51 protein-coding genes (2 of these 51 cut by a window edge) are annotated in these 57671 nt (G+C 40.7%); 26 read left to right on the top strand and 25 right to left on the bottom strand.

Annotated features, from left to right (window positions below):
• Nucleotides 1–214, bottom strand: the 5' end (the start) of a protein-coding gene (locus ABIN91_RS02490; protein WP_348048090.1) for an adenylate kinase. Its footprint begins 323 nt before the window's first position; only the first 214 of its 537 coding nucleotides appear in the window; it begins with the start codon at nucleotides 212–214; its stop codon lies off the left edge, out of view.
• A gap of 247 nt (nucleotides 215–461) precedes the next feature.
• Here ABIN91_RS02490 and ABIN91_RS02485 point away from each other — a divergent pair, with 247 nt between their 5' ends.
• On the top strand, nucleotides 462–1643 hold the full coding sequence (locus tag ABIN91_RS02485; RefSeq protein WP_348048088.1) for an AIR synthase related protein: 1182 nt from the start codon (nucleotides 462–464) through the stop codon (nucleotides 1641–1643).
• 5 nt (nucleotides 1644–1648) lie between these two features.
• Here the strand turns inward: ABIN91_RS02485 and ABIN91_RS02480 are convergent, their stop codons facing one another.
• The gene (locus ABIN91_RS02480) at nucleotides 1649–2890 is read right to left on the bottom strand and encodes a sodium:proton antiporter (RefSeq protein WP_348048086.1); all 1242 of its coding nucleotides are present in this window, start codon (nucleotides 2888–2890) and stop codon (nucleotides 1649–1651) included.
• A gap of 87 nt (nucleotides 2891–2977) precedes the next feature.
• Here ABIN91_RS02480 and ABIN91_RS02475 point away from each other — a divergent pair, with 87 nt between their 5' ends.
• On the top strand, nucleotides 2978–4816 hold the full coding sequence (locus ABIN91_RS02475) for a UbiD family decarboxylase (protein ID WP_348048084.1): 1839 nt from the start codon (nucleotides 2978–2980) through the stop codon (nucleotides 4814–4816).
• An 89-nt stretch (nucleotides 4817–4905) separates the two neighbouring features.
• On the opposite strand, the gene ABIN91_RS02470 is transcribed toward ABIN91_RS02475, so the two are convergent.
• A complete protein-coding gene (locus ABIN91_RS02470) occupies nucleotides 4906–8241 on the bottom strand; it encodes a carboxypeptidase regulatory-like domain-containing protein (RefSeq protein ID WP_348048083.1) in 3336 nt (1111 codons plus the stop codon).
• A 404-nt stretch (nucleotides 8242–8645) separates the two neighbouring features.
• Between ABIN91_RS02470 and lpdA the strand changes: the two genes are divergently transcribed.
• Together lpdA and ABIN91_RS02460 are read left to right on the top strand one after the other, a co-directional pair.
• Nucleotides 8646–10040 (top strand): dihydrolipoyl dehydrogenase, encoded by a 1395-nt coding sequence (gene lpdA / locus ABIN91_RS02465; RefSeq protein WP_348048081.1) that lies wholly within the window; start codon nucleotides 8646–8648, stop codon nucleotides 10038–10040.
• A 131-nt stretch (nucleotides 10041–10171) separates the two neighbouring features.
• Nucleotides 10172–11011 carry an MBL fold metallo-hydrolase gene (locus ABIN91_RS02460; RefSeq protein WP_348048079.1) on the top strand — a complete coding sequence of 280 codons (840 nt, stop codon included), beginning with the start codon at nucleotides 10172–10174 and terminating at the stop codon, nucleotides 11009–11011.
• 107 nt (nucleotides 11012–11118) lie between these two features.
• On the opposite strand, the gene ABIN91_RS02455 is transcribed toward ABIN91_RS02460, so the two are convergent.
• Nucleotides 11119–12423, bottom strand: coding sequence for a pitrilysin family protein (locus tag ABIN91_RS02455; RefSeq protein WP_348048077.1), 1305 nt, complete (start codon nucleotides 12421–12423; stop codon nucleotides 11119–11121).
• A 6-nt stretch (nucleotides 12424–12429) separates the two neighbouring features.
• Nucleotides 12430–13800, bottom strand: coding sequence for a pitrilysin family protein (locus tag ABIN91_RS02450; RefSeq protein ID WP_348048075.1), 1371 nt, complete (start codon nucleotides 13798–13800; stop codon nucleotides 12430–12432).
• Nucleotides 13801–13942: 142 nt separating this feature from the next.
• Here ABIN91_RS02450 and ABIN91_RS02445 point away from each other — a divergent pair, with 142 nt between their 5' ends.
• From ABIN91_RS02445 to ABIN91_RS02435, 3 genes are all read left to right on the top strand, one after another.
• Nucleotides 13943–14776 (top strand): sulfite exporter TauE/SafE family protein, encoded by an 834-nt coding sequence (locus tag ABIN91_RS02445; protein WP_348048073.1) that lies wholly within the window; start codon nucleotides 13943–13945, stop codon nucleotides 14774–14776.
• Nucleotides 14773–15162, top strand: a complete 390-nt coding sequence (locus ABIN91_RS02440) for a DUF1634 domain-containing protein (protein WP_348048071.1) — start codon at nucleotides 14773–14775, stop codon at nucleotides 15160–15162. The genes ABIN91_RS02445 and ABIN91_RS02440 overlap by 4 nt, the downstream gene beginning before the upstream one ends.
• 246 nt (nucleotides 15163–15408) lie before the next feature.
• A complete protein-coding gene (locus ABIN91_RS02435) occupies nucleotides 15409–16077 on the top strand; it encodes a hypothetical protein (RefSeq protein ID WP_348048069.1) in 669 nt (222 codons plus the stop codon).
• Here the strand turns inward: ABIN91_RS02435 and ABIN91_RS02430 are convergent, their stop codons facing one another.
• A complete protein-coding gene (locus tag ABIN91_RS02430; RefSeq protein WP_348048067.1) occupies nucleotides 16078–16737 on the bottom strand; it encodes a phosphatase PAP2 family protein in 660 nt (219 codons plus the stop codon).
• A 77-nt stretch (nucleotides 16738–16814) separates the two neighbouring features.
• On the opposite strand from ABIN91_RS02430, the gene ABIN91_RS02425 reads away from it, so the two are divergent.
• On the top strand, nucleotides 16815–18533 hold the full coding sequence (locus ABIN91_RS02425; protein WP_348048065.1) for an amino acid permease: 1719 nt from the start codon (nucleotides 16815–16817) through the stop codon (nucleotides 18531–18533).
• Between the two features lie 207 nt (nucleotides 18534–18740).
• Here ABIN91_RS02425 and ABIN91_RS02420 read toward each other — a convergent pair whose 3' ends face one another.
• On the bottom strand, nucleotides 18741–20711 hold the full coding sequence (locus tag ABIN91_RS02420) for a KUP/HAK/KT family potassium transporter (RefSeq protein ID WP_348048063.1): 1971 nt from the start codon (nucleotides 20709–20711) through the stop codon (nucleotides 18741–18743).
• A 173-nt stretch (nucleotides 20712–20884) separates the two neighbouring features.
• Here ABIN91_RS02420 and ABIN91_RS02415 point away from each other — a divergent pair, with 173 nt between their 5' ends.
• The 4 genes from ABIN91_RS02415 (at nucleotide 20885) to bcp (ending at nucleotide 24289) form a co-directional block, all read left to right on the top strand.
• The gene (locus tag ABIN91_RS02415; RefSeq protein WP_348048061.1) at nucleotides 20885–21409 is read left to right on the top strand and encodes a T9SS type A sorting domain-containing protein; all 525 of its coding nucleotides are present in this window, start codon (nucleotides 20885–20887) and stop codon (nucleotides 21407–21409) included.
• A gap of 84 nt (nucleotides 21410–21493) precedes the next feature.
• On the top strand, nucleotides 21494–22105 hold the full coding sequence (locus ABIN91_RS02410) for a fumarylacetoacetate hydrolase family protein (protein WP_348048059.1): 612 nt from the start codon (nucleotides 21494–21496) through the stop codon (nucleotides 22103–22105).
• The gene (locus ABIN91_RS02405) at nucleotides 22102–23826 is read left to right on the top strand and encodes a M23 family metallopeptidase (protein WP_348048057.1); all 1725 of its coding nucleotides are present in this window, start codon (nucleotides 22102–22104) and stop codon (nucleotides 23824–23826) included. The genes ABIN91_RS02410 and ABIN91_RS02405 overlap by 4 nt, the downstream gene beginning before the upstream one ends.
• A 1-nt stretch (nucleotide 23827) precedes the next feature.
• Nucleotides 23828–24289, top strand: a complete 462-nt coding sequence (gene bcp / locus ABIN91_RS02400; RefSeq protein ID WP_348048055.1) for a thioredoxin-dependent thiol peroxidase — start codon at nucleotides 23828–23830, stop codon at nucleotides 24287–24289.
• Between the two features lie 75 nt (nucleotides 24290–24364).
• Here bcp and ABIN91_RS02395 read toward each other — a convergent pair whose 3' ends face one another.
• Nucleotides 24365–24781 (bottom strand): EamA family transporter, encoded by a 417-nt coding sequence (locus ABIN91_RS02395; protein ID WP_348048053.1) that lies wholly within the window; start codon nucleotides 24779–24781, stop codon nucleotides 24365–24367.
• A gap of 246 nt (nucleotides 24782–25027) precedes the next feature.
• Between ABIN91_RS02395 and ABIN91_RS02390 the strand changes: the two genes are divergently transcribed.
• The 7 genes from ABIN91_RS02390 to ABIN91_RS02360 all read left to right on the top strand — a co-directional run bounded on the left by ABIN91_RS02390 (nucleotide 25028) and on the right by ABIN91_RS02360 (nucleotide 32427).
• Nucleotides 25028–25582, top strand: a complete 555-nt coding sequence (locus ABIN91_RS02390) for a sigma-70 family RNA polymerase sigma factor (RefSeq protein ID WP_348048051.1) — start codon at nucleotides 25028–25030, stop codon at nucleotides 25580–25582.
• Nucleotides 25583–25626: 44 nt separating this feature from the next.
• Entirely contained in the window at nucleotides 25627–26427 is an 801-nt protein-coding gene (locus tag ABIN91_RS02385) for a hypothetical protein (protein ID WP_348048049.1), read from the top strand.
• Nucleotides 26428–26461: 34 nt separating this feature from the next.
• Nucleotides 26462–26971 (top strand): hypothetical protein, encoded by a 510-nt coding sequence (locus ABIN91_RS02380; protein WP_348048047.1) that lies wholly within the window; start codon nucleotides 26462–26464, stop codon nucleotides 26969–26971.
• Between the two features lie 64 nt (nucleotides 26972–27035).
• Entirely contained in the window at nucleotides 27036–28226 is a 1191-nt protein-coding gene (locus ABIN91_RS02375) for an aspartate aminotransferase family protein (RefSeq protein WP_348048045.1), read from the top strand.
• Nucleotides 28227–28357: 131 nt separating this feature from the next.
• Entirely contained in the window at nucleotides 28358–30634 is a 2277-nt protein-coding gene (locus tag ABIN91_RS02370; protein ID WP_348048043.1) for a glycosyltransferase, read from the top strand.
• A gap of 9 nt (nucleotides 30635–30643) precedes the next feature.
• Nucleotides 30644–31648: a glycosyltransferase family 4 protein gene (locus tag ABIN91_RS02365; protein WP_348048041.1), complete on the top strand. Its 1005-nt coding sequence runs from the start codon at nucleotides 30644–30646 to the stop codon at nucleotides 31646–31648.
• Nucleotides 31649–31716: 68 nt separating this feature from the next.
• A complete protein-coding gene (locus tag ABIN91_RS02360; protein WP_348048039.1) occupies nucleotides 31717–32427 on the top strand; it encodes a hypothetical protein in 711 nt (236 codons plus the stop codon).
• Here the strand turns inward: ABIN91_RS02360 and ABIN91_RS02355 are convergent, their stop codons facing one another.
• The gene (locus tag ABIN91_RS02355; RefSeq protein ID WP_348048037.1) at nucleotides 32428–33600 is read right to left on the bottom strand and encodes an MFS transporter; all 1173 of its coding nucleotides are present in this window, start codon (nucleotides 33598–33600) and stop codon (nucleotides 32428–32430) included.
• Nucleotides 33601–33888: 288 nt separating this feature from the next.
• Between ABIN91_RS02355 and ABIN91_RS02350 the strand changes: the two genes are divergently transcribed.
• Nucleotides 33889–34974, top strand: coding sequence for a GAF domain-containing protein (locus ABIN91_RS02350; RefSeq protein WP_348048035.1), 1086 nt, complete (start codon nucleotides 33889–33891; stop codon nucleotides 34972–34974).
• 81 nt (nucleotides 34975–35055) lie between these two features.
• On the opposite strand, the gene ABIN91_RS02345 is transcribed toward ABIN91_RS02350, so the two are convergent.
• The 5 genes from ABIN91_RS02345 to ABIN91_RS02325 form a co-directional block, all read right to left on the bottom strand.
• Entirely contained in the window at nucleotides 35056–36519 is a 1464-nt protein-coding gene (locus ABIN91_RS02345) for a glycoside hydrolase family 130 protein (protein WP_348048033.1), read from the bottom strand.
• A gap of 462 nt (nucleotides 36520–36981) precedes the next feature.
• On the bottom strand, nucleotides 36982–37902 hold the full coding sequence (locus ABIN91_RS02340) for a DUF58 domain-containing protein (RefSeq protein ID WP_348048031.1): 921 nt from the start codon (nucleotides 37900–37902) through the stop codon (nucleotides 36982–36984).
• A gap of 634 nt (nucleotides 37903–38536) precedes the next feature.
• Nucleotides 38537–38866, bottom strand: a complete 330-nt coding sequence (gene trxA, locus ABIN91_RS02335) for a thioredoxin (protein ID WP_348048030.1) — start codon at nucleotides 38864–38866, stop codon at nucleotides 38537–38539.
• A 162-nt stretch (nucleotides 38867–39028) separates the two neighbouring features.
• Nucleotides 39029–40213, bottom strand: coding sequence for an acyloxyacyl hydrolase (locus tag ABIN91_RS02330; protein ID WP_348048028.1), 1185 nt, complete (start codon nucleotides 40211–40213; stop codon nucleotides 39029–39031).
• Between the two features lie 70 nt (nucleotides 40214–40283).
• Nucleotides 40284–40676 (bottom strand): RNA-binding S4 domain-containing protein, encoded by a 393-nt coding sequence (locus ABIN91_RS02325; protein WP_348048026.1) that lies wholly within the window; start codon nucleotides 40674–40676, stop codon nucleotides 40284–40286.
• A gap of 179 nt (nucleotides 40677–40855) precedes the next feature.
• Between ABIN91_RS02325 and ABIN91_RS02320 the strand changes: the two genes are divergently transcribed.
• The 6 genes from ABIN91_RS02320 to miaA all read left to right on the top strand — a co-directional run bounded on the left by ABIN91_RS02320 (nucleotide 40856) and on the right by miaA (nucleotide 46879).
• Nucleotides 40856–41671 (top strand): 2,3,4,5-tetrahydropyridine-2,6-dicarboxylate N-succinyltransferase, encoded by an 816-nt coding sequence (locus tag ABIN91_RS02320; RefSeq protein ID WP_348048024.1) that lies wholly within the window; start codon nucleotides 40856–40858, stop codon nucleotides 41669–41671.
• Between the two features lie 93 nt (nucleotides 41672–41764).
• On the top strand, nucleotides 41765–42895 hold the full coding sequence (locus ABIN91_RS02315; protein WP_348048022.1) for a glycosyltransferase family 1 protein: 1131 nt from the start codon (nucleotides 41765–41767) through the stop codon (nucleotides 42893–42895).
• Nucleotides 42885–43451, top strand: coding sequence for an L-threonylcarbamoyladenylate synthase (locus ABIN91_RS02310; RefSeq protein WP_348048020.1), 567 nt, complete (start codon nucleotides 42885–42887; stop codon nucleotides 43449–43451). Before ABIN91_RS02315 ends, ABIN91_RS02310 begins: the two co-directional genes overlap by 11 nt.
• 78 nt (nucleotides 43452–43529) lie before the next feature.
• The gene (locus ABIN91_RS02305; RefSeq protein ID WP_348048018.1) at nucleotides 43530–44948 is read left to right on the top strand and encodes an HD domain-containing protein; all 1419 of its coding nucleotides are present in this window, start codon (nucleotides 43530–43532) and stop codon (nucleotides 44946–44948) included.
• Nucleotides 44949–44984: 36 nt separating this feature from the next.
• Entirely contained in the window at nucleotides 44985–45632 is a 648-nt protein-coding gene (locus ABIN91_RS02300; RefSeq protein WP_348048016.1) for a hypothetical protein, read from the top strand.
• 308 nt (nucleotides 45633–45940) lie between these two features.
• Nucleotides 45941–46879: a tRNA (adenosine(37)-N6)-dimethylallyltransferase MiaA gene (miaA, locus tag ABIN91_RS02295; protein WP_348048014.1), complete on the top strand. Its 939-nt coding sequence runs from the start codon at nucleotides 45941–45943 to the stop codon at nucleotides 46877–46879.
• Nucleotides 46880–46925: 46 nt separating this feature from the next.
• Here miaA and ABIN91_RS02290 read toward each other — a convergent pair whose 3' ends face one another.
• The 11 genes from ABIN91_RS02290 to ABIN91_RS02240 all read right to left on the bottom strand — a co-directional run.
• Nucleotides 46926–48008: an acyltransferase family protein gene (locus tag ABIN91_RS02290; RefSeq protein WP_348048012.1), complete on the bottom strand. Its 1083-nt coding sequence runs from the start codon at nucleotides 48006–48008 to the stop codon at nucleotides 46926–46928.
• A 41-nt stretch (nucleotides 48009–48049) separates the two neighbouring features.
• Nucleotides 48050–48901 carry a dTDP-4-dehydrorhamnose reductase gene (gene rfbD / locus ABIN91_RS02285; RefSeq protein ID WP_348048010.1) on the bottom strand — a complete coding sequence of 284 codons (852 nt, stop codon included), beginning with the start codon at nucleotides 48899–48901 and terminating at the stop codon, nucleotides 48050–48052.
• Between the two features lie 108 nt (nucleotides 48902–49009).
• Complete coding sequence (locus ABIN91_RS02280; protein WP_348048008.1) at nucleotides 49010–49249, bottom strand: hypothetical protein; 240 nt, start codon at nucleotides 49247–49249, stop codon at nucleotides 49010–49012.
• 139 nt (nucleotides 49250–49388) lie between these two features.
• The gene (locus tag ABIN91_RS02275; protein ID WP_348048006.1) at nucleotides 49389–50627 is read right to left on the bottom strand and encodes a WcaI family glycosyltransferase; all 1239 of its coding nucleotides are present in this window, start codon (nucleotides 50625–50627) and stop codon (nucleotides 49389–49391) included.
• 30 nt (nucleotides 50628–50657) lie between these two features.
• Nucleotides 50658–51215 carry a WcaF family extracellular polysaccharide biosynthesis acetyltransferase gene (locus ABIN91_RS02270; protein WP_348048004.1) on the bottom strand — a complete coding sequence of 186 codons (558 nt, stop codon included), beginning with the start codon at nucleotides 51213–51215 and terminating at the stop codon, nucleotides 50658–50660.
• Nucleotides 51216–51256: 41 nt separating this feature from the next.
• Nucleotides 51257–52387 carry a glycosyltransferase gene (locus ABIN91_RS02265; protein WP_348048002.1) on the bottom strand — a complete coding sequence of 377 codons (1131 nt, stop codon included), beginning with the start codon at nucleotides 52385–52387 and terminating at the stop codon, nucleotides 51257–51259.
• Between the two features lie 256 nt (nucleotides 52388–52643).
• Complete coding sequence (locus tag ABIN91_RS02260) at nucleotides 52644–53750, bottom strand: glycosyltransferase (RefSeq protein ID WP_348048000.1); 1107 nt, start codon at nucleotides 53748–53750, stop codon at nucleotides 52644–52646.
• A gap of 70 nt (nucleotides 53751–53820) precedes the next feature.
• Complete coding sequence (locus tag ABIN91_RS02255) at nucleotides 53821–55221, bottom strand: hypothetical protein (protein WP_348047998.1); 1401 nt, start codon at nucleotides 55219–55221, stop codon at nucleotides 53821–53823.
• 69 nt (nucleotides 55222–55290) lie between these two features.
• Nucleotides 55291–56523 carry a glycosyltransferase family 4 protein gene (locus ABIN91_RS02250; RefSeq protein ID WP_348047996.1) on the bottom strand — a complete coding sequence of 411 codons (1233 nt, stop codon included), beginning with the start codon at nucleotides 56521–56523 and terminating at the stop codon, nucleotides 55291–55293.
• 26 nt (nucleotides 56524–56549) lie between these two features.
• Complete coding sequence (locus ABIN91_RS02245; RefSeq protein ID WP_348047994.1) at nucleotides 56550–57425, bottom strand: glycosyltransferase; 876 nt, start codon at nucleotides 57423–57425, stop codon at nucleotides 56550–56552.
• Between the two features lie 7 nt (nucleotides 57426–57432).
• Nucleotides 57433–57671: the final stretch of a hypothetical protein gene (locus ABIN91_RS02240; protein WP_348047992.1), read on the bottom strand. 910 nt of this gene lie beyond the right edge of the window; only the last 239 of its 1149 coding nucleotides appear in the window; the start codon falls outside the window, past its right edge; it ends in the stop codon at nucleotides 57433–57435.

The raw sequence follows: 57671 nt of genomic DNA, 5'->3' as shown, positions 1-57671 counted from the left end.
ATCCGCCACCAATAACATAGCTATCCAATTTATTGGTGTCACTTTTTACCATGGTATTCCGATGCTGGGGATCACGTCTTATAGTAAATGGCACGGGTGTGTCTTCCCAAAAATAGTTATCACTGTCAAAATATGGAATGTTCAGGTTCATCGCCAAATGTAATCCCTGGGTAGTTGTCCCCGAGCCAGCTGCACCGAAAATATAAATCTTCATTTTTTACTTGAATATTTTAACAGTTGGCAAGCAAGTATTTAAAAACAGCATTTGGAGGCAGATTATTTGTCGTTGTTAAAATTACATTTTATTTTTTGGATGGCCATAGTAGATAAATTTAAAGAGAATTACCCGTTTAGCTAAAAAACGGATTTAGTTACTGATGATCGATTTACACAAGGAGCTTTCAATACAAAATAATCGTTCCCCCTTTAGGGGGTTAGGGGGCTAAACCTTATATTTGCCCATGGTTTCTTCGCAAAGATACGATCAGCGTGGTGTATCCGCATCAAAAGACGATGTGCACCGCGCCATCCAAAAAATAGATAAAGGCATTTTCCCTAAAGCTTTCTGCAAAATCATCCCCGATATTTTAGGTAACGATCCGGAATACTGCAACATTATGCATGCCGACGGTGCCGGTACCAAATCATCCTTAGCTTACACCTACTGGAAAGCAACCGGTGATATTTCAGTATGGCGCGGGATAGCCCAGGATGCCATTATCATGAATCTGGACGATCTGCTTTGCGTTGGCGCGACAGACGGTATTTTATTATCATCAACTATCGGTCGTAATAAAAATCTGATCAATGGCGATGTCATAGCTGCCATCATCAACGGCACCGAAGAAATTTTAGAAGAACTGCGCTCACAAGGCATTGGCATCCACTCAACAGGCGGCGAAACTGCCGACGTTGGCGACCTGGTACGCACCATCATCGTCGATTCAACCGTGACGTGCCGCATGAAACGTGCCGATGTAATATCAAACGACCACATTAAACCCGGCAATGTAATTGTAGGTTTAGCATCATACGGCCAGGCCACTTACGAAACCGAATACAACGGCGGCATGGGCTCAAACGGATTAACATCCGCCCGTCACGATGTATTTAACAAAACCATAGCCAACAGTTACCCCGAAAGCTTTGACCCTGCCGTACCGGCGGATCTGGTATTCTCAGGCTCAAAAAACTTAACGGATCAAATCGATATCGGCAACAACCAAACCGTAACCGCGGGCAAACTGGTACTATCACCAACCCGCACCTACGCGCCGGTAATTAAAGCTATGTTGGATAAATACCGCAGCCAGATGAACGGCATGGTACATTGCAGCGGCGGCGCGCAAACCAAAGTGCTGCACTTTGTAGATAACCTGCACATCATCAAAAACAACCTGTTCCCTACCCCACCGCTATTCAAGTTAATACAGCAAGAATCACAAACCAGTTGGCAAGAAATGTACAAGGTATTCAACATGGGCCACCGCATGGAGCTTTATGTTCCCGAAAGCATCGCTGCCGATCTGATCAAAATATCGCAAAGCTTTGGTATAGATGCGCAGATAATTGGTCGTGTTGAAGCTGCGGATAAAAAGCAGGTGACTATTACATCGGAGTTTGGCGAGTTTGTTTATAATTAATTCGCTCATGCTTTATTCAACAACTTCCGTGTAAACCCGCCAATGGTTAACCCCTGTACTAATATCGAGAATACCACAATGATATAGGTGATCAGTACAAACTCATCCCTGTGCATTTCGGGTGAGAGTGAGAGTGCCAGTGCAACCGACAAGCCGCCCCTTAAACCTCCCCAGGTTAAAATGGCAACAGTGTGCCGTTCAAATTTAATCCTAAATTTCAGGAGCATTATCGGGAAAATTACCGACACCCATCGCGCCAGCAAAACCAACAAAATGCATATACAGCCAATAATAAAAACGGTTGTGTTTATTTTAATGATAAGCATTTCCAGTCCAACCAGTAAAAACAAAATAGCATTTAATATCTCATCAACCAATTCCCAAAACTTACCGAGGTAATCGCGGCTCACGTCCGATAATACCTCGTCTTTAACTTTGTTACCGGTAATAATGCCGGCTACCACCATAGCCAACGGCCCCGATACATGCAGATGGCCGGCAACATAATAACCTCCCATCACAATGGCGAGTGTAATCAAAACCTCTACCTTATAATCATCAATTCCCTTCAAAGCGAAATAGCCAATATAGCCCAGCACAACGCCAAATGCCAATCCACCTACAGCTTCCTGCAGAAACAGTTTGCCAATTCCTACTCCATCAATAGTTGATATACCCGAATGCGCGGCTTCCAATAAAGTAACAAACACCACAACGGCCACACCATCATTAAATAACGATTCGCCTGATATTTTGAGTTCAAGCGATGACGGTATTTTAGCTTGTTTTAAAATCGCCAAAACAGCTATTGGATCGGTTGGCGATATCAAGGCGCCAAAAAGCAAACAATAAATAAGGTCGATCGGCGAATGAAAAAGCTGGAACAAGCCCCAAACCATACCACCAACCAGCGTGGTAGATATCACAATGCCCAGCGTTGATAGCGCCAGCACCGGCCAGGCTTCTTTTTTCAGTTTTGTGGCATCAATATGTATCGCACCGGCAAATAGTAAAAAGCTCAGCATAAAATTCATTAATACATCCCTAAAATCAATAGATGCTGCCAGCCGCATGGCTTTATCCGATAAAAAAGGATGAAATTTGCCCAACACCGCCAATATAATTGACATGCCTAATGATAGCACCATTATGCCGATTGTTGGCGGCCATTTAATAACCCGCAGGTTGATATAGGCGAAAACCGCCGTTAATACGATGGTAATGGTTAATATTTCGCTGACGCTCATGTGCGTTTAAATATCATCAATTAACAGCATTTATTATCATCCTAAGCCGATTTAATTTTAACTTCGGGCGTTTAATATCAACGCCACATGGGTTACAAAAGTTTACAAGCCTGCATTACCGATCTGGAACAACATGGTCATCTCATCCGCATTAAGCAGGAAGTTGATCCCTATCTGGAAATGGCGGCCATCCACCTCCGTGTTTTCGAGAACGAAGGCCCGGCACTGTTATTCGAGAACATTAAAGGCAGTAAATTCCCCGCGGTATCTAACCTTTTCGGGACTTTAGACAGGTCTAAATTCATGTTTCGCGATACACTGGACAAGATCAAAACTTTGGTTGATATTAAAGGCGACCCGATCAAAGCCATCAAGCATCCGTTCCAATATCTAAACGTTGCCGCCACCGCCCTATCGGCCCTGCCTATGAAAACCGGGAAGAATGCACCGATCAATTTTGGCCGCACACAGATTAGCGAGCTTCCGCAGATTGTGAACTGGCCAATGGATGGCGGCCCATTTGTTACCATGCCACAGGTTTATACAGAAGATGCCGATACACCCGGCATCATGAACGCCAACCTTGGTATGTATCGCATCCAGTTAGCTGGTAACGATTATATTCAGAACAAAGAAATAGGATTACATTACCAGTTGCACCGTGGTATAGGCGTACATCAAACTAAAGCCAATGCAAAGGGCCAACCCTTAAAGGTAAGCATCTTTGTAGGCGGCCCACCCTCGCACCCTTTAGCGGCAGTAATGCCCTTACCGGAAGGATTATCCGAAATGACATTCGCCGGAGCATTGGGCAACCGCAGGTTCCGATATTATTATGATGACGAAGGTTTCTGCATCTCTGCTGATGCCGACTTTGTAATAACCGGCACAGTAATGCCACAACAAAACAAACCCGAAGGCCCTTTTGGAGATCACTTGGGTTATTATAGCCTCACTCACCCTTTCCCTTTAATGCAGGTGAACCGGGTATATCACAAAAAGAACCCCATCTGGAGTTTCACCGTAGTGGGCCGTCCGCCACAGGAAGATACCAGCTTTGGCGCCCTTATTCACCAGATCACAGGCTCTGCCATCCCAAAAGAAATTCCCGGACTGCACGAGATTAACGCGGTTGATGCCGCGGGTGTACACCCGCTTTTATTCGCTATTGGCAGCGAACGTTACACGCCATATTTAAGTGGCCGTAAACCGCAGGAGATACTTACTATAGCCAACCACATATTAGGTAGCAACCAATTGAGCCTGGCCAAATACCTGTTCATTTGCGCGCACGAGGATGATCCTTCATTCCATGTTCATGATATAGCCAAATTTATGAAACACATGCTGGAGCGTATCGACTTAACCCGCGATCTGCACTTTTACACCAAAACAACCATCGATACTTTAGATTACAGCGGCAGTGATCTAAATAGCGGCAGTAAAGTGGCAATAGCAGTAGCAGGCGAAGTAAAGCGTGAGCTATGGACGGAGCTACCAGCTATCTTCAGCTTACCACGCCCGTTTCATAATTTCAAAATGGCCCTTCCGGGAATCTTAGCTGTAGAAGCGCCTACCTACATCAGCGAAAGCGAAACCCAAAAACAGGTCGATATTTTAAACGATCACCTAAAAAACGACGATCTAAACAACTTGCCATTAATTATTTTATGCGATGATGCCGGCTTCACCGCTCAAACCATAAACAACCTGGTATGGGTAACCTTTACCCGCAGCAATCCATCGCACGATATATATGGCATTAACAGTTTTACCCAGCATAAACATTGGGGCTGCAAAGGGCCGCTCATTATTGATGCCCGTATAAAACCGCATCATGCGCCGCCGCTGATAAAAGATATTGCTACCGAAGCTAAAGTTGATCAGCTAGGCGCGAAAGGCGGAGTACTGTATGGCATAATTTAATATCAGCCGCGTTTACACTTATCCCAAAACTTACCTCACAAAAAAAGCCTCCCGAAATTTGGGAGGCTTTTATATTGTTATAGTTTGGCTTAGTTAAATATATAACGAACTCCAAACTGAGCTTGCCAACGTGAGAACTGGCTTGAATCGTATTTGTACGAACTGCTAATAGGAACGTTATTAGTAGCATCAAGCAATGGGAAGGTATAAGTAGCTCTACCACCCACAACACCTCTATAATTCAATACTGGTACCGATCCGCTATTACCAAGTATAGCTGTTGAGGCACCGTTAATTGCAGATACTTGAGATAAGCCCCAGTTTTTATCTAAAAAGTTACCTACGTTAATAATGTTAAACTCAAAACGTAACGTGTTTTTGTATTTACCAGATTTAATGAAGATATCTTGGCTAATGTTAAAGTTGTAGTTTTGGAAGTAAGGCAAAATAGCGCCGTTCCTTTCAGCATACTCACCTTTGTGCCTGCTCAAATATGGGTCTTGGTTAATAAAAGCACTTAATTGTGCATATTGCTGAGCTGCGGTACGAGTATCTGCAGCATTTGCAGGTACTAAAACAATGTCGGCAGCAGATGCTGGAATATACATTAAGTCGTTACTAACACCATCAAGGTTTGGATCGCCACTGGTTGTGTAAGATACAGCACCGTTATTAGCGCTCTCCATAGTTATACCAATTGAAGTAGCGAAATTTTTAGCGTACTCTTTACGGTAAGCAATAGAAGCAATGATACGGCTTGGTTGTACAAATGCGCTGTTTGCAAGTACAGCTGTGTTAGGGTCATTAGCTATAAAACGAGTGTTATAGGTTGTGCTTGCTGTTGAACCTGCATCTATAACGGTTTTTGACTGGCTATAAGTATAAGCTACGTTAGCGTACAAACCACTGGTGAAGCTTTTTTGTAACTGAGCAGTAATAAAGTAAGAATATCCCTTGTCAGTGTTCGTCATGTAATATAATCCATTAATACGTGGATTGGTTACTGTAGCTGCTGCTGCGGCGGGAGTTGTATTCGAACTGGTGTATTGTGTAATACCTTCTGGTCCGGCTACTGTTGTGTAAGTGTCAGAAAGCACAAGGTTTTGATATTGGATTGCATTTATATCTTTAGCATAAGCACCTTCCAAAGTTCCAATCATACCGCCTGGTAATTTCTGGTCAATAGCTAAGTTAGTTCTCCATATCTTAGGTAATTTAAGATTTGGATCTGTAATATCTAACTCATAACTGGTGTTAGCTGCAACAGTACCTGTTGGACGATTAGCATCAACATTAGGGTTAAATAACAACTGAGCGTTTTGAGCAGCAGTGTTGCTTGCCGTACCTTTGGTAATTACATAAGAACCAAATAAAACGCCATTATTTGATGCCTGGTTAGATATCCATACAAATGGTACACCACCTGTAAATAAACCACTACCACCACGTAATTGCGTAGATTGATCGCCATTAACATCCCAGTTGAAACCTATACGCGGAGATAATGAAACTCTGCTTGTTGGTAATTTAGCCGGGTCAACATGCATACCTCCCTGGAAAGTAAGAGGCGGAACATTCGGGTTGTCTTGAAGGTTTGTAGGGAATACATTATAATCAGCCCTTAAACCGTAAGTTAATTTTAAGTTATCAGTAACCTGGAATTTATCCTGAACGTAAGCAGCCAAAACCGCTCCTTTTATGCTAGCATACGGAAACGCACCGCCAGGTAAAGCAGAATAACGGAAGCTGTACTGCTGTGCAGGTAAGCCATTTTGAAAATCAGAGAATGAGTTGTATGAATACACACCATTGTACTGGGTAGCAAAACCATTCAGGTAACTTTGTATCTGGTTGTTTGTACCGATGGTGATTTCGTGTTTACCAGCGTAAATGGTGAAATCATCAGAGAATTGCCAGATGTTAGAGCTTAATAAGTTACCTGCTGTAAACTGCTCATAACCAAATGAAGTTGCTACTGCAGTAGGCGTGGTTGTTACTACACCTGTATTGGTAGTTACACCGTTACCTATATCAACCATTGGTATAGCCTGGCCACCTAATGATGCACGGTAATCGCGCAAAGCAGAGTAACCCACTGTAGCCCTGTTTGACATGGTATTGCTCACTTTAGTGTTCAACTCTAAAATACCGATGTTAAAGTTATTGTTGATGCGGTAACCTGCACTTGAGAATGGTAAACTGTTGGTACCGGCAAAACGTGTAGAAGTACCGAAAGCAGTTGATGAACTGCTTGGAGCAGCATCTCTATAAGATTTTAAGTAGAAATACTTAGCACTTAAAGTATTGTTCTTGTTAATGTTCCAGTCTAATTTAGCTGTTAACTTATCACTGTAAGTATCGTAGTTAAAGCTTTCGTAAGCTCCCGGGTCATAAGTATAACCTTTAGATGGGTCTAACAAATAAGTTTTTAATGCATCTAATGACGCAGCTGTAACATTCGATATGTTGTTACCACTTGTACCTCTGTTTGCAACAATGCTGTTAGCCGGCTGGCTTAAACGCTCTTGCTCACCAGATACGAAAATGAATAATTTGTTAGGGATAATTGGGGCACCAATTGATATACCTGTAGTACGATAAGTGAACGGAACAACCGGGATACCTGTAACACCGGCTTGGTAACCTGTTAAGCTTTTGCTACGTGTATAGTTGTAAATAGTACCTTTAACCTCGTTAGTACCCGATTTTACTACTGTATTTACACCGGCACCGGTAAAATTACCCTGACGAACGTCAAAAGGTGCAATATCAACCTGTATCTGGTCGATCGCATCTAACGAAATTGGCTGTGAATTGGTTTGACCGCCTAATGTACCAGACAAACCGAACGAGTTGTTAAACAAAGCTCCGTCAACAGTAATGTTGTTGAAAGTACTTGCCCGGCCACCAAATGATAAACCATTTGCAGAAGGGGTTAGTTTAGTATAATCCTGTAATGAACGGTTAATTGTAGGCAATGCCTCAATTTGAGTACGGGTTACTGTTTCTCTCGCACCTGTACGAGATGAGTTGATAACCTTGCTTGCGCTACTTACAACCTGAATCTCTTTCAGATCGGTTGAATTATCGACTAATTTTACATTTACGGCTTGATCCTGACCAATAGAAAGCGTAACACCTGCTTGTATGTAGTCTTTAAAACCTATAAACGAAATCTTAATTGTATACGGCCCACCTACTCTTAAGTTAGGTAAATTGTAACGGCCATCATTACGGGTTGCAGCTGAATAAACTGTTCCGGTTGGCACATGGGTAACAATAATTGTTGCTCCCGGTAAAGTTGCTCCCTTTGAATCGGCAACAACACCGTGTAATGCTGCCGTAGTAACACCCTGTGCCAGCAAACGTACACTTGCTAACGATGTGGCAACAAACACAAAACATAATAGTAAAAACTTCCTCATACTTGTTTGTTTAGTTAAAAAATGAAAATCAGTAATTGTTGCAAATATAGATAGTAGCAGATTAGCTATTGTTAAGTTAATGTTAACAATAGCTGCATATTTCTCCACATATTTTACAATATGACGAGTTAAACCTTTATTTTATTGAAAAAAAGATAAAGCATTTGCTAAAATGATTCCAAATTCACATTGAACCGAAATGGTTTTTTGGATAAATATTTCAAATTAGCGCCATTTACACAATATTATTCTGTTAAAACCCAAAAACAATAAATATCCCCCTATAAAAATTAAAATCAGATTAAAATTTGAGCGAATAAATTACATCGCTATCATAATCGGGGGTTTTTCATATCCGTGTTTTTATTTAGCTTTGGCCTAAATTGCAAAAACGATAGAATAATATGAATTATGATCTGATTGTTATCGGTAGTGGCCCAGGAGGCTATGTTGCCGCAATAAGAGCATCCCAATTGGGTTTAAAAACCGCCATTATTGAAAAAGAATCTTTGGGCGGCATTTGTTTAAACTGGGGCTGTATCCCAACAAAGGCATTGTTAAAAAGTGCGCAGGTTTTTGAATATGTAAACCACGCTGCCGATTATGGTATCCGCATCCCAACCGCCGGTATAGTTGATTTTGATTCGGTTATCCGCCGCAGCCGTGGCGTTGCCGATGGCATGAGCAAAGGCGTTCAGTTTTTGATGAAGAAGAACAAGATCGACGTGATCATGGGCTTCGGTAAATTAAAGGGAAAAGGTGCAGTTACAGTTAAACTGAATGATGGTACCGATGTTGAACATACAGCTAAACACATTATAGTTGCCACAGGTGGCCGCTCACGCGAATTACCTAACTTAAAACAAGATGGTAAAAAGGTTATAGGTTACCGCCAGGCTATGGTGCTGCCCGAAAAACCCGAATCAATGATTGTTGTAGGGTCAGGGGCTATAGGTATCGAGTTTGCTTACTTCTACAATTCAATAGGTACCAAAGTTACCGTGGTTGAGTTTTTAGATAACGTTGTGCCGTTAGAAGACGAAGACGTTTCAAAACAATTGGCTCGTAGCTTAAAGAAACAAGGTATCAACATCATGACCAGTTCTGTTGTTGAGTCGGTTGATACATCTGGTCCGGGCTGTAAGGTTAGCGTTAAAGCGCCAAATGGCGATATTTTAGTATTGGAGTGCGAAGTAGTATTATCTGCCGTAGGTATTTCTACCAACCTGGAGGGCATTGGTTTGGAAGAAGCCGGTGTTAAAACCGATAAAGGCAAAGTATTAGTTGATGATTATTACAAAACTAATGTTGATGGCATTTACGCCATAGGCGATATTGTAAAAGGCCAGGCATTAGCTCACGTAGCATCTGCCGAAGGTATCACTTGCGTTGAAAAGATCGCCGGTCATCACCCAGAGCCTATCAACTATAACAATATTCCGGGTTGTACTTATTGCTCACCCGAAGTTGCATCGGTAGGTTATACCGAAAAAGCGGCTAAAGAAGCTGGTTACGAAATTAAAGTAGGTAAGTTCCCATTCTCAGCATCAGGTAAAGCAAGTGCTGCCGGTGCTAAAGATGGTTTTGTTAAAGTGATATTCGATGCTAAATATGGCGAGTTCTTAGGCGCTCACATGATAGGCATGAACGTTACCGAAATGATTGCCGAAGTAGTAACCGCCCGCAAGTTGGAAGCAACCGGTATGGAGATCATCAAATCGATACACCCGCACCCAACCATGAGCGAAGCCGTAATGGAAGCCGCCGCTGATGCGTACGGCGAGGTGATACACTTATAGCCCCCCAGCCCCCTAAAGGGGGAGCGAAGGAGCTAATTCAAATAATTTAGAACCCAGTATATTTAATTATAAGCTGGGTTCTTTAGTTTAAACATTAATTTAATTCCCCCTTTAGGGGGTTAGGGGGCTCTATGAAACTCTACAGCATCGAAACCGGCTTTTTTAAATTAGATGGTGGCGCCATGTTTGGTGTGGTACCAAAATCATTATGGCAAAAAACAAACCCGGCCGATGATAAAAACCTGTGCACATGGGCCATGCGTTGCCTGTTGATACAGGATGAGGACCGCCTGATATTGGTTGATAACGGCATAGGCGATAAGCAGGACGAAAAGTTTTTGAGCCATTACCATTTACATGGTGATGATACCCTCCAATCATCATTAGCCAAATACGGCTTTACCAGTGATGATATTACCGATGTATTTTTAACTCACCTCCATTTTGACCATTGCGGCGGCTCTATCATCCGCGAAGGCGATAAACTGGTTCCGGCATTTAAAAACGCTACTTACTGGAGTAATGAGCAACACTGGAACTGGGCTGTATATCCTAACGAACGCGAAAAAGCATCCTTTTTAAAAGAGAACATTTTACCCATTCAAGAGAGCGGCAAACTCAAATTTATTGAGGTTAACGATGGCGTTCAATTCACCCCAAATATTGTAGTGCGCTTTGCCTACGGCCATACCGATGCCATGATGCTTCCGCAGATCTATTATAAGGATAAGACTATCCTTTACATGGCCGATCTGTTACCATCGGTTGGTCATCTGCCCATCCCCTATGTTATGGCTTATGATATGTTCCCCCTCAAAACCATGAGTGAACGCAAGGCCATATTTGGCGAAGCAGTTGAAAAGAACTTCTTCCTGTTTTTAGAGCATGATCCGGTTAACGAATGCTGCACGCTGCAACAAACAGAAAAAGGTATAAGGGTTAAGGATACGTTTAAATTATCGGAGGTATAAAATTTAACCACAGAGTACGCTGAGATCTTCACAGAGCACACAGAGACTTGCAAATCTCAGTGCTCTCTGTGTTTTGCCACTCTGTGCCCTCTGTGGTAAATAAAAATCTACCTCACCATTAACCTAAAAGCCTCTTCCGCCTGTTTGGCTGCTTCAACATCACCTAAATAGGCCCATCTTACGCCAACAGCATATTTCCTGATGGCCTGGGTGATCTGATCGGATGTTACCTGATCAAGCCTAGCCGGTAAGTTCTCAAAATAATTCCAGCCACCCATAACTTCGGCCACACCCAAATTACCCGTAATGGCCGACGAGCTTTGCAGTTTCATATAATTAGATGTTATAAAGCTGCTCTTTATTTGCTCAACCCCTTTTTTATTGATATTTAATCCTTTGATACGATTAAGCTCGCTAACCATCAGTGTAACCGCCTCGTTAACACTGGTAGTGCTAACACTCATTGTAGCATAAGGCATCAGCAAATTAGTAGTTGATGCATCCGGATCGTAAGATAAGTTATGCTGGGTACGCAACACCGAAAACAAAGTACCGCTAAATGCCGATATCCCTAATTTAAAAGGTATATAATCGGCACTGGTCATTACCGGGGCATTTAAAATACCGGCAATATAATTGGTTGCCAGGCTCCTGCCTTCAATAAGGGTATGATTATCGTTCCAGATAGGCGCCGTTAAAACCACAGGTTGATATGGGCTTGCAGGTATGGCGCTAAATGCAGCCTTCACCTTTTCGGCTATCTCTTTTTGGGTTAACTTGCCGGCAATCACAATAAACATCTTGTTTTTGTTCAGCATGGTGCTGTAATAACTTTTCAGGTCGGCAGGTGTAAAGCTGTTAATACTTTCTTCGGTACCATCCGGATCGGTAGCATAAACAGTTCCCGCGAAGGCATTTTTCAATAACAATTGTTGCACATGATTATCCGGACTTGACTCCGACTGCTTAACCGCCGATGCAAACGTATTTTTAAGCAATTGCACTTCGTTAGGGTCAAATATGGGGTTGTTAATGGCCTCGGCAAGTAGCTCCCAACCTTTATCAAAATACTTTGATATACAGCTCATTTCAATATCGCTAAAATCGTATTCGGCGGCGGCGCCAAAGTCAATATTGTAATAATCGGCAATATCTTTAAAATCGTTAGCGGCATGTTTGGTAGTGCCACATTGTAGCAGGGAGCCCAATGTCATGCGTTCTATACCAGCCTGTTTAGCCGGGTAATTATTAACCCCACCTCTGAAGTAAACCCGCACGCTTACCATGTTTTTTACCGTAGGTTTAAATATTACCTTAATGCCATTCACATCAAACGATGTGGTTGGCGCTTGCGCAAACAATGTAACTATACAGGTAACCGAAAATATAATGGTTAAAAAAATGCGTTTCATAATTGCTTATTGTTGGGCAGTAAAAAATTGTTCGGGTTTCATTGAGGCTCGCATGGCTGGTGTAACCATCAAACCCGCGCAGTAAGGTTTGCCTTTAATATATTTATCTACATACCGCTTTAAATCGGCCCGGGTTACCTTTTTCAAATTATCGTTATAAGTGGTAAAATAATCAACAGAAGCAGATGCCCACCAAAACGATAGCACCTGCACAAAATCCGAAGTTACCTCCTGCTCTTGTTGCTGCTTGATCTCCAACTTGCGCTTGGCTGTTTCTATCTGATCGTCGGTAACATAATCCGGACTGTCAAACAATGCTATTTGCCTTTTAACCTCGGCCATACATTCTTTTACTTTATCAGGATTTGGTATCACGATAAGCGATATAGGGCCAACATGCTGTAAGGTTAAATAGCCGATATTAACTTGTAAGGCCAGGCCCGATTGTGTTAAGGCTTTGGTTAGTTTAGATGCGTTTTGATTTAAGATGAACGAAAAAACATCGGCCGCGTAGGTTGCCGGGATATCTGTACGGGTATCTGGCCCCAGCCAGTTGATATCAATAATAGGCACCCTGGTGATATTCGATTCTACAATAAAATAATCTGTTTTTGTAAGCGGCTTGAACTCCGGCAGGGGCCATTTTTTAAAAGGATCAAATGGTGATGGCTCCCAGTTGCCATAAATATTTTCGGCTTGCCTGAAAACGTCGTCGTGCTTCACATCCCCGGCAACGGTTAACAACGAATTATTAGGATAGTAGTACTTATTTTTGATAGAATCCATCATAGCCGGTGTAGCCGAACGAATCACATTGTGGTTCCCGATCACATTTTTCCGGCTATACAGATCGCCCCACAAATGGTGCGACATGGCATCGTTCAAAGCATAAAACGGACTTGATTCGTTCCGTTGAAACTCACCATCAACCACAATGTTTTCCCGCTGCATCTCAGCCGCATCAAACTTAGGGAACCGTATGGCCGAATTCATAAACCTCAAGCCATCCTTCAAATTCTTTTTCGGTAAGGTGAAATAGTACTTTACATTTTCTTCGGTGGTATTACCATTAAACTCCATACCCAGGTTGGTAACCCTATCCATAAAAGCTTCCTGACTTGGGTAATCTTTATTGGCCTTAAAAAACATATGCTCGTACAGGTGGCTCAAACCGTTAAACTCCGGCGTTTCTGTATACGATCCATTTTTGCAGGTAATTACAATAGTGGCCAGCGGCACGCTGTTATCCTCAACCACCAAAACATCGAGCCCGTTGGCCAGCTTTTTAAAAAATATATTTTCGGGGAGCTTATTTTGAGCATATAACGTATTCAATACCAGGCAAAAGCAAACTAAGGCATACAATTTTTTGATCATATCAGGTAAATATCTATTGGCTAAATATATAAAAACGGTAATATAAATAGACTATTATCCATTGTAATAAAACTGTTCTAAATTGGCTTATGGCAAACTATTGCTCTAAATTAATTGCTATTTTAGCCAATATTCCTGTTATATGTCAGTACTACTGTTAACCCTCATTATCCTCATCGGCGCGTATGTTGCTGGTTTGGTTGGGTCGTTAACGGGCTTAGGCGGTGGTGTTGTTATCATCCCGCTACTTACTATTCTGCTTCATATTGACATTCATTATGCCATTGGCGCGTCGCTGGTATCGGTAATAGCAACATCGTCAGGTTCGGCGGCAGCCTATGTTAAAGAGGGCATTACCAATATGCGTTTAGGCATGTTTTTAGAAATAGCCACCACAAGTGGTGCCATAGCGGGCGCAATTATTGCTAAATTTTTACCCGTTAATTATATAGCCATACTATTTGGCCTGGTGTTGATCTTTTCGGCGCTTATGTCGCTTCGTAAAAAAGTAGAACGTATTCAATTGCATAAAAGCGCCCTTGCACAAAAACTAAAGCTCAACAGCAGTTATCCATCGGGTGACCAAACTATTGAATATGGCGTAAATAACGTAGGTGGCGGTTTTTTAATGATGGCTTTCGCCGGAATTATGTCGGGCTTGTTGGGTATTGGCTCCGGAGCGTTAAAGGTTATAGCGATGGATGGTGTAATGGGAATCCCGTTCAAGGTATCAACCACTACCAGTAACTTTATGATAGGTGTTACAGCCGCGGCCAGCGCGGTGGTTTACCTGCAACGCGGTTATATTGACCCGGGTTTAGCTATGCCTGTAGTTATAGGTGTTTTATTAGGCGCCTTTACGGGATCAAAAATTTTGGTTCATTCACAATCCAATAAGTTACGTTACTTTTTCGCTATCATAGTTGCCTTTTTAGCGGTTCAAATGATTTACAAAGGCATAACCGGCGGCTTATGAAAAACACAAAGCGCATAACTGATAAAGATATTGAACAACTACTCGGTTCGGTATTGCGCTGGGGTGTGCTGTTATCTATGGTAGTGGTAATTTGGGGCGGCACAGTTTACCTGTACCGCCACGGCCATGATGTAAGCGACTATGCCACCTTCAAAACCCAGCCTAATTTTACCATACAACTCAAAGCCATCATCGGCGGTATATTTGACCTCAGAGGGCGGGCTATTATACAATTCGGCATCATCCTGCTTATTGCTACGCCCATAGCCCGGGTGTTATTATCTGCCATTAGCTTCGCCGCCGAAAAGGATTATCTGTACGTTGGCATAGCCGTAATTGTGCTATCCGTTATCACTATAAGTATGCTTGGCGGCTTTGGTGGATAAGTTTTTAAGTTGTCGTATCAAATCATTTACACCCTTTTATCCTACTAAATAAACTACTGATTATTAATATCTTAATAATTAAAAACGCGTTTATTAAAGGCTATTTTTGACCCTTACCTCATCTTTTAATGACACTTTTAACACTTTTTTAACAGACTATGGCATCATTAATGTAACTATCCCTGCATTGGCAACCTAAACTTTATAATGCCAACACAATTCATTTTAAAACTAAAATTGAAGAAAATGAAGAAGCTGATGATATTTTTAAGCATGATTATGCTGGTAGACCGAACGTACGCCCAAAAGAAATACTATCTTGATCCGGTAGCTATAGATAACTCTGTAACCGTATCACTACCTAAGGAATTTACTAAAACCAATGTTAACGGACAGGAAAGTTTTGCAGCAAACGGCCAATACGGAACCATGTTCGTTATCCGTTCAATGAACCCGGCCACCGCTAAGGATGTAAAAAATGCCGATGGCTTAGATAAGGTTTTTAAAGAATATGTTAAAAAGGTACAAAACTCATCGGGTAAGGGTGTGATACTTGAGGACCATGATGTTACTATGGGGAAACTTACCGCCCGAGATTTTACTTTGCAAACTGATACCGGTAGTGGTGTACAATCCCGTCATTTCCGTTTGATCTACACTAAAAACATCACTTATACTTTTGAGTATTTATATGATGATGTAAGTAAAGACATTGCCGCCGGAGAAATGAACGCGTTTTTTAGTTCAATTAAAACCGATGCGGATATGGATCATACCGATCAATACGTGGTTAGTACACAAAGCGATCATTCGATATTTACCAAGATCATCTTCTTCGGTTTGATACCCTTAGCGTTGATCATTGGGATAGTTATCTACTTCAAAAGAAGAGATGACACCATGACCCTGACTTAATCAGCGGGTTTTAATTAAGCCCATGCTCCATTTAGGTGAACCCAGAAAAACTTTATTGTCTATCCAGGTGATCCAGAAAACGGTTATAAATACACCAATTGCGGAGCCTCCAACAACATCCTCAAAAAAATGTTCGCTGAGGTACATGCGCGAGTAGCCTACCAAAACCGCCATAATAAAGAATAATAACCCCCAGGCCTTTCTGGGGGTTATGTATGTTAATACCACGGCAGCAGTAAATGCCGAGGTTGTATGCCCCGATGGAAAACTCATTGTTTCCAGCATCTCCACCCCTTTTATTAAATATATTTTGCTGTACTGTGCCTTAAAAAATATAACCGGGCGCTGTGTGGCAACAATATGTTTCATTACCTGCGCGATAATGGATGTGAGGATAAAACTTGTTCCTAATAAAAAGCCTTTGCGATAACTGTATAATAGTAACCCCAACGTAATGGCTACACAAACGCCGCCATCGCCCATGTTTGTCCACAATGCAAAAAATGTATCACCATAGGCAAAATGCCAGCTATTAAAGTTGAAATAGATTTGTTCTTTAGTAAAAACCGCGGCAATAATTAAGCAAGCAGCCAAAACGATAAGGTATGGAATAAACAAAAAATTGATCTGTTTTAAAACATCGGTAATACTCCTTTTCATGGGCGCAAGTTAAATAGATAAGCTTATTTATTCAATGCAAAAAAAACGTTATGTTTGGATTTAGCTTAATTTTAAATATGTCGGGCAATATATTTCGTAAAAAGTCGGTAGCAAGAATTTTGTCCGATGTAGCAAGCGGTTTCAGCGATGTTGAAAGCGGCTCGGCATCCCATTTAAAAAAAGAACTCAACGTTAAAGACCTAACCCTGATGGGGATAGCCGCCGTTGTTGGCGCAGGCATATTTTCAACCATAGGCACAGCAGCCTTTAATGGTGGTCCGGGTGTATCTATCTTATTTGTACTAACAGCAATTACCTGCGGATTTTCGGCCCTTTGCTATGCCGAATTCGCTTCACGTATACCTGTATCCGGCAGTGCCTATACCTATGCCTATGCCTCATTTGGTGAACTGATCGCCTGGATCATCGGTTGGGATCTACTAATGGAATACGCCATTGGCAACATTGCCGTAGCCATATCATGGAGCGAATATTTTGTAAACCTGCTCGAAGGTTTCCATATCCACTTTCCACCCTATTTAACTATGGATTACGTATCTGCTTATCGCGCCAAAGCAACCATTGCCGAATTAACCGCGAGCGGCCACATAGCAGACATTACCGACAGGCTGAAAACAGAAGCCGTGGCTTGGGCCGATGCACCGGGTATTGGTAATTTAAAACTCATAGCCAATATACCTGCCTTAGCCATTGTATTTGCCATTACTTATTTGGTTTATATTGGTATCCGCGAAACTAAAAAAGCTACCAATGCTATGGTGATATTAAAAGTTGCCGTGGTTATCTTTGTAATAGTAGCAGGTTTCTTTTACGTATCCCCAGCCAACTGGCATCCCTTTTTACCTAATGGTTTTGGTGGTGTGATGAAAGGTGTTTCGGGCGTATTCTTCGCCTACATTGGTTTTGATGCGATATCGACCACTGCCGAAGAATGTGAAAATCCGCAGCGCGATCTGCCCCGTGGGATGATCTATTCACTCATTATATGTACCGTTCTGTACATCCTGATAGCCCTGGTATTAACCGGCATGGTAAATTATAAAGACCTGCAAGTTGGCGATCCGTTGGCGTTTGTTTTCAAAAAAGTTGGATTAGAAAACATCAGCTATATTATTTCTATCAGCGCGGTTATTGCTACGGCAAGTGTGCTATTGATCTTCCAACTGGGCCAGCCCCGCATCTGGATGAGTATGAGCCGTGATGGCTTATTGCCAAAAGCTTTTTCACGGATTCATCCTAAATACAACACACCATCATTCGCAACCATTGTAACAGGCTTTGTAGTTGCTATACCGGCCCTGTTTATGAATTTAACCGAAGTTACCGACCTAACCAGCATTGGCACCCTATTCGCCTTTGTTTTGGTTTGCGGTGGCGTATTATTATTACCCCGCGAAGAAGCACAAAAAGGTCGTTTTCACCTACCCTACTTCAACTCTAAATTTATTGCTCCCGTTATATTCTTATTAGGTTGTGTGTTATTTTATAAAAACTTTATGGGCCTGTTTGACTACAGCGGCGGCTGGGATGTTTATAAAGACAAGCTCCCTTACTTTGTGTTTGTAGTACTGGCGGCAGCATTAACGATAGCTGCTTTTGTAAAAAATCTATCCTTAATACCGGTAATGGGCTTGTTAAGCTGTCTTTACCTAATGACTGAATTAGGTTATACCAATTGGCTACGCTTTTTAATATGGCTGGTTATTGGCCTGGTTATTTACTTTACTTACGGGCATAAGAACAGTGTGCTTGCTAAAGAAGAAGCCGCCGCTTAACACTACAACAAACCATAACACTCACCCACGCGTCATTGCGGGGTACGAAGCAAATCCCCGATTAGCAAAGCTACTATTATACAAATTCGCCTTATACAGTTAGGAATTGTTTCCGTACCCCGCAATGTGATGCTAACACGTTAAAACAAAAAGAGCCGAAAGTAAAACTCCCGGCTCTTGATTATGCATCTTGATTGCAGATTCTTCTTACGAAGTATGTCGAACCCGTCTCTTTAATTCCACCGAATCGGGATCAGCTAACAGCAACGGCACTTTTTCAACCGTTACAAAGCTCAGGTCTAAACCAAAACTGCGCTCTTCGGATAAGCTGGCTTTTTTGAGGATAAAGTAATAATTCATGATCGACTTTTCGTAAAGCGACAGGTTGTGTGAGCGCGATAAGATCTTCTCCAAAACAATGAAGCGGAAATCGCCCACTATTTTGTGTTTGTTTAACGAGCTATAACGACTAGTAATATCCACCTCACCATTTTTAACCAAGTCTTCAACCACCTTGCGGAACAAAATGTTCACACCCTGATCAACCCTGAAACCGAGTTTAAAATCAACACGGATCAATTTATTCGGGATCAAAAAGTTCACATCATACTCGCGTACGTGGGGTTCGTCCATTACGTTAACGTGAACCAGCCAGTACACATCGGCACGTTTCGGTTGCTTTTGCAGAATGGAGTAAATGATCTTCGATTCTATTTCCGAATCAAAGTTAGCACTGGTTAGATACACCAGTTGCGATGCATATTTGGGGACCGATTCATCTTCGCTCAACTCTTTCAAAATCGGGAAGTAATCGCTGATTTCGATAAATTTAACATAGCGGTTCCTGATCTTACGGGCCGTATGCCAGCTCCACATGATAGAGAACAGTATGGCGCCAACCGTTAAAGTAAACCAACCACCGTGTAAAAATTTAGCCATGTTACTTGCTAAAAACGTACCCTCGATAGAAATGTACACCGCTAAAAATATCCATATGATATACTTGGGGATGTTTTTAGCCTTCAGAAATTTGGATACCAGAATGGTGGTCATTAACATGGCAATAGTGATACTTAAGCCATAGGCGGCTTCCATTCTATTCGAATGTTCAAATACAGCTACCACAACCAAACAACCGGCCCAAAGCAACCAGTTAACGCTGGGCACATATAATTGCCCACGCTCGTTTGATGGATAAATAATTTTCAGCTTAGGCCAAAGGTTTAAACGCACCGCTTCCGCGATAAGCGTGAACGAACCCGATATTAAGGCCTGGCTGGCAATAACCGCCGCAACGGTAGCTATACCTATTCCATAGATCAGAAACCACGTAGGCATGATCTGGAAGAAAGGGTTAATGTGTATTTCTTTGGTGCCCTCCATGTGAGTAAGCAGCTTTCCTTCGTTTAAAACCAGCCATGCACCCTGGCCCAGGTAGTTTAATACCAAACAGGTTTTAACATACACCCAGCTCACCTGGATATTCGGACGCCCGCAATGGCCCAGATCTGAATATAAGGCCTCGGCACCTGTTGTACATAAAAACACTGCACCTAAAATAATAAAGGCGTTCGGGTCGGTAGCCAACAAATGGATTGCGTAATACGGATTAAGCGCCATAATGATAGATGGCACATGTACTATCTGGATAACACCTAAAACGCCCATCATAGAAAACCAGATAAACATGATAGGCCCGAAACCCTTACCCACGAAGTTGGTACCAAACCTTTGTATCAAAAACAAAAAGGTAATAATAGCTACTACAATATATGTTGTGGGCAAATGCGGATAGAGGATATCAAGCCCCTCGATGGCTGATGAAACCGTAATGGGCGGTGTAATAATACCATCGGCCAGCAAAGCGCAGCCGCCTATTACCGCCGGAACGAGGAGCCACTTGGCCCTTCGGCGTACTAAGGAAAACAGTGAGAAAATCCCCCCCTCACCTTTGTTATCTGCCCTGAGCGTGATAACAACATATTTTAAGGTGGTTTGTAAAGTTAGTGTCCAGAATATGAGCGAGATACCGCCGAATATCAGATCGGCGTTGATAACCTCTTTACCTACAAGCGCGGTAAACACGTATAGTGGTGATGTACCGATATCACCGTATATGATACCTAAGCTGATCAGGACCCCCGCAGCCGACAGCTTACTGAAATTATTGTGCGACATTTATTATAGAAAATAATATTATACTAAACTATTTAAACACTTTTACGTATACTCTTTATACGGCAAGCTTTCATTTCAATGTTAAATAATGTTAAATTGAAAGCGGCCAACTAATAATAATAATTCTAAACAAGTTTTATTTATACTTTTGCAACCAGTACTAACCGAATTTGATGAGACATTTCTACCTGTTTGTATGTTCATTTTTTATGCTGATCACTACCGTGGCCAGTCTGAATTATGCCCTTGCAGATGGTAAAAATCCACGAAAATCCGACACGACGAAATTAGTCAAAGTATTTACAAATAAAAACGATAAATCCTACCTCAAAAATGGGATTAAAATACCACTTCCGGCGCTTAAAGCGGGTATTACCATTTACGGCAGTAACAGTACCCTCAACAGAAACTCGCTCAATAAGTTTGACCAGGATAAACTATTAAGCAATGTGCAGGTTTTCCCTAACCCGATTACCGACCAGATCAACCTGCGTTATTATGTGGCCAAAAACAGCAATGTGAGCATAAAAATAATGGATGTGCTGGGTAACGAGGTGATCACGCTCTTCTCGCAGCGGGTTGATCCGGGTGAGCAAAAGTTCACATTTAACTTAAACAATAAGTTATCAAGCGGCTTTTACTTTATCAGAATGATGGTGGGTACCGAAGCTGTGATGAAAAGAATATCAATATTGTAATAAACATTTTGTACAAAGCCCCGTTCTTAACTAAGAGCGGGCTTTTATTTTTTTAGCTTTGGCTCATAAATTTCTGCAAAATAGATGAAGATAATAGCCATAGGCCGCAATTACGCGGAGCATGCCAAAGAATTAAACAACCCCGTGCCCAGCGTACCCGTAATTTTTATGAAACCGGATACCGCGCTGCTAAAAGATAACAAACCATTTTACCACCCGGAATTTTCACAGGATGTACATCACGAGTTAGAAATTGTACTGAAAATATGCAAGGAAGGTAAAAGCATTAACGAAAAATTTGCTGCCGCTTACTATGATGAGATCGCTTTGGGGATTGATTTTACTGCCCGTGATATTCAAACCCGCCATAAAGAGAAGGGCCTGCCCTGGGAACTGGCCAAGGCGTTTGATAATTCGGCCCCGGTTAGTAATTTTGCGCCTAAATCTAAATTTGCTGACTTATACGATCTGAATTTCCATTTGGATATTAATGGCGCTGTCCGTCAGCAAGGCAGTACAAAGGATCTATTATTCTCGTTCGAAAAGATCATCGCTTTTGTATCGGGATACATCACCTTGAAAAAGGGTGATCTGATCTTTACCGGAACTCCACCGGGCGTATCCAAAGTTGCCATAGGCGACCGATTGGAAGGTTATTTAGAAAATGAAAAACTTTTAGACTTTTATATTAAGTGACGATAAAAAAAGCCATTGCCTGCTTCTCTTTTGCTTTTGTGGGATTAACATTCAGGGCACAATCCCAGGATGTTGTTCAAACCCACACCTATCCGCAAGACGTTTTCCGCTATCCGCTTGATCTTCCGCCTACTACGGCTGGCTCGTTTGGTGAGTTACGCTCTAACCACTTCCATTCGGGGTTAGATTTTAAAACCAACCAGCGCACCGGTTATCCCGTTCACGCGGTTTATGAGGGCTATGTATCACGCTTAAGGATACAATACGGGGGCTTTGGCCGCGCGGTTTACATTACACATCCAAACGGATTCACTTCGGTTTATGGGCATTTAGATCACTTAACACCGGCTCTTGCTAAAATTGTACATGATTATCAGTACGAGCACCATACCTGGGAGGCTGATATTACCTTATTGCCTTTAACACAACACGTGAGCAAAGGCGAGGTATTCGCGTGGTCGGGTAACGCGGGAGCATCCGCGGGGCCACATGTGCATTTTGAATTGAGGGATGCCGCTACCGAGCAAACCATTAACCCGCAATTGTTTGGTTTAACCATTCCGGATAAGGTGCCACCATCTATAACCGGGATATACGCTTATCATTTAAACGGATTACCATTCAGTGAAAAAACACCTAAAGATTTTTACTTAGTAACTGGTGTTGGCGACAGCTATCATTTGGTAAAATCATCTACAATTACCCTTAGCGGTGAATGCGGGTTCGGAATTATGGCGATAGACAGGAACAGCACATCAATGAATAAGAATGGCGCCTATTCTATCCAATTAAAGGTTGATGGTAAGTTGATCTATACCTTCGCGGTTGAGCGTTTCGCCTTTGATCAAACGCATGCCATTAACGCGCATATTGATTTCCCGGCGTATTTGACTACCGGCCGCGAGATACAGAAAAGCTTTATTTTACCAGGAAACAAAATATCGGTGTATCCGCAATCTGTAAACCGGGGTATTGTTACTTTTAACGATGATGCGGTACACGATATTGAATATATCGTGAAGGATGTTGCGGGTAACACATCAACATTAAAATTCAGGGTAAAATCAAAACCTGTCCCAGAGAATACATTGAACGAAAAGCCACCGGGTGTGTTATTCAAGTATGATCAGCATAATGATTTTAGCTTTGATAAGGTAAGGGTGATCATCCCGCAAGGTAACTTATACGATGATCTGTATTTTAATTATGCTGTTTTATCGCACAAATCGGGGGCTTACTCAACTACCTATCGTATTCATAACCACTTTACGCCAGTTCACGATAGTTTTGAGCTTTGGATTAAGCCTGATAGCACCATTGGCGCACTGGCAAACAAGGCGGTGATTGTAAGTTCGGAGCGTGGCTCGGAAGGTGGCATTTATGAGAATGGCTATATTAAAGCGCATTGCAGGGCATTTGGCGATTTTTATGTAAGGATAGATACCGTGCCGCCGGTAATTACACCGATCAACATCAGCGAGGGCAAAAGCATGACTGCATCGCGAACGATATCGTTTAAAATGAACGATAATCTATCGGGCATTAAATCATACAATGGAACTATTGACGGGCATTGGGTTTTGATGGAGTTGGATTATAAAACCAAAGTTTTAAGCTTTACATTTGATGAGAGTATCAAACCCGGCAAACATGTGTTCAATTTAACTGTTGCCGACAATAAAGATAACGTATCACAATTTACTGCTAATTTTTACCGATAATATGGCAACACTAAAAGAAGGCGACAAAGCCCCCGATTTTACCGCGAAAAACCAAAATGGCGAAACTACTTCATTATCCGATTTTTTGGGTAAGAGTGTGATATTGTACTTTTATCCAAAAGATGATACCCCGGGCTGTACCGCCGAAGCCTGTGATTTTAGGGATAACTATCAATCGCTGTTATCACAAGGTTTCCAGGTTATTGGTGTGAGCACCGACGATGAAAAATCGCACAAAAAGTTTGAGAGCAAGTACAGCCTGCCTTTCCCGCTGATCGCTGATCACGAAAAAAACATTGTTGAAGACTACGGCGTTTGGGTAGAGAAAAACATGTACGGCAAAACCTATATGGGTACTGCCAGAACTACATTCTTAATTGGGCCTGATGGTTTGATCAAACATGTTATTAGCAAGGTGGATACCAAAAACTCGTCGCAGCAGATATTGGATCTGTTGGGATAATGATTGATAGATTGATGACTGAAGGATTGAATATATTGATTGGCTTATTACTCACTCAATCCTTCAGTCATTCAATCATTTTAAAATCAGCACAAAGGTACCGCCAATAATCATGGCTGCCCCTACGCCTGTTTTCCAGGTGAGTGATTCGCCCAGGAACAATACTGAAAGTAAGATAGCTAAAGCCACACTCAGTTTATCTATCGGCGCTACTTGTGATACCTTACCCAATTGCAGGGCCTTAAAATAAAATATCCACGATAAGCCCGTGGCACATCCCGAAAGGATCAGAAAAATCCAGTTTTGTTTATTGAGGTTACCTATGGCATGCTCGCCACCCTTAAACAAAACTATGGCCCAGGCTAAAAGCACAATAACTACCGTTCGGATAGCGGTTGCCAGATCAGTATCTACCCCTTTGATACCGATCTTAGCAAAAATGGCAACCAGTGCCGCAAAAAAGGCTGAAAGTAAAGCGTATATCCACCACATAATTTTTAATGATTGAAGTTTGAAGGGTTGAATGACTGAATAATTATACCATTTATTATGGTATTTGTTTGCATTTAACAATGCAATTTTAGCTATATAAACTGTTAAAAATCTGTGTAATCATCAAATCAGTGGTCGAAACATTCAATCCTTCTCTCATTCAATCCTTCAATCATTATTTATTATATTTGCCTTTGAAACACAATGCTCTAATTAGCGTTTAAACAAAAAACTAATAGCCCATACATGTCTACTCAGGTTGAAGATACAGTTATACTGGAGAAATTCCAGGATGAAAAAACCAGGAACGAGGCATTTAACCTGTTACTGAAAAAATACCAGCAAAAAATTTACTGGCACATCCGCCGCATGGTTGTAAATCATGATGATGCCGACGATCTGGTTCAGGATGTTCTTGTAAAAGTTTGGAAGAGCCTGCCCAGCTTTCGCGCCGATGCGCAACTATACACCTGGATGTATCGTATTGCTACAAACGAGTGTATCACCTTTTTAAATCGCAAAAAGTTAAAGAATAACGTTCCGTTGGATGATGTATCCAACGAATTGGCAGAATCGTTAGCCGACTCGACTTACTTTGATGGCGATAAGGCGATGTTGAAGCTCCAAAAAGCCTTATTAACCTTACCCGAAAAACAAAAGCTGGTTTTTAACATGAAATATTATGATGAAATGAAATACGAAGAGATGAGCGAAGTGCTTGGAACAAGCGTTGGAGCACTCAAATCGTCGTTTCATTTGGCTGTGAAAAAAATTGAAGCATTTTTATTGGCAGAAGATTGATTTAGATTAAACCTTTTGCCAAAAAAAACATCTATACCCTAGTAATGAGTAACGAAAGAGAAAATAAAGAATGGTTAAATGAGTATCCGGCGCTAAGCAAGGTTAGTCCTGCAAACGCGTTTACGGTGCCTGATAACTATTTTGAAGAGATGGAGGGCAGGATTATGGATGAAATTCGATTACTAAAATTTAAGGAAACCAATCCGCAGGATGGTTTTAAAATACCTGAAAACTACTTTGACGATCTAACCCAAAACATTCAAAGCCGTATAGCTATTGAAGAGATTTTGAGCACGGATAAAGGTTTCAAAGTGCCTGAGAATTATTTTGACGAGCTAACCAATAATATTCAAAGCCGGGTGGCTATTGATGAGTTATTGAATACAGATAAAGGATTTACTGTTCCTGAAAACTACTTTGAAGATCTGTCACAAAATATTGAAGCCCGTATTGCTGTTGATAAATTGATCAATGCCGAGGAGGGCTTTATTGTTCCTGAAAATTATTTTGAAGAATTAGAGGCTCGTATTTTACAAAAAACAGTAGGTATACTGGCACCAGCCCAACAAAATAAACCTATTGTACGCAAACTTTGGAGTAGAGATGTATTTAAGTACGCCGCAGCCGCTTGTTTAACTGTATTTGTTGGAGCCGCAGTTTTGATGAGCGAATTTAATGACGCTGCTATTCATAACCGTTCAGATCTGCACAGGGCTTTGTCTAAGGTATCAAAAAGTGATCTGCAGGATTACCTTGAATTAAGTGGTGACTCACCTACCTTAATGGAGAATGACGATCCCAATAACATACCGGCAACCGATACCGGCAACGAAACAATGAATTAAAATAACCATATTTACGGTTATAGAATATATTATAATGCGACATTTATCTGTTATAGTCTTACTTTTTATTTGTCTGGCGGCTTACGGCCAAGCAGATGCTACCACCTTGCGCGATGATCAGAAGCAGCAACAAGACCGCAAAGATCAAAAGATGGAACGCAGGGGAGGTAAAGGAAACAAATCTCCGGATGGATTAAACCGCATCAGACTCATCAGAACAGCTTATATTACCAAAAGACTTGAGTTAACACCTGCGCAAGCAGAAAAATTTTGGCCACTATATAACAAATACCAGGAAGAAATGGCCGCTGTTCAAAAACAGATCAGGCAGAACAACTCGCCTTCGCAAACTAACGGTAAGGACCAGGTATTAAATGAACTGGCTTTAGACGAAAAGAAGACGAATATCAAAAAATTTTACACCAACGAGTTTTTAAAGATATTACCTTTTGAAAAGGTAAGTTTGATATACAAAAGCGAAAAAGATTTTATGGACGAGGTGATCAAAAAAATGCGCGAACAAAAAAGCGAAGCCAATAATTGATCAATAGTATTGATATAAGCGAAGGCTTTCGGGTAATTCCGGAAGCCTTTGTTATTTTTGCGGCATGATAACCTTGAGGCAACTTTTTTTAAACCACAATGCGCAAACCACACACTTCCCATTATTATTGGAGTTTGAGCGCGCCAAGGGTGTTTATTTATACGATAAGGAAAACAAGCCCTATCTTGACCTGATCTCTGGTATCGGCGTAAGCAATATTGGGCACTCCCACCCCAAAGTTATTAACGCCATAAAAGAACAGGCCGAAAAATACATGCACCTGATGGTTTACGGTGAGTATGTACAGGCTCCACAGGTTAAATTTGCCGAGAAGCTGGCATCGTTACTGCCTTCGCAACTGCAATCAACCTACTTTGTTAATTCGGGTGCCGAGGCTGTTGAGGGAGCATTAAAACTGGCAAAGCGTTATACCGGCCGCGCAAATATTATCGCTTGTAAAAACTCGTACCATGGCAGCACGCACGGCGCTTTAAGTGTAATGGGTAACGAAGAGTATAAGCAAGCCTACCGCCCTTTACTGCCCGGAATACAATTTATTGAATTTAATAACCCGGTTGATTTAGAGCAGATCAACACCGAAACCGCCTGCGTTTTAATTGAAACCATACAAGGCGAAGCAGGGATCCGGGTGCCGGATATGGCATATATGCAGACACTGAGAGAACGTTGCACCCAAACAGGGACGCTCTTGATTTTAGACGAAATACAAGTAGCTATGGGCCGCACTGGTAAAATGTTCGCCTTTGAGCATTTTGGTATTGTGCCCGATATTTTGGTAATGGCTAAAGCTTTGGGAGGCGGTATGCCTATTGGCGCGTTTATATCTTCGACAGAGATCATGGGTTCGTTAAAGGAGAACCCAATACTTGGGCATATTACAACCTTTGGCGGGCACCCGGTATGTTGTGCGGCCGGTTTAGCCGGATTAGAGGTTTTGCTGGATGAGCAATTAATTGAACAGGTTGAGCAAAAAGAGAAATTGATGCGCGGCTTGCTTGTTCATCCGGCTATCCGCGAAACCCGTGGCAAGGGCCTCATCCTAACCATTGAACTGGAAAGCTTTGAGTTTAACAAGCAAGTGATTGACCGTTGTATTGAGCATGGCGTTATTACCGACTGGTTTTTGCATTGCAGCAACTCTATGCGCATAGCCCCCCCGTTAATTATTACCGAAGCCCAAATAAGGCAGGCATGCGCTGTAATATTGGGGGCTTTGGATTTTTATTCGCGATAAGCGAATTTACAAGTATCTCAATAAAAACCACTTAAATGTTACATTAAAGCAACATTACTTCCCAATATATACAAACAATTGCGCATACTTAGTGTTATTAATGCACACTATCTAAAACACATATTTTTTGTATGCGCATTGCTTATATATCTACATATCCACCCCGCGAGTGCGGTATAGCAACATTTAATCAAAATTTAGTACGCGCGGTTAATGCCAATTTTACCGGCGATGACGCAGTTACCCAATGTGGTTTTGTTGTTGCCATGAATGACTCTGAAAAGCTTAAGGACTATGAATATCCGGAAGAAGTAAAATTCACCGTTCGTCAGGATAATCAAAAAGATTACATACGTGCTGCTAACTATTTAAACACCAGCAATGCCGATGTGTGCATCCTGGAGCATGAGTTTGGTATTTACGGTGGTGAAAGTGGCATCTATATTTTACCCTTGATAAACCGTTTAGAGAAACCGCTTGTTACCGTTTTACATACCGTATTGCGCGAACCCAGTTTTGTACAAAAGATCATTATGCGCGAGATTGCCGATCAATCATCTAAAGTGATTGTAATGAGTAAACGCGCGGTTGAATTTTTGACCAGTATATACGAGATACCTGCCGAAAAGATCCAGATCATTGAACATGGTGTGCCAGATCTGGAAGCATCCGAAAATAACGAGATCAAAAAATTGCCTGCCTTTAAAAACAAAAAGGTGTTGTTCACTTTTGGTTTAATAAGTAGGAATAAGGGTATGGAAACCGTTATTAAAGCCTTACCTGCGATAGTAAAACAACACCCTGATGTGATGTATGTTATTTTAGGTAATACGCACCCGGGCGTTTTAAAGAACAATGGTGAGGAATATCGAGACAGCTTAAAACGTTTGGCCGCGCAATTAGGGGTTAGTAAGCATTTAACGTTCATCAACAAATTCGTATCCGAAGAGGAGTTGTTTCAATACCTAACCGCCATTGATATTTATATTACACCGTACTTAAACGAAGCCCAAATTACCAGCGGAACTTTATCGTACGCCATTGGCGCGGGTGCAGCGGTGGTATCAACCCCATACTGGCATGCCCAGGAGTTACTGGACAATGATCGTGGGCGCATATTTGATTTTAAAGATCATGAGCAGTTAGGCGCGATAGTAAATGATTTATTGGGTAACCCCGAATCGTTAAAGCAATTAAAACGCAATGCCTATGATTATGGGCTACATACACGTTACCCTAAAATTGGTGCCGAATATATTAAAGTAGCCCAGGAAGCAGCAGCCAAACATGACCTGAACGACAAGATACTGCAAAGTACCATTGTTGACCCCGAAATTATGCCACGCTTTAGTTTGGACCATGTGTTGAGATTAACGGATGATACGGGCATAGTTCAGCATGCTAAATTTGGGATTCCTAACCTAAAAGAGGGTTATTGTTTGGATGATAATGCCCGCGCCCTGATTATGGCTTTGATGGCTTATCAGCGCAATAAAAGTCCGGAGGCATTAAAGTTGTTGCCCATTTACCTGAGCTACATCCATTACATGCAAACCGAGGATGGCAACTTCCGTAACTTTTTGAGTTTTAGCAGGCAGTATTTAGATGAAGTTGGCTCGGAAGATTCTTTTGGTAGAACGATATGGTCTTTAGGCTACCTGATCAATTGCGCTACAAATAACTCGTACCGCGAGTTTGCTGTGGAGATATTCCATAAGGCTATTCAGCAGTTTAAAAACCTGACCCATATCCGCGGACAAGCCAATACCATTATTGGGATAGCCTTGTATCTTAAAGTTTTCCCCGGTGATGATGGGCTGATACAGGAAATGAAAAACCTTACTCTGCCGTTAATGGACGCCTATGAAGCAAATAGTGACGATAACTGGCACTGGTTTGAAGATGTGATGACCTATGACAATGCCATATTACCATTAGCGCTGATGCACTCTACCGAAATAACCGGCGACCCCGACGTGAAAAGAGTGGCATTGGAAGCTATGGATTTTTTAGATAAGGCGACTTTATCAAACGGCTATTTGAGTCCGGTTGGTAACGAAGGTTGGTACCGGAAAGGTGGTAAATTCCCGGAATACGACCAGCAGGCTATTGAAACTATGGCTATGGTGCTGATGAATTTTCAGGCTTATCAACTATGGCACAAGCCTGAGTATATTGAAAAAATGTTTGCCTGCTATATGTGGTTTTTAGGGGATAACAGCTTACGCGCTCCGTTGTACGACCATGAAACGAAGGGTTGCTGCGATGGTATTTTGCCAACCGGCATTAACCGTAACCAGGGAGCAGAAAGTACACTCGCTTACCTCATCAGCCATTTAACTGTGCTAAAGGCTTTCGAGTTGGAGTATGAGTACCATAAGTACGGACAAACTATTGAGCTTTGTTAATTTAGCCGTATGAAAGTAGCCGTATTAGCACCTGTAGCCTGGCGCACACCGCCACGGCATTATGGGCCATGGGAACAAATAGCGTCGAATATTGCCGAGGGCATTATCAAATTAGGTGCCGAAGTAACGCTTTTTGCCACAGGCGATTCTATCACCGAAGGCAAGCTATCTTCTATCTGCGAAAGTGGGTATGAGGAAGACCGTACGCAGGATGCCAAAGTATTGGAATGCCTGCACATCAGTAACCTGATGGAGCGCGCTAAAGAATTCGATATTATTCATAATAACTTTGATTTTTTACCCCTCACCTATTCCCGGTTGATCAAAACGCCGATGATAACTACCATTCATGGTTTTTCGTCGCCACGGATAATCCCGGTTTATAAAAAGTATAATACGACATCTCATTATGTATCGATCAGTAATGCGGACCGTAGTCCTGATTTGAGTTACTTAGCCACAGTTTATAATGGCCTTGATCTGGATGCTTTTAGTTTTAACGATTCGCCGGATGATTACCTGCTTTACTTTGGCAGGATACACCATGATAAGGGCGCTGCCGAAGCTATTGAGATAGCTAAAAAGAGTAAAAAACGATTGCTGATAGCCGGTATCATTCAGGATGAAAATTATTTTAAGCAAAAGGTTGAACCACATTTAAACAGCAAGATCCAGTTTATAGGCCATGCCGGGCCAGATAAGCGAATGGAGCTTTTGAGCAATGCATCGGCATTATTGCATCCCATCAATTTTAACGAACCTTTTGGGATGAGCGTTGCCGAAGCGATGATTTGCGGAACACCCGTTATCGCTTTTAACCGTGGCTCAATGCCGGAATTAATTAAGGACCAGGAAACCGGTTTTTTGGTTAATACCGTTGATGAAGCCGTTGATGCTGTGAAACGCATCCCCCGGATAAACCGTTACAACTGCACGCAATGGGCCAAAGATAATTTCTCGAAAGAGAAAATGGCGAGTGACTATTGGGGATTGTATAAAAGGATTTTGAGGTAATTGGCGTTTGCCATTGTTGGTTTAGATTTATTAGGTATATTCATCACATAAACCTAAATATCCGCATCATGAAAAATTTGATGTTATTGCCGCTTTTGTTCTTCGCAAATATTATTTACGGGCAAAGCTTTCATTATCCTGTTGTTCAGCAGCAAGGTAAAACAATGAAGGATTTTGCTCCCCCGGGATGGACTGTTTTGGCAAGTGCTACAGGCGACCTGAATAAAGATAATATACCCGATGCAGCGGTAATTTTACAACATAAAGATAGCGTAAACTTTGTTGAACAATTGGACAGCGGCCATACCTTTACCGTAGTTACCCAACCCCGAATACTGATCATCTTATTCAAAAGCAAAGCGGATAACCAATTTCACCTTGCTGAACAGAATAACGACTTTGTGATGCTACACGATAGCCCTACCAGAGAGGAGCCCTTTCAGGAAATGGCAATAGATAAGGGGATTCTTAAATTCGATTACCAAATTTTTTGCAATGCAGGCTGCTGGGAAATAACTAACCTCACCTATAAATTCAGATATCAGGCTAACGAGTTTACATTAATAGGTGCCGATTATTATTCTATGCACAGGGCAACACATGCCAGCCAGAATTACAGTTTTAACTTTTTAACCAAAAGAAGAACCAAAAACATCAGTGCTAATGATGATGATAAAGGGTATGGTGATACAAAAGCTATTCATATCGCGGCCCTTAAAACCCTCAAAACGTTAAAGTCGGTGTTCAGTTGGGAGGTTGAAAAAGATTTTTACTTATAACTAAGCCAATTGAGATTCAAGGGACTTTACTCTTTTCTGTCTTTTAATCAGCATCCACCCAAACGCCGTCCCAACCAAAGCCATGCAAGCGCCTACCAACGATGGCGAAGCATAACCCAAACCGGCAGCGATAGGCAGGCCACCAAAAAAAGCACCCAAAGCATTGCCCACATTAAAGGCGGCCTGTGTGGCGGCTGCGCCAAGCATTTCGGCTTCGGCGGCAGTTTTGATCATGAGGATCTGGATGGGTGTGGCTAAGGCTATTGACAATGCCCCGGCTATGAATGTTAATATTAAGGAGGCGATCTGGTTTCCGGATAAGAGAAAGATCAAAACCAGCGTTGTAGCCATCGCGATAAGCAGAACGATGCAGGCTTTAACAGGCTCCATTTTATCGGCCAAACGGCCACCTATAATATTACCTACCACCATACCGAAGCCAGCCAATATCATGATATAGGATACCGTATTGGCGGCAAAGTGAGAAACTTCGGTCATGAGCGGGGCTATGTAACTTATCCAGGCAAATAAGCCACCAGTACCTATGGCTGTAATGAGGATGATGAGCCATGCTTCGGTACGTTTGAACAAGGCCAGTTCTGATTTGATATTACCGGCCCTGTTAATAGGCAATTTAGGTAGCCACAACTGAATAAATATTATGGTAATGATACCGATAAGCGTTACAATACCAAACGTGTACCGCCACGAGTAATGGTGGCCAACGTAAGTACCTAAAGGCACAATGAGCAGGTTGGCTATAGTTAACCCGGCAAACATAATGGAGATAGCTTGGGCTTGTTTGCCCTTTTGGGCAAGACGGCTGGCTACTACCGCGCCTACGCCAAAAAATGCGCCGTGTGGTAAACCCGAGAATAACCTCGCGATAAGCAAAGCCGTATTATTAGGTGCAAATGCCGAAAAAGCGTTGAAGAGCGTAAAAATAGTCATCAGCGCGAGTAGGATCTTTTTTGGTTCAAAGCTGCTGCTTATCGCGACAAGCAACGGGGCTCCAATAACTACGCCCAATGCATATGCCGATATTAAGTGCCCGGCTACGGGGATACTGATATTAAAATCGCGGGCTATATCGGGTAGTAAACCCATCATCACAAATTCGGTGGTACCTATGCCTAAGCCACCAAGCGCTAACGGTATTAAGTTTTTTTTCAATAGATCGATATTTACTGGTGTACTTATTACACTATGCAAATTTACGGCTTCTGGTTGCCTTGTTGGCTATGTGCTTTGTCATTTAAATTTAATAGTTTAGGTTTGAATTATCGGCAGCGACAAAACAAAGTAAAGTAAAAACACCACTAAATAACATTTAATGTACCTCCACAAAATACTTGCTCATAAACTCTGTTATAAGGTAAATTAAGAATTTTACTTTACCTTTACACCATGTAGTTGTATATAATAGACTACAGAAAAACGCACATCTATCTAAATCTTTTTATGCCCCAACAAGAGTTAGACCGTTTGCAGACCGTTCATCGTTTTTTGACCCTTAAGATTGACAGGGATCGAAATTTACAGGAAATAGCCGAGCTTGCGTCGGAACTATGTGAAACTCCTATTGCACTCATTAGTTTAATTGAGGAGGATAAACAGTATTTTAAATATAAGGTAGGCATTGATTTGGAATATGTGATGCGCACTGATACCTTTTGCCAGCATTTGCCACCAGGCAATGATTTACTGATAATTGAAGATTCGCTGCTTGACACCCGTGTTATAAATAACGCTTGTGTAATAAGTGAACCCAATGTTCGCTTTTACGCTGGTATACCCCTCAATACACACGATGGGCACAACCTGGGTAGCTTGTGTGTAATTGACACCCAACCACGCCAGATAAACAAGGCCCAGCAACACCTGCTAAAAGTGTTAGGTAAACGCATTATCCAGATCATGGAGTTTGAGTTTAGCCTGAACATTCTTAAAGAACAATACATACAGGCTAAAGAAGCCGAAACCAAGTTGCGTTCGTTTTTTGAGAGCGGTAACTCTTGCCATAGCCTAATTGGCAAAGAGCTTGAAATAATAGCCTTTAACAGAAACATGGCCGAATTTATTGAGCGCACATACAACGTTGAAATGCATGCGGGGATGAAAGTAGATGAGATACTATCGGGACCTGCACTTGAGCGTTTTGTTGATGAATACAAAACCGCCCTGAGCGGTATTCCCCTACGATACGAACGCGAAGTTACTTACCCTACCGAAACTATTTGGTGGGCCATTACCTTTGATCCGGGTTATAATGCAGAGGGCGAGATCATCGGTATATCATTTAACGCTTACAATATTACCGAACGGATATTGCACGAGCAGCAAATATTAGCACAAAACGATTCACTTAAAAACATAGCCCACATCCAATCGCACGAGTTACGCCGCCCCGTGGCTTCTATACTGGGTTTTATGGAAATATTCCGCAGCAATGGCTACCAGGCCACACACGATGAGCTGCTGTTAATGGAATATGCCACCAAAGAACTTGATGTGCGGATAAGAAACATTGTAGATTACACCGGTTAGCCGGTGAGCGGTTAATTGTGAATAGTGAGTGGTTAACGGACAATCATTACCATTTTACAACTACCCGCTAACTACTCACCATTATGATTCCTTCTTCAACTTATCCAACAGATCTTTCAACTCGACCAAAGCGAACGAGGAGCCATAATCGGACAAGCCATAGGGCAATATCAGTTTACCATTATGGATTATTGAGCCGCAAGAGTAAACCACGTTGGGCACATAACCTTCGCGTTCATCTTTATTGGGTATTAACAATGGTTCGTTCAAACGGCCAATTACTACCGACGGATCATCCAGTTTAAGTAAACTCACACCTAACACGTATCTGCGCATAGCGCCTACACCATGGGTTATAATTAACCAGCCGTCCTCGGTTTCTATGGGCGACCCGCAGTTGCCTATCTGCACAAACTCCCATGAAAACTTGGGTTCTTGCAACAGAATGGGCTTTTCCCATACATTGATCTTATCCGAATACATGATGTAATTGTTCCAGCCATCAATGCGCGACATCATTACGTATTTACCGTTTATTTTGCGTGGGAACAAAGCCAGGTTTTTGTTTTGCGCGCCCGCACCATATAAGGGACGTACTTTAAAGTCGATAAAATCGGTGGTTTCTAACAACTTAGGCATAATGAGCGAACCATCATAGGCAGTATAGGTAGCGTAATAAGTGAAGCTACCGTCATCCTGAGTAAATTTCACAAAGCGGGCATCCTCAATACCTTTACGTTCAAATTCTGAAATAGGGAATATTACCCTGTCGGATATGTCGGTATCCAACGAAAAAACGATCTCGTAGTATGAATCGGCCAGCCAGAGCATTTTATCGAACTCGATTTTCTTCAGATCATCAGTCTCCAGCTTTTGCGAATCGAGTATAATGCGGCGCAGACTTGAATATTCAAAATGATCCTCTAACTTATCTTCCAGCTCCTTTAATACCGATATATTGATCTGTGTAATAGCTGCTTTTTCAAAAAACAGTTTTTTGTTATACATCGCGTTGCGGATAACCTCGGCTTCATCAATATAGTTACCTGCACCAATTACTTCGATATTATTGTCCTTATCTATTAAAGCGCGGCGAAAAGAGATGGACGAGATATGCCCCTCACCTACTGCCCTAAAGCTGATGATCATCCTTTTTTCACCCTCTTGCAGTTCACTCTGGTCAGGGTCTTCAATCATAGATGGATTAAAAAACGCAGCCGATTCTATGGAATATTCATGTGTAAAATATGAGCCTATCAATAGCTTGCGGAAATTGGATACTTCGTTCAGATCGATATCTAATTGCTCAAAAATATCTTTTAGCTTATTGCAGTGTCGCTGCATTACCTTGGTAATGTTACGATGGCGCTTGGAGTATTCTTGCAAAATAGGTGATATGATATCAAAAACCTGCTGCTCACTCAGTTCCATTATTTTTTGGATTACGCCTTGGGCCCGTTCTGAACCATTAAAAAAGAATCGGGCAATTACGCGTTTAGCATCAGGATTTACTTTTACGGCTGTACGTTGAATGGCTAATCTCATATAGTATACGGTATAATCAGATGTTGTAACAACTGTAAATTGAAATTGATTTGGATAATTTAAGATAATGATAAGGATTCCAATTCAACTTAAATGATTTTACAGTGTTTAATTCTCATAACTGATTTAGTATTATGGGACCGATGCACCAAGTATTCAGATGATTATTGGTATCTTTGTAACTGGTAATAAGACCAAGCAAAAGCGCATATTTATTTGTGTGCTACTTTGTACAGGAAAATGCACGAGGTAAGATGGAAAATTTGTTGTAAACACCGACAAATACCGATGGCCATTCCGGTTATTGCATGTGGATATGGCCTTTGCGTTCGTCCTTCGAATGACGCTCAGGATGACACCCTTCCGCACTTTGTTAAAACACCGATAAATACCGACAAATTGTTATTCCGGTTATTGAAGTTAGGCATGGTAAAACAGACGCTAATGGGATGCTCAGGGTTTCTACATCATCTTATTCCGCTTAACCAGATAGGCTTTTAGCACTTTATCAAAGCCATTGTGAATATTGGCATCAATGAGATCAATGTGATACTGGGCGCATTTCAATTGAAGCTCTTTGCGCCAGGTGCTGAGTGAGTTTAAATAGCTATTGCGGATCTCGTTCGGGTGTACACGTAACTCCTCTCCGCTTTCTAAGTCGATAAAATGATGTGGTTGGTTACCAAAATCAAAGGCCAGTTCTTTTTGATGGTCGGATACATTAAAGATCACGATCTCGTGCTTATTATGCTTCAGATGTTGCAAGGCGGAAAACAGCGCTTCCGATTTTTGCGCATCCATCCCATTCTCCAGCATATCGCTGAACAGGATGATCATGGAACGTTGGTGTACATCTTCGGCAATGTGGTGCAGTACACCCGCGATATCGGTTTGGTTGTTCGCTTTGGGCTGCTCATACATGCGCTCTAATTCGGCGAACAAATAGTACAGGTGTGTTGATGTGGACCGCGCCCGGCTCAACCAATCTACCTTATCCGAGAAGAAACACAAGCCAAAAGCATCACGCTGCTTTTTAAACAAATACATTAATGACGCGATGGCATATACCGAAAACTGCATCTTACTCATCCCCTTATCGGGATAATTCATGCTTGATGAGGTGTCCAGCAGCAGGTAGCTGCGCAGGTTGGTTTCTTCTTCAAACTGTTTTACGTAAAGCCTGTCGGTACGCGCCATCAGCTTCCAGTCGATATTTTTGACAGATTCGCCATTGTTATACAAACGGTGTTCGGCAAACTCAACAGAAAAGCCGTGGAAAGGACTTTGGTGTAAGCCGGTAATAAAACCCTCAACAACCTGTTTGGCCAATAGTTCGAGGTTGGCTAATTGTTGTAACTGGCTGTTTGTGCTTAATGATGGCATGAGCTTGCGTACTTTTTATTTACTAAATTACTATATATTTATGCTAATAATCAACCTATGATATTATTCACAGTTAAACGTTATTCAAATTTCCGAAATTGGGTATGTTATTTGTTTATTTTGTATAACATCCTAAATACTTATCATCGAATAGAAATTCACAGCGGACACCATAAGCCGGACATGACCAACCTTTCGGTTATACCCGATTTAATCTGTCTAGTTACGACATTTGTCTATTCTAATTTGTCCATTCTGATTGTTATTTTACTCATCAACTTAATCGGAATAGTATCAGCAATTTTGACTCTTAACTCATCAGATATTGGACGCAAAACACTAATAGTACTTTTTAAAATCAATATTGTTTTCAATGTGCTTAACATTATCAGCGAGATCGCGATAGCCTATCTAACTGTTTTAATTTATTTACAGAATACTCAACTTAATTTTTTCAGGTGTATTTGGATAACTAACTATAATTTGCAACATCTAATTGAATCGATGGCATTGATTTTTCTGTTGTTGTGGATCATCAAACAATTTAAATCACCAGGAATCAAAAATCTGTTCCACAAAAAAAGCGTCCCGGAAATAACCGGAACGCTTTAATTTATAGTATTGGCTTTGCTGATTAGCTAAAACTCAATAATTGCTTATCTAATTTAGCTGTTAAAACAGATTTTGGCACTGCCCCAATTTGTTTGTCAACGATCTCGCCGTTTTTAAAATACAATAAGGCAGGGATGTTACGGATACCAAATTTCATTGATATACCTGGGTTATTATCTACGTTTACTTTACCTACAACAGCTGTGTCGGCATAGTCTTTCGCAATTTCTTCTACAAGGGGGCCAACCATTCTACACGGGCCACACCACTCAGCCCAAAAGTCAATAAGTACTGGTTTATCTGATTTTAATACTAACTCTTCAAAGTTCGCATCGGTGATTTCTAAAGCCATGATATTTTTTTTAAATTTTAATTAACAAATATATACTAATCAAATAGCTTGCCGCAAATTGTTTATGACAAGTTGACATTTTTTAGACGGGCGGTGTAGTTTATTAGTTTAATGTGATAAATACATGAACATTAAACACCTTTAATTACCGAATTTAGTCCGTCAAATCTTCACAATCACCCCAAACCCTGCAAAGTCTGCCTGCGTTCGGTGTAAATACTGTTTGGCTTCTAAAGCAAAGTGTGGTGTAAAGTAGTAACGCGCGCCAAATGTCCAATAAGTATCAGGTGGCGAATAAGTTGACCCGTAGCTTGGTGTAAAATATTTGTAATGCAAATAATACCCATAATTTACCGGCAGCGAAAAGCGACCCAGCCAAAGTTCGGCACCAAGGCTTAGGCCCACACGCAGCTTATCATATGAGCTGCCCAGTTCCTGGTAAGTGGCATAAAAATGGTCTATCCCATCCTGGCTGTCTAAAGTTCTGTAATAATAAACCCCGTCAAAGCCTGCTCTCAAACTCAAAACCGGATTAAGGCGATAGTTATATCCCAGGTAAATACCCGATTTATAGAGGTCAGACGTTCTATTTCTTTGAATAGTCTTATATTCCGGGTGTTGATCAAAACCTCCACCCTCCTGCACAATACCACGATGACCTATGTTTACGCCAAACTCAAAGCTGTGCTTTTTATAATGTTGAAAAGGCGTTTTACTCCCCTGTGATGCCGGTGTGCTGATATCCTGATCAATGCCAAAGCTGGCATTAATGGAGTTTACCCCATAATTAGGCAGCTTAAACGCGGCGTTTGAGTAATGGTACAGATCAACCCCGGCCCATAGCCTTGTTGATTTAGTTATAGGTGTAGCCAGCTTTAGGCCAATTTGTGCCGTAAAATTGATGTGGCTGCCTACTAATGGGTTATCATCGGTATAGTAGCTTTCGGTAGCGTAGCCAAAACCAAAACCTGGGTTCAACAACAGTTCGGTTTTACCAACGCTGGCAATGCCTATACCTATTTTAGCTATCGCGCCATAGTAATCGCCTAAAAAGCCAACGGTTGTTTTGGGTTGTTTGGCCAGATAAATGTTTTGATAGTTACGGTAGGAGAACGACAGGTCTACACTCCTAATATTGAGCATCTTTACCCAATCGGCCTTATTATCGGCCATATTTAAATGGTATACACCTTCCATGCCCCAACTGCTGCCTTTCATTACGCTATCGGCGGTAAACATCTTCAATCCTGTAAAGGCGGAAATACCAATGCTATTTTTAGCTGTTTGCGCATTGGCAAAGCTGATGGTTAAGATAAGTATGGCGGTGGTAAGTAACCTTTTGATCATGTTGTGATTTTAGCGATGTATTGATATAAAGGTTAAATCGGGTTTAATGTTTGTTTAAAGATAGAAAATCCTATTCAAAAAAGTCATCCTTTAGCTCATCAATATCGCGCCTGTCTTTTTTAGTCGGGCGGCCGGTTCCCCTATCCCTGCTCAATAGCGGCGCATGGAACATGCTTTTAAAAGCCGGTTTTTCTTCTTCTGGTGTAATGTCATCGTAGTAACCTACGGCCTTTTTAGCGTCAACACGGCTTTCTAACAAGCCAGTTACTGTAATGGTTCGGCGGTCTGGTCCTTTGGTTATCTGGTATACCTCACCTACCTTCACTTCGTGGCTTGGTTTAATATTGGTGCCACTCAATTTTACCCGGCCCGCTTTACAGGCATCCGCGGCAAGCGTACGGGTTTTAAAGGCGCGTATGCTCCACAAATATTTATCAATGCGCAATTTGTCTTTTTCAGCCATAATATTCAGATCTCAAAAATCATAAAATTGTGCCACAATTCACAATATGTATCATAATAACAAATAGATTTCCCGTATTTAAATCAAGCCTTCCCCATTTTTTATTATCTTCGACGTTTTTATTATCGGTACTAACAAATACCTGGTAAATTGATTTATTTTGCTAAAAATATCAGCTAATGCAAGACCTTAAGAAACTAATAGAAGATGCCTGGGTTGACAGGACATTAATTACCTTTAAAGAATACTCCGAAGCTATTGAAACCGTTATTGGCCGCCTTGATAAAGGGGAGATACGCGTTGCCGAACTAATTGGCAGCCGCTGGCACGTTAACGAATGGATAAAAAAAGCCGTTATATTATACTTCCCAATCCGCGAGATGGAAGAAATTAAAGTTGGCCCTTTTGTTTTTCACGATAAGATGAAACTAAAAACCAACTACAAGCAATTAGGCGTTCGCGTGGTGCCCCATGGTATTGCACGTTACGGCGCGTATTTAGCCAAAGGCGTTATCATGATGCCATCGTACGTAAACATTGGCGCTTATGTTGACGAAGGTACCATGGTTGATACCTGGGCAACTGTAGGCTCATGCGCGCAAATTGGCAAGCATTGCCACTTAAGCGGCGGGGTAGGCATTGGCGGTGTTTTAGAACCTGTACAAGGTGCCCCGGTTATTATTGAAGACAATTGCTTTTTAGGCTCACGCGCCATTGTGGTTGAAGGTGTGCATTTAGAAAGCGAAGTAGTTTTGGGCGCCAATGTAGTATTAACCGCGTCAACCAAAATTATTGATGTTACCCAAAATCCACCTGTTGAATATAAAAGCTTTGTTCCGGCACGTTCGGTAGTAATTCCGGGTTCATACCCTAAAAAATTCCCAGGTGGTGAGTACCACGTACCTTGCGCTTTGATCATCGGTAAACGTAAAGAGTCAACCGATAAAAAAACCTCATTAAACGACGCATTAAGAGAGAATAACGTAGCTGTATAGATTAGTTATTGGTTATTGAGTTAATTGTTGTTAAGCCTTTTTTAACCGGGTCTAACCCAATAACTCAATAACCTAATAACCCAGTAGCTAAACATGAGAATAGGATACGACGCCAAAAGAGTTTTTTTAAATATGACCGGGCTAGGCAATTACAGCCGTAGCCTTATTAAGGGGATAGCTTCGCTATTTCCAGATAATGAGTACTTTTTATATACGCCGGGAATAGTTCAAAGCGCCCGGGTTGATTTTTTTAAAGAACAGAAACACATCTGGATCACAACACCTAAAAATCAAAGATTTGCTTCGCTGTGGCGAAGTAAGTTTGTTGTTAAAGATCTAAAAACCGCTGGTATTCAAATTTACCATGGTTTAAGTCATGAAATACCTATCGGGATAGATAAAACCGGCATCAAGTCGGTAGTAACCATTCACGATCTGATATTTAAGCGCTATCCGAAATATTTTGGATTTATCAGCAGGCAAATCTATCAGGCCAAAATTAAATATGCCTGCAAACATGCTAATCATATTATTGCTGTGAGCCAGCGAACTAAAGATGATTTGGTTGAGCTATTAAACGTTGACCCTGAAAAAGTTGAGGTAATTTATCAGAATTGTGATGCGATATTCCGCGTGAAGCAAACTGATCTCAAAAAAGGCGAAGTAAAGCTAAAATATAATCTACCCAAAAAGTTTATACTCAATGTTGGTACAATAGAAGAACGCAAAAACCTGCTCGTGTTGATCAAAGCCTTCCATCGGTTGCCAAGCGAAACTTACCTGGTAATAGTAGGTAAAGAAACTAATTACAGCAAAAAAGTAAAGCAGTACATTACCCGCAACAAACTGGCTAACCGCATCACCTTTATACCCAATGCCAGCTTCGGCGATCTGCCATCTATTTATCAGCTGGCCGAAATTTTTGTTTACCCATCCCGTTACGAAGGTTTTGGTATCCCTATTTTAGAAGCATTGGTATCGGGCACACCCGTTATAGCCGCCACAGGCTCGTGCCTGGATGAAGCCGGTGGCCCGGATAGTTTGTACGTTGGCCCGGATGATGAGAAAGACCTGACTGATAAAATTAGTCTTCTCTTATCAAACAAAAACCTGCAAAAAACAATGATAGAAAAAGGGCATATCTACGCCCAAAAGTTTGAAGATAAAGTATTGGCAACCCAGTTGATGGACTTATACACCAAAGTAGTAAACCATGTTGAATAACGAAGTTACCAAAGCGCTCAAGGTTTTACAGGACGGCGGCATTATCCTCTACCCAACAGATACCATTTGGGGCATTGGCTGCGATGCTACGAACGCCGAAGCCGTTAAAAAGATTTACGCCCTCAAACAGCGCGACGAAGCCAAAAGCATGATTATTCTGTTAGATAACGATGCCAAACTATTAAGCTACGTTAACGAAGTACCTGATATTGCTTATGATTTGATAGAATATGCCGAAAAACCCATGACCCTGATTATGCCCGGCGCAAAAAACATAGCAACCAATCTTATCGCTCCCGATGGCAGCGTAGGCATCAGGGTAACTAAACATCAGTTTTGCCAGCAATTGATACAACGCTTACGCAAGCCATTGGTATCTACATCGGCTAATATCAGCGGACAACCTTCACCAAAAAACTTCAATGGCGTATCTGCCGAAATTTTGGATGGTGTTGATTACGTGGTTGATCTGGAACAATATGACTTGACCGAAAAAGCCCCATCAACCATTATGCGGCTTGAGCCGGATGGTCGTTTTCAGTTCATCCGCAAATAATACCACGTTGGTATTTATCCCCTGCCGTTATTTAATTACCTTTGCGGCTCATTAATTGACAGTTCCGGCAACAACCGAATGAAACAGCATCTGCAACATCCTATCTTCAACATCATATCTAAAGCAGCCGGTAAAACGGGCGTGCACGCATATGTGATAGGTGGTTTTGTTCGCGATCTGTTTCTCCAAAGGCCGTCAAAAGATATCGACATCGTTGTAGTAGGTAATGGCATCGCTTTCGCGGAACAGGTAGCCGCTCAACTCAAAGTTCCAGTATCCATATTCAAAAACTTTGGCACCGCTATGCTCCGCTATCACGATTTGGAGATAGAGTTTGTAGGTGCCCGTAAAGAATCCTACCGGTCAGATTCCCGCAAGCCCATCGTTGAGAACGGCACCCTCGAAGATGATCAAAAACGCCGCGATTTCACCATCAACGCTTTAGCCATCGCCCTTCATCCCGAAAACTATGGTCAATTGGTTGATCCATTCGGCGGCGTGGCCGATCTGGAAGCAAAACTCATCCGCACACCGTTAGATCCTGTCGAAACATTTTCCGACGATCCCTTACGCATCATGCGTGCCATCCGTTTTGCAACTCAGCTCAATTTTCAAATTGACGATACGGCAATTCAGGCCATCAAAGCCAACACACATCGCATCAAGATCGTTTCTCAGGAACGTATCACCGATGAGTTGAATAAGATCATCCTATCCCCCAAGCCATCCATAGGTTTTGAGCTATTGTTTGATACCGGCTTACTCAAAGTGATCTTCCCGCAAATGGTTGATCTGTACGGTGTCGAGATCATAAAAGGCAAAGGCCATAAAGATAACTTTTACCACACCTTGCAAGTGCTGGATCACATTTGTGAAACTACGCCCGATTTATGGTTGCGCTGGGCTGCCATACTGCACGATATTGCCAAACCCGCCACCAAACGCTTTGAAGAAGGCCACGGCTGGACATTCCATGGTCATGAGGATAAAGGGGCGCGCATGGTACCTAAAATATTCGCACAGCTCAAGCTTCCGCTTAACGAGAAAATGAAGCAAGTGCAAAAATTGGTGCAACTCCACCTTCGCCCAATAGTTTTGGCACAAGAAATTGTGACAGATTCTGCCGTAAGACGGTTACTTTTTGAGGCCGGCGAAGATATTGAAGGTTTAATGTTGTTGTGCAAAGCAGACATAACTACCAAAAACGAATACAAAATAAAAAAATACCGCAACAACTTTGAGCTGGTTCAACAAAAATTGAAACAGGTTGAAGAGCGCGACCAACTACGCAATTGGCAGCCACCCGTTACCGGGACAGATATTATGGAGCTTTTTGGCATCAATGAGGGTCGTGAGGTGGGCATTATTAAACAACAGATCCGCGAAGCGATACTGGAAGGCGATATCCCCAACGAGCGCGAAGCAGCAATTAACTACACAATTGCAAAAGGCGAGCAAATTGGCTTAAAAGTTGTGGCAAACAGAAAATTAGAATAAAATATTATTTTTGGCTTTTAAAACGTACTCATAATAATGGCAGTTTATAGGTTTAAAGTTTCTTTTGAAGATTATGACGATGTAATAAGGGAAGTTGATATTAAATCAACCCACACCTTTGAAGATCTGCATAAGGCAATACATTTTTCAACCGGCTACAAGCCCGATTACCCTTCATCGTTCTACATCAGTAACGATCAATGGATGAAAGGGCAAGAAATCACCTATCTGCCAAACCAACGCCGCATTGATCGCGGTGTTCCTTTAATGGAAAAATCAAGGTTGAGCAGCTTTATTGACGATCCGCACCAAAAGTTCTACTACACTTTTAATTTCGACCGCCCATTTGATTTCCATGTCGAACTCATCAAAATATTAAACGAAACGCCGGGTGTTACCTACCCCTTTGTAGCAAAAAGCGTTGGCGAAGCTCCAAAACAATTCGGCAATGTATTTAACCCTACCGATCCGGGTGTGGCAGCCGTTGTTGACGATGAATTTGACTTTTTAAACCAACTCGAACTGGTTGCCGAAGAAACCGAAGATTTTGAAGAAGTATCTGATCCTGACGAAGTAAAAGGCACTGATGATGCAGATTCTGAAGACGAAGATGATGAATTTGGAAACGAGTTTTCGGATAACGAAGGCTTTGACGATGCATCTGGCAATAAAGACGATTATTAATCAAAGACACTAATTAGCATTGTAATTCTAATAGATATATTAGGTAAAATTATAATACTTTTACTTTAACGCGAATTTATTTGCTGAATTTGCGATGTATTTACATTATGCCTTTTAGAAACAGCCACAAATTTGCATTGGTTATCGCCTGGATAATTTAACCAATGCAAAAGCCAAAGATGTTAAAATTTTAACTCTATTTGGTAGCCAATGCCATGAGTTTGCTGATTAAATATTTTAGAGCGGCTATCACTAAAAAAACTAATCAGCAAACCCTGAATTAACATTAACCTAGAATAGCTGTATGTATGGAAGGTTTTCAGGAAAAGTTTCAATCCCACAATAAAACCCTCATTGTAATTGCAGGCCCAACAGCTGTAGGTAAAACAGAACTGGCCATACAATTGGCAAAGCATTACAATACTGCAATTATCTCAGCAGATTCACGCCAGTTCTTTCGCGAAATGGCTATCGGAACAGCAAAACCAACCGATGCCGAACTGGCACAGGCCAAACACTACTTTATCAATTCACATGCTATAACCGACAATTTTAACGTTGGTGATTTTGAAGTAGAAGGATTGAAAGTTATTGACGACGTTTTTACTGAGCATAATAATACAGGTATTTTAGCCGGCGGCTCCGGTTTATATATCAAAGCCATATGCGAAGGCTTTGATGATGTGCCTTCTGCGGATATGGAAATACGCAACCGGCTCAATGCCGAATATGTAAGTAATGGAATTACCCCTTTGGCTGAGCGTTTAAAAATTACCGATCCTGTTTACTACGCCCAGGTTGATACCAGCAACCCCCAACGCATTATAAGGGCCTTAGAAGTAATTGAAAATACAGGACAGCCATTCTCATCCTATCGTACGGCAAACGCCAAGCAACGCTCGTTTAACATTATTAAGATAGGTTTGAATTTATCCAGAGAAGTGCTGTATCAACGCATAAATCTCCGGGTTGATCTGATGATTGAACAAGGTTTAGTTGCCGAAGTAAAATCGCTTTTACCTTACCGGGATTATAACGCCCTAAACACGGTAGGCTATAAAGAGATATTTGATTACCTTGACGGAACCACCGATCTGGATACCGCGATAGCGCTGATCAAACAAAACACCCGTCGCTTTGCAAAAAGGCAATTAACCTGGTTTAATAAAGATAAAAACTTTGCATGGTTTGAGCCATCACAACTGGACGGGATCATTGATGCAATAGATAAAATCTTACAGCTCTAATAAACGCCTCATAAATACATTCGCCTGATAATCAATCAGGGGGTAATCATAACAGCAGTGATCGATTACCTGATATTACTTTTTTAGCTAATAACTTATCACTCCACTTTGATAACGACTGGGCTATTTTGTGCGAAGGATACTCAATAAGTAGGTATATAATGTATGATATAAATATTGCCAAAACAATATAAACCAGATAAGTAGCCAACTCATAAGGAATTAGCAAGCTTATAAAAATCCGAAGTAAGCCGTGAGTTAAATATAAGGAATAAGAAAACTTGCCCATGTATTCCAAAATCCTGGAGCAGTTATGAGTTTTGTAATAAACTATTTCTTTTTCAAGCCACTTCACTAATAATAAAGCAAATATATTGAATGTGAATATATAACTTATATAAAAGTGAAACATTACAATCAATAGTATAATAGAGATAAACAGAACACCTATCCTATATTTCATTATTGTAATAAAACTAATTTCATAATCCAGGCTATCTATTCTTTCGGCTAAAAGCACGCCTAATAACCAACAAGGCAAACCTAATACCGCTGTTAACAGAGTACCTAAATACCAGTAATCCCCCATATAATTAATATCCCTATGATAGAAAGCTGAAAGTATGCTTTGATAGTTAAAGGCTACTGCTATTATTAAACCAATTACAAAAGAAATTTGGAATTTTCTTGTCCAGCTTATTTTTATCATAAACAACAATGGATAGCATATGTAATAGATGAGCTCACAATATAAACTCCATATTGGTATCAAGTCTTGATGCTTGTAATAAATTCCAATAAGTTCAACAATTATTAACGGTATGCCAATTCTTATAACGCGCCTTATGAGAAAACTCACCACATTTAAAGAAGTTTTATTACGGTTAGGATAGTGAATTACAAATCCAGATATAATGAAAAAAGTAATTACAGCAGCAGCCCCATTATAAAAAACGTTACTTATAGATGGTATAATCCTTAAAAATAAACTGTGAGAATCTTTAAAAGATAAAAATGGATTTGGGTAATGGCTTAATAAAACTATTAATGCGAGAATAAACCTAATACTATCGAGGCCGCTTATCCATTTATATTTAGTAGGCGCTTTTGAATCAGTGACCGATTGCATAATGTGAAGGTTAGGATTAATAGCTTAGAGCAGATAATAAATTATAGCTTCTCAATACATCTTTCCAGGCTTGCTCGCCAGTATGGAATTTCAAGCTTAAAAGTGTTCTTAATTTTGGTTTTATCCATTACCGAAAACGCCGGCCTTACTGCGCGTGTAACATATTCGGAAGTACGTACAGGGAATACCTTAACATCAATATTAGCAATATCAAAAATCCCCATGGCAAAATCATACCACGATGTTACGCCCTCGTTACTATAATGATAAACACCATATTGTTGCTTATCGTTTTCAATAATGGTCAAAATACAATTAGCCAGGTCAATGGCATAAGTTGGGGTACCAACCTGATCGGAAATAATTTTCAACTCGTCCTTTTCAGCACCTAAACGCATCATGGTTTTCACAAAGTTATTTCCGTATTCTGAGTATAGCCAGCTCGTTCTTAAAGTATAAAAACGCTTGGTGCTGGCGGCAACAACGTGTTCCCCCTCTAATTTAGTTAGTCCGTATATATTAATAGGTTCAGCTACATCATCTTCTGATAATGGCGTTGTCGTATTACCGGCAAATATAAAATCTGTTGATACATGGATAAGCGTAGCGCCGTATTCTTCACAAAGCTTAGCCAGGTTACCGGCTCCATCCTTGTTTATTTTACGCGCCATATCAACATCATCCTCAGCTTTATCTACAGCGGTATAGGCTGCACAATTAATACAATAGTTTGGTTTATGCTCCGCGAATAATTTACCTAAACTATCCACGCCCAAAATATTAGCTTGTGATTCATCCGGAAAAACAAAACCCTTTATCGACCGCTCGTCAGATACATATTTTAAACATTGACCTAATTGGCCCGAGGCCCCAAAAACAAGTATTTTATTCATTTATCGTAGTATTCAATTTTAATAATTCTGGACTAGGCTCGTTGATCGCCACGCATTCACCACTCCTTTAAAAAATTCTCGGATTCAGCGCAAACGCTATATTTAGATTTAGGCTTTGCGATGACGTCTGCTAGGGGTATTACTTGTTTTAACAAACATAAATATCGCCATTACACTTGCGGCCAATTCAATCCCTACGATAAATAAAGAATATGGCAAAGGCATATTGTCGTAGGTTAACAATACAATGATACAAAACACCAAAGCTGTTATAATGATTTTGCAGGCCAGTATCCATTTTTTTGCTGTCCTGTTCCAATCTTTTTTTTCTAATTTATCCTCTATCATATAAGAAATTTCTGGAGCCTAGTAAAGTTAATAAACTTTGATATAAAATAAACATATCAGCCATTAAGTATTAAATTATAAACTCATATTGTACAGTATAGCTTCCATATTAATGATCGCCCGGTAAAATACTGTAAGATTAAGCTATTTCTTTCACAAATTGATTCATTACATTATCAATATTCAAATATTTTTCAGCATAGGCCCGGGCATTTCTTTTATAAACTTCAACATCATTTTCAACTAATGATAATACACTGGTTTTTAGCGACTCAAAATCGTCGGGAGGGATAATAAACCCAACACTATACTTTTTAACCAGGTTGTATAAAGACGTATCAGATGGTGATGTGATAATACACGATCCGCCAATGGCTAGTATAGTTGTCAATTTTGATGGCATAACCAAATCGCTCGCATTTCCTTTTTGAATTACGAGGTGTATGTCTGCCATATTTAAAAAAGCATTAAATAAATTTTTGTCTTGCAAAGGTAAAAAGTCAACATTGGTTAACTGCTTCTCATTAACAAGTTCTTCAAGTTTGTATTTGTAAGGCCCTGTTCCACAAATAATAAATTTAATATTTTTATGCTCTCTTAAAATTTCTGCACAAAAAACAATGTTTTCGAGCCCTTGTTTATGACCTATACTTCCCGAATACAGACAGATAAACTGCTCCTGACGATATCCCCACTTTTCCTTTAACCCGGCTTTATCTGCTATCGGATAGAAAGACGAAACATCAACCCAGTTTGGGAATAGCAAAATATTTCTGTCAATCTTTGATTTTACCTTTTTAACCATTCCTTCAGATATGGTACTTACGAAATCGCTTCCTATTAAAATCCGGCGCTCTAAGGCATATATTATTTTAAATAATCTATCGTTTGATAGCATATTTAGTTCTTGTGCGGCGTCTATTTGTAAGTCCTGAATATGATAAATTAATTTCCCACCTTTTATTTTCCTATAAAACCAAGCCAGGTAACCTAAATGGAAAGGAGGGGCAACCGTAATAATATAATCATGCTTTTTATTGAACAACGTCAGCTTCAAAACAACCCAGACCATAGATATCCAAAACGAAATATCTTGAAGCATGCGCGTTTTACCGGTGGGCTTCGCCGGGATGTATAATGGGCAGCGATATATAGTCAGTGTAGAGGCGCTTTCAGGGTAGGCAATAACTTCTTTTTTGTAAAAGCGATTTTTGTAAGGGGGCTGTACCTTCCAATAAGGATAATAGGGAAAAGTGGTAACAACTGTGCAATCATAGCCATTTTTTGCAAACCAGTCCATCATATCACCACTGTATTTCCCTATACCTGTAGGCTCAGGAGAAAAATTATGACCAATCAATAAAACCTTTTTCTTCATTAAGACAATACGTTTAAGCACATCATGCGACTATTCAGCCATCGTAAATTTCCGGATCCTAACAAACACGGCTGGGTTACCTGAATAAATTCCAAACTCATTTAACTGTTTATTCGCTACAGAATTGACTGTTAAAATTGAATGCGATTTACAGATTATCCCAGGGCAAACAACAGCTTTCGCGCCTATCCAAACACCATCTTCAAGCTGTATTTCTCCTAAACGGTATCTAAAGTCAGTAACAGTATAATCATGATTACCTGTCAATAACATAGCTCCCTGTGATATTGACACATTATTTCCGATAGTGACATTTTCCAGGTTATCTATCCATACAGATTCACCTATCCAGCAATTATCCCCAATAACTAGTCGCCAGGCATTTTTGATCCTTATCTTTGGTTTAACAACCAAGCCTACGCCAATTTTGGCTCCGAATAACCTTAACAATTTCACTTTAATTATATAGGGCCATGGGAACGAGCTGTCAAATATGTAGTAATTAACAAAGTACCACGTTAATACTTTAATTTTTGAAGCTCCTACCTGGTATGTGCCGGTAGTAAATTTAGATAGATCTGTTTGCATTCAAATAATGTTTTTACGCTTCAATTCCGCAAATATAAGTATCAAAGTGTTTTTGTTGAATTATAAAATTGTAAATACCTTCTAGCCAAACTGGTTTCTTCATATTCTCTTTTAATTACGCCAGGTGCCTCATGGTTTATCTTCTTTATTTTATCTTGATCGGTTATCAAATCTGTAATCTGCGCTGCTATGTTAATGGGATCCATATCGGTCACCATGCCGTAACCCATTTGCTCCACATAAGTAGATAGCCCAACATAATTACTTACTAAAACCGGTGTACCTACAGATAATGCTTCTACTACCACAATGGCAAAATTTTCACTGTGTGATGTTAAAGCAAAAAGGTCCATTTGGGCCAAAAAATCAAATTTACCTTCACCGCTTTTCCATCCAATCCAGGTAATCTTATCATCATTACCGCATTTAACCGAAAGCTTTTTTAACGATGAAATATAATTTCCTTCACCCTCCCCGGCTACAAATAATTTATAAGGCAAAGTAACCCTACTCAATGCTTTTATCAACACATCCAATCCCTTTTTTGGGTCAATTCGTGATAAAAAACCAATGCTGAAAACTTCATTTTCCGGCCTGTGATAAGTATGATCAGAAAGCTTAATCAGGTTTGGAATAATTTCCCCGCTCCATTCCGGGATAATATTCTTTGATTCATCCCATTCCATCTGGGTAGAAACATGTAACCAACTATTCCGTAATAAATTTTCTCCAATCAGTTTGTGTATCCATTTCTTGGCAAAAGCGTGCCTATTGTAAAACACATAATCTGCAAGCATGCCATGCGGAGATAAAACAGGCTTAATATTTTGTCGTTTACAGATCAGCGCGGCCCCTAAAGCCAAAAAGTTCCACCAGCTATGGATGTGTACCACATCAAAATCACGAACTGTTTTAGTTAACAGTTTCCATAATCCGGGTGCAACATACGTATTACCTTTGGTCAGCCTACTAAAATATAAAACCTTTACACCATCTACCAGTATCTCTTTATCTCCTATATCAAGTTCACTTTTACCATTTGCTTTACTTGAATACACAGTAACATCATGTCCTAATGTAACTAAATTTTCTGCCAGTAAAGATATAACCACAATAGGACCGCCATAGATATAAGCAGGTTTATAATAAGGAACAATAAAAAGAATTTTCATTTAATTATTGTCTATTACAGGAAACATTCAAAATACAACAAATTCATGAAACAAAATTAATTAGAATCAATTTCAGCAAAGCATTTAATAATTTACAACAATCTTAAAATCCAATATATACTTTTCTAAGAAAAGCGTGTAAAATTACGATACATCATATCTTTTACAAAAAAACTTGAGTATCTACATTCCAACAAATGACATATTTAGTAACATTAAACCAATCTTGGACTACTAAAATACTACGCAAAAGCACCTAAATTAACTTGTAGATTTCTTCTATCTCATTAAGCGAGGTTTCCAAATTAAATCTATTTGAGTTAATAATCCCTTTTCTTATAATACATTCACGTTCGTTAACCGGTAAATCTACTATAGCTTTAAGCACTTTGGCGGCCTTACCAGCCCATAATATCCTATCCTCTTCGCTTGCTGGCTGACGGTCGATTAAGACCCCCGCTTCACCAGCCACTTCCGTCATTGGGGCTTCGTTAGTGGTAATTACAGGGCAGCCCGAGGCCATTGCTTCAGCTATTGGCCAACCGAATCCTTCTGCTAATGATGGAAACACGAATGCGCTAGCCCCTTCATAAGCTGCCTTAAGTAAGGTATCCTCAATACCCGGCAAAAAATAAATATCTTCTTTAAAAGCACTGTTCCCGCGAGTATATTCTAATTCGGATGTAGGTTTGTGTCCTATCAGTAATAAGGGCAAATTTGTACTATCTAACTGCCTGAAGGCATTATAAATTTCAATAACACCCTTTCTATTTTTATACCATTGGTTACCGCCAATATGCAATATATAGCCCAGGCTTACATCAATACCTGTTTCTGCAGCCAACAACATTCTAGATTGTATTGTATTGCCTGGTTTGAATAAGGGATTAAGTCCATTGTAAACCACTCTAGATATAACTGGCTTAGTCAATAAAAACGAGTGCAGGTCCGTCTGTGTTTTTTTCGATACTGAAATAAAATTTTCACCACTTCGGTATCCATTTCTAATATAAGCCTGGTATTGTTTCCCAAACCATTTTGTCGGGTTCTCTCCAATTTGCCCCAGTGCTGATCGCTGCGCTAAAAAATCATGGCAATGGATAACATGTTTTCTATTCTTCACCCATGGAACCCACGGTCCTAGTGCCTGATCAGTAAAAACAAAAACGGTATCTGTCGGACATGCTTTTAAACGTTTACGCACTACCAATTTGAATACGATGTATTGGTCGATATATCCCATCCATTTTTTTAAAAAGTTAGGTAATGGAAGATTAAAAAATCTGGCTTTCGGCGACCATAGTTCTACCTTGTGCCCGCGTTCCTCCATACCAGATGACAGCATCGAGGCAAAACGCATCATACTTTGTGATTTAAGGAAAGAAGGGTGTGCGAAGAAAACGATGTTCATAATTATAAACTTTGATAGGGTCTTATGAGTTGCTTCTCACAGGTGTAACTTTGTTAGACTTCAAAATGACAGAACGAATACTAGCTAACATTAATCCGCTAATAATTATACTGAAACCCAATGATGTTGGCTGTGCCCATCCTCCCTGGGCTAATGCTATAGCTCCCACACTTAACAATAGCCATGTTAAAGAATCTCCCTGGTTAAGTCTCTTGTATCCAGCTCTAATTATTTTAAAAGTTAGGCTTACACGTATCGCTATTACACCTAATCCCATTATTGGACCAAGTTCGGCAATTATTCTACCCCATTCCTCTTCCGAAACAAAAAACCCCCTCCTACCTTGTAAAAACATACTAGCAACATTAGTACCCATACCTATACCGTAACCTAAAAAAGGCAGCTTGCCTGAAAATCCGTTACCTATCGCTGTAAGCATACCGCCAAGATAGCGATCTAAAAAAGTTCCTTCTACCCCCCCTTCACTAGCACTCGCATTAGTAAACCGCGCGGTGAATGCTTCGGTAGCGGTTTGAAAAAATGAATATTGGCTTAAAACGGCCAAAGCAGCAAATAATAATAATCCACCAAATATTACTTTCATTATGTATTTTGAGTTTCTTATGCTCGCGATAACAACAAACAAACTAGTTACGATAACCTGGAAAAATACACTTCGACTTATAGTAAGTGGAATAGCTGCTAATAAACAAAAAGCAGAAGCGATTAATAATATACGGTTAATTTCTTTAGAGTTAAGCAAAAAATAAAACACAAAACAGGTCACCAATGAATAAAACTGTGAATTTCCTGTTGTAAAAGAAAATGTACCAGGCGGTCTCATATAACCTAAAGCGCCAGAAAATCCAGCACCTTTCATATCCCCTCCCAAACCTCGGTTTACCCATGCCGACTGTGGGCTATAAAACTGGGCGGCAATCAAAAATGTCATGGGTATAGCTATAATCAATATGACGATGCCGATTTTAACGACATCATCCCTTTGGAAAACAGACCCAATAATAAAAATCAATGGGAAATGCAATAATAAAATGCGTGCACCATACGCGGCAACTAATAAGCTACCATGCCCAAAGCATAAAGCAGTTAAGATGCTAAAAAAACCTATAATTGTCATCCATATTAGGCCCGGATCGGATGGAATTATTTTGCGCTGCCACGCGGCGATTATTATATATAAGGCTATAGGATCGCGTACGATTAATAACGGCGTTGCCAATCCAGGTAAAAACCATTTTCTTAATGCCCCTTCAAAAATGAGCAGGAAAAAATAAAGCCATATGCCATTCTTTATCGGTTTATATAAATCTTTTTGGGTATGGTACCCTGGATTAGCATTAACTGATGCTCTCCCAAGCCCTTTACCCGGGTATAATTCAGAATCTGTTACTATGCTATCCATTTATTAATTCATTAATCTGACAGATAAATAAAGCCACTATACACTTTGTTAAACTTTTATTGGGCAAACCTATCTTTTTATTATAGCCTCTGCTAATTCTTGTCCATATATTTCCCAGGTTCTAAGCCGGGCTGTTGCCATTGCCGCTCTTCCGGCAGATTCAATAATCTCAGGGCTATATAATAATTCTTCTATAGCCTGTTTCAGTGCCTGGGTAGATCCTGCTTCAATAAGCCACCCATTTTCACCGTGTTTAATTAAATCAGGCCCAGCTGTTCTGTCCGTTGTAATAACAGGAGTACCTTGTGACATTGCCTCGGTGATAACTAAACCAAAGCCTTCAAAAAGCGACGGAAAAACGAGTACATCGTGTTCCCTCATTAATTTAAGTACTTCCTGATGCGGTAAACTGGGTATCCATCGGCATTTTGATAATTCCTTGTCTAAGGCTGGGCATGAATCACTTGCCTTTCGCCCTACCACAGTTAGTTCTACTTTATTTCCAATTGATTCAACCGCTGCAAAAAGATCGGCAATGCCTTTTCTTTGAGATAAACCTCCCACAAACAATACCTTTAATGATCTGTTATTAAACGAAACATATTCGCGTGAGCTATAAACCGGAGGGAAAGCATAGGGTATTACTTTGACCGGAGCCAATTTACCAGGGTAATCTTTTAAGGTATTAGCAGTAAAAGTACTTGCCACAAAAATATGATCGGCGAGAAGTATTTCTTCATCTTTTAAAGCGAGCTTTTCTTCTGAGTCACCAAAGCCCGTTAGTGTTGGCACCCACTCTGGCCAACGGTCGCGTTCAACATCCAAAAGCTTCCGTGCAGTTCGCCAATAACCAATAGGTAAATCATAAAGGCTTTTAATACCCAATCGCTTCGCTTCGCGGAAAGAAAACAGAGCGCCATCTTCATAGGCATATACCGCATCTCCCTTTTTAAGGGTATTTTTTAAACTTTTAGCAACCCGTTTATCAATATCGTGATATACGGCATCAACACTTAATGAACCTGTTTCATGCTGTGTTAAACTCTTTAACCCCGCCTTACTTGCAGCAAATCTGCCTAGCTCAAGCAAGGGCCATGATTTAGTTAAAGGCTGTAATAACGGGTCATATTGTCTCCTTTTAAATTCAGAAAATGGCGGCAGAACACTAATCCGATCAAATATATTTCCGGGAAACGTTGCAACGGTAGTGCGAAAGCCAGCCAGCATATCAGCTTTATATAAGCCAAGGGCTGCGGCTCTGGCAAAAGCGTTGCCTGTAGGATGCGAAAGGAGTACCTTCATTAGAGCGATTTTATTATGTTAAAAATTCAGGGATAATGTTTTATACTTTTGGTGATGATCTTTCTGCCTTCAAGCTTATCCAAATACCGGTCATTTTTATTTTTTAATATCTTAAATATAACCAATTCCATGTTTATTCTTAGCTGTAATAAAAATTTAGCCAAAAAAACAGGCCATATTAAACCATGTTTCCGCAGTAATTTCCACCGGCTTTCATGAAATAACACAACCCTTTTATAGTTTATTTTATAAGAGTTACCTCCTTTATGGCAAATTATGATCTCCCGGGTGAAAAGCAACTTCCATTTGGACCGATGAACACGCATACTAATATCATTATCCGCTTCAAGTACAGGGAATCTTTTTTCGTCAAGATAATCTATCCCTGCCAGGCAATCTTTTGTAAAGCTTACCGCGCACGAATAAGGCAATATATTTTTGTTTCTCCAAAACCGAAAAAAACCAAACTTAGCTTCTAATTGCTGTCCGGCAATCAGCCCTAATATTGAAGGCTCATATTGAAAATTGCCTGTATCGTTCCCATAATCATCAACTGTACCAAAGCCAATACAACCAATAGCAGGATTTGCTTTGTACATGGTTAAAAGCTTTTCAATAAATTTTCCGAGCGGATAAGCGTCGGAATCAAGTAAAACAATTATTGATGATTTTGCCTTTCGCAAACCATTGTTAACTGTACCGGCATAGCCTTTATTGGTGTCATTCGTAATTATATTTACAATTTCATCATCAAACTCATATGGGTTTTGATCCGGAGAGCAGTCGTTAACAACAATAATTTCCGATATAAAGTCGCGGTCATATTTCAACAGGGCATCAATATTCCGCTTAAGCAAATTCCATTGCCCGTATACCGGGATAACAACTGAAACTTTTTCCATGTTCATTTTAATTAGTTAACTCGCTATTGTGATTTGCAAGATCATTCAAAAAAGTTTTGGCAATTGTATTTAACTCTATTTTATTACTTACGGCCGGTGCCGCATTTTTAGCATGCGCTATCTCCGAAAAATCGGCTCCGGTAATTATCGCTTTGCACATTTCATCAGAGAAAAAACCAATGGTCGCCGGATTATACAAAAAATGAACATTTGGTGCCGCCACAGGTATGCCGTGAGTCATAAAAG

It is taken from the genome of Mucilaginibacter sp., assembly GCF_039921305.1.
In the GTDB taxonomy this organism is placed as follows: domain Bacteria; phylum Bacteroidota; class Bacteroidia; order Sphingobacteriales; family Sphingobacteriaceae; genus Mucilaginibacter.
This window is presented reverse-complemented; position numbering and strand designations above follow the sequence as displayed.

Bases quoted from the DNA above. Each gene is read 5' to 3' on its own strand.
- ABIN91_RS02350 (WP_348048035.1), top strand. From the start codon at position 33,889: ATGCCCCAACAAGAGTTAGACCGTTTGCAGACCGTTCATCGTTTTTTG.
- ABIN91_RS02445 (WP_348048073.1), top strand. From the start codon at position 13,943: ATGTCAGTACTACTGTTAACCCTCATTATCCTCATCGGCGCGTATGTT.
- ABIN91_RS02435 (WP_348048069.1), top strand. From the start codon at position 15,409: ATGAAGAAGCTGATGATATTTTTAAGCATGATTATGCTGGTAGACCGA.
- ABIN91_RS02370 (WP_348048043.1), top strand. From the start codon at position 28,358: ATGCGCATTGCTTATATATCTACATATCCACCCCGCGAGTGCGGTATA.
- ABIN91_RS02315 (WP_348048022.1), top strand. From the start codon at position 41,765: ATGAGAATAGGATACGACGCCAAAAGAGTTTTTTTAAATATGACCGGG.
- ABIN91_RS02265 (WP_348048002.1), bottom strand. From the start codon at position 52,387: ATGAAAATTCTTTTTATTGTTCCTTATTATAAACCTGCTTATATCTAT.
- ABIN91_RS02325 (WP_348048026.1), bottom strand. From the start codon at position 40,676: ATGGCTGAAAAAGACAAATTGCGCATTGATAAATATTTGTGGAGCATA.
- miaA (WP_348048014.1), top strand. From the start codon at position 45,941: ATGGAAGGTTTTCAGGAAAAGTTTCAATCCCACAATAAAACCCTCATT.
- ABIN91_RS02410 (WP_348048059.1), top strand. From the start codon at position 21,494: ATGAAGATAATAGCCATAGGCCGCAATTACGCGGAGCATGCCAAAGAA.
- ABIN91_RS02450 (WP_348048075.1), bottom strand. From the start codon at position 13,800: ATGATCAAAAAATTGTATGCCTTAGTTTGCTTTTGCCTGGTATTGAAT.
- ABIN91_RS02275 (WP_348048006.1), bottom strand. From the start codon at position 50,627: ATGAAGAAAAAGGTTTTATTGATTGGTCATAATTTTTCTCCTGAGCCT.
- lpdA (WP_348048081.1), top strand. From the start codon at position 8,646: ATGAATTATGATCTGATTGTTATCGGTAGTGGCCCAGGAGGCTATGTT.
- ABIN91_RS02460 (WP_348048079.1), top strand. From the start codon at position 10,172: ATGAAACTCTACAGCATCGAAACCGGCTTTTTTAAATTAGATGGTGGC.
- bcp (WP_348048055.1), top strand. From the start codon at position 23,828: ATGGCAACACTAAAAGAAGGCGACAAAGCCCCCGATTTTACCGCGAAA.
- ABIN91_RS02480 (WP_348048086.1), bottom strand. From the start codon at position 2,890: ATGAGCGTCAGCGAAATATTAACCATTACCATCGTATTAACGGCGGTT.
- ABIN91_RS02260 (WP_348048000.1), bottom strand. From the start codon at position 53,750: ATGATGCGTTTTGCCTCGATGCTGTCATCTGGTATGGAGGAACGCGGG.
- ABIN91_RS02270 (WP_348048004.1), bottom strand. From the start codon at position 51,215: ATGCAAACAGATCTATCTAAATTTACTACCGGCACATACCAGGTAGGA.
- ABIN91_RS02385 (WP_348048049.1), top strand. From the start codon at position 25,627: ATGAGTAACGAAAGAGAAAATAAAGAATGGTTAAATGAGTATCCGGCG.
- ABIN91_RS02250 (WP_348047996.1), bottom strand. From the start codon at position 56,523: ATGAAGGTACTCCTTTCGCATCCTACAGGCAACGCTTTTGCCAGAGCC.
- ABIN91_RS02395 (WP_348048053.1), bottom strand. From the start codon at position 24,781: ATGTGGTGGATATACGCTTTACTTTCAGCCTTTTTTGCGGCACTGGTT.
- ABIN91_RS02375 (WP_348048045.1), top strand. From the start codon at position 27,036: ATGATAACCTTGAGGCAACTTTTTTTAAACCACAATGCGCAAACCACA.
- ABIN91_RS02255 (WP_348047998.1), bottom strand. From the start codon at position 55,221: ATGGATAGCATAGTAACAGATTCTGAATTATACCCGGGTAAAGGGCTT.
- ABIN91_RS02455 (WP_348048077.1), bottom strand. From the start codon at position 12,423: ATGAAACGCATTTTTTTAACCATTATATTTTCGGTTACCTGTATAGTT.
- ABIN91_RS02475 (WP_348048084.1), top strand. From the start codon at position 2,978: ATGGGTTACAAAAGTTTACAAGCCTGCATTACCGATCTGGAACAACAT.
- ABIN91_RS02345 (WP_348048033.1), bottom strand. From the start codon at position 36,519: ATGAGATTAGCCATTCAACGTACAGCCGTAAAAGTAAATCCTGATGCT.
- ABIN91_RS02470 (WP_348048083.1), bottom strand. From the start codon at position 8,241: ATGAGGAAGTTTTTACTATTATGTTTTGTGTTTGTTGCCACATCGTTA.
- rfbD (WP_348048010.1), bottom strand. From the start codon at position 48,901: ATGAATAAAATACTTGTTTTTGGGGCCTCGGGCCAATTAGGTCAATGT.
- ABIN91_RS02290 (WP_348048012.1), bottom strand. From the start codon at position 48,008: ATGCAATCGGTCACTGATTCAAAAGCGCCTACTAAATATAAATGGATA.
- ABIN91_RS02425 (WP_348048065.1), top strand. From the start codon at position 16,815: ATGTCGGGCAATATATTTCGTAAAAAGTCGGTAGCAAGAATTTTGTCC.
- ABIN91_RS02380 (WP_348048047.1), top strand. From the start codon at position 26,462: ATGCGACATTTATCTGTTATAGTCTTACTTTTTATTTGTCTGGCGGCT.
- ABIN91_RS02340 (WP_348048031.1), bottom strand. From the start codon at position 37,902: ATGCCATCATTAAGCACAAACAGCCAGTTACAACAATTAGCCAACCTC.
- ABIN91_RS02310 (WP_348048020.1), top strand. From the start codon at position 42,885: ATGTTGAATAACGAAGTTACCAAAGCGCTCAAGGTTTTACAGGACGGC.
- ABIN91_RS02440 (WP_348048071.1), top strand. From the start codon at position 14,773: ATGAAAAACACAAAGCGCATAACTGATAAAGATATTGAACAACTACTC.
- ABIN91_RS02280 (WP_348048008.1), bottom strand. From the start codon at position 49,249: ATGATAGAGGATAAATTAGAAAAAAAAGATTGGAACAGGACAGCAAAA.
- ABIN91_RS02360 (WP_348048039.1), top strand. From the start codon at position 31,717: ATGAAAAATTTGATGTTATTGCCGCTTTTGTTCTTCGCAAATATTATT.
- ABIN91_RS02330 (WP_348048028.1), bottom strand. From the start codon at position 40,213: ATGATCAAAAGGTTACTTACCACCGCCATACTTATCTTAACCATCAGC.
- ABIN91_RS02305 (WP_348048018.1), top strand. From the start codon at position 43,530: ATGAAACAGCATCTGCAACATCCTATCTTCAACATCATATCTAAAGCA.
- ABIN91_RS02420 (WP_348048063.1), bottom strand. From the start codon at position 20,711: ATGTCGCACAATAATTTCAGTAAGCTGTCGGCTGCGGGGGTCCTGATC.
- ABIN91_RS02430 (WP_348048067.1), bottom strand. From the start codon at position 16,737: ATGAAAAGGAGTATTACCGATGTTTTAAAACAGATCAATTTTTTGTTT.
- ABIN91_RS02320 (WP_348048024.1), top strand. From the start codon at position 40,856: ATGCAAGACCTTAAGAAACTAATAGAAGATGCCTGGGTTGACAGGACA.
- ABIN91_RS02485 (WP_348048088.1), top strand. From the start codon at position 462: ATGGTTTCTTCGCAAAGATACGATCAGCGTGGTGTATCCGCATCAAAA.
- trxA (WP_348048030.1), bottom strand. From the start codon at position 38,866: ATGGCTTTAGAAATCACCGATGCGAACTTTGAAGAGTTAGTATTAAAA.
- ABIN91_RS02365 (WP_348048041.1), top strand. From the start codon at position 30,644: ATGAAAGTAGCCGTATTAGCACCTGTAGCCTGGCGCACACCGCCACGG.
- ABIN91_RS02390 (WP_348048051.1), top strand. From the start codon at position 25,028: ATGTCTACTCAGGTTGAAGATACAGTTATACTGGAGAAATTCCAGGAT.
- ABIN91_RS02415 (WP_348048061.1), top strand. From the start codon at position 20,885: ATGAGACATTTCTACCTGTTTGTATGTTCATTTTTTATGCTGATCACT.
- ABIN91_RS02300 (WP_348048016.1), top strand. From the start codon at position 44,985: ATGGCAGTTTATAGGTTTAAAGTTTCTTTTGAAGATTATGACGATGTA.
- ABIN91_RS02245 (WP_348047994.1), bottom strand. From the start codon at position 57,425: ATGGAAAAAGTTTCAGTTGTTATCCCGGTATACGGGCAATGGAATTTG.